Raw genomic sequence first — 56,191 nt, forward strand, 5'->3', positions numbered from 1 at the left:
GAGCGCCCCCGCCCGTCATGCGCAGCAGGTACGGCGCCACGAACACCGCGCCGCCCACCCACAGCAGTCCGAACAGCAGCGCGTCCGGCACGCTCGGCGCGAACTCCGCCGTGCCCAGGACGCCGTCCGACTCCCGGCCCGCCCCGGCGGGCGGTTCCCGCAGGCGCGCCGCGTTCGTCTGGACCGGCACGCTCCTCGCGGCGCTGCTCGTCGGCGGCGGCGCCACCGCGGGCGTGCTGTTCCTCATGGACCGCTGAGGGCTGTGCCGTGATCCCCGGCGGTGCGATCCGGGAGTACACCTACGAGGGCGGGCAGAGCGGCGGGACGATCCGCGCGGTCGACCGGAGCCACATCCGCATCGCGGAGGACGGCACCGAGTACGCGGTCCTCACCTCCGGACGCGACACCGACTGACGGCCGCCACCGAGGCCGCCGTCACGGCCGCCGCCGGGTCGGCACCGGCGGCGGCCCCGTCGGAACACCACCGACGCTCCGGTCACGTTGTCGGCCGGAAGCAGTCCACCCGTCGTCCCGTCCTCGGGTCGGTGAAGCTCTCCGCCCGTTCCATGCCCAGCCGCCGGGCCACGGCGATCGACCGTTCGTTGCCCGCGTCTATCGTCGCGACCACCCGTTCCACCCCGGCCGCGCGCAGCCGCTCCAGCGTGATGCGCGCGGCGGTGGTGGCGTATCCCCGGCCCCAGGCCGGCCTGGCCAGCCGCCAGCCGATCTCGACCTCGCCCACCGGGCCGTACTCGGTCCGCGGCCAGGGCTGGGCACCGGTGAAGCCGATCACCTCGCCGTCCTCGTCGAGCACCGTCCAGAGGCAGTAGCCGAGTTCCGCATCGAGCTTGCGCTGGCGGGCGGTCCACTCCTCGTACAGGGAGAGCTCCTCCGGCACGCCGCCGAAGAACTCCATCACCTCGGGGTCGTCGAAGGCGCGGTACCAGGAGAGCGTGTCCTCGTCGATCGGGACGCGCAGCCGCAGGGAGGGAGCGCCGGAATGCTCGGTCGACATCTGGGAGCCCTTCGGAAGTTGATCAGCAGACCCCCATAGACTGCATGGGACAGGTGCCGCGCGGCACGCGATTTCGAGTCTTCGGGAGATCCGACCGTGACCGAGCAGCTCCTCTCCGAGCACAGCGCGGATGTGATCGTCGTCGGGGCAGGCCCGGCCGGATCCACGACCGCGTACTACCTCGCCAAGGCCGGGCTGGACGTCCTGCTCCTGGAGAAGACGGCCTTCCCCCGCGAGAAGGTCTGCGGCGACGGCCTCACCCCGCGCGCCACCAAGCAGCTCGTCGCCATGGGCATCGACATCTCCGAAGAGGCCGGCTGGCTGCGCAACAAGGGCCTGCGGATCATCGGCGGCGGCGTCCGCCTCCAGCTGGACTGGCCGGACCTCGCCGCGTATCCGAACTACGGACTGGTCCGCAAGCGCGACGACTTCGACGAACAGCTGGCCCGCCAGGCGCAGAAGGCCGGCGCGAGGCTGTACGAGCGCTGCAACGTCGGCGCCCCGGTCGTCGACGACCGCACCGGCCGCATCACCGGCGTCACCGCCAAGCTCGGCGAGGAGAAGACCCCGGTCACCTTCCACGCCCCGCTCGTCGTCGCCGCCGACGGCAACTCCACCCGGCTGTCGCTCGCCATGGGCCTGCACCGCCGCGAGGACCGCCCGATGGGCGTCGCCGTGCGCACGTACTTCACCTCGCCCCGCCACGACGACGACTACCTGGAGTCCTGGCTGGAGCTGTGGGACCGCCGCGGCCCCCAGGACCGGCTGCTGCCCGGCTACGGCTGGATCTTCGGCATGGGCGACGGCACGTCCAACGTCGGCCTCGGGATCCTCAACTCCTCCTCCGCCTTCAAGGAGCTGGACTGGCGCGAGGTCCTCAAGGCGTGGTGCGCCTCGATGCCGGAGGACTGGGGCTACACCCCGGAGAACATGACGGGGCCGATCCGCGGCGCCGCCCTCCCGATGGCCTTCAACCGCCAGCCGCACTACACCAAGGGCCTGCTGCTCGTCGGCGACGCGGGCGGCATGGTCAACCCGTTCAACGGCGAAGGCATCGCGTACGCCATGGAGTCGGGCCAGATCGCCGCCGACGTCATCGTCCAGGCCCACGCCCGCACGACCCCCGCGCAGCGCGAACTGGCGCTGAACAACTACCCGAAGGTGCTCAAGGAGACCTACGGCGGCTACTACACGATGGGCCGCGCCTTCGTGAAGCTGATCGGCAACCCGAAGGTCATGAAGATCGCCACCCAGCGCGGCCTGACGCACCCGCTGCTGATGAAGTTCACGCTGAAGATGCTCGCCAACCTCACCGACCCCACGGGCGGCGACGCGATGGACCGCATCATCAACGGCCTCTCCAAGGTGGCCCCGAGGGCCTGACCGACCGCGCACGGCCCCCGGCCCCGGCGGGCAGGTACGGGTACTCATACCTCATACGAGTGACCGTACGGACGTGACACCGGGCACCCGTCCGTAACGTCTGTGGCGACAGTCACGGCGAGCACGGGCCGCCACGGGCGGGGTGCTCGGGCACGGGAGGACGCGCGCATGGCGTGGGACGAGTGGGAACGGCTCAAGGCACAGGCCGCCGGGCAGCACCCCACGCGATTACGGATCGACGGCCTGCCGGAGGAGAACGGTCCCGCCGATCCGCCCGGCGGGGGCGGTGCCGGAACACTCAGGCACAGGAGCGGCCCGTGGACGCGGGCGGCCGGCACCGCGGGCGACCTCCGGACCGGCACGACCACCGCGAGGACCGACCTGCGCAGGTCCCACGAAGGCACCGCGGACGGGCTGACCGGACTGGCCAGTCTCGGAGCGCTCAAGTCCGTGCTCACCTCGTGGGACGAACGCCTCGGCAGGGTCCGCGACGAATGCGGCTCCCTGGAACCGAAGCTGCGGCAGGTGGCCGTGATCCTGGGCGAAGTGGACGCCGAGGTGGGGAACAGCGCCGAGTCGGTCACGGTGCCCGGCACCCGGAGGGGCGAGTAGGCCATGGGCGCAGCATCCGGACTGACCTGGCAGCGTCTCCGCGACCTCAGGCCGGCGGAACTGACCGAGGCCGCCGACGGCTGGCGCGCCGCCTCCGCGTTCGCCGACGCCGCCCGCGAACGCGTCGACGGCGACATGAGCGGCAGGCTCACCAGGACCCAGGACAGCGAGTCCGCCCGGTCGGCCGTGAAACGGCTGAGGCGACTGAGCGAGAACTACCACTGCATCCACACCGAGACCGGCCTGATCCGAGGCACCCTCGCCGGACTCGCCGACGAACTCGCCGCCCCGCAGCGCACGTTGCGCACCGCCCTCGCCGACGCGGCCTCCCTCGGGTACACCGTCAATGGCAACGGCAGCGTCGACTACCCGGCCGGCGGCAGGAACGAACTGACCGGCGACACCCTGCCCGGCGGCTCCGTGACGGGCGACAACGGCCTCATCGGCGCCGGGAACCCGGGGCTGTACTACGACGCCGACGGCATGTACGACCCCGCCAGGGCCCCCGGCACCCCCACCTTGAAGAACCCCAACCCGCACCGCGCCAAGGCCCAGGACATCGCCGACCGCATCGCCCACGCGCTGCGGGAGGCGCACGAGATCGACGAGCGGTACAGCTCGGCACTCAACAAACTCAAGGCCGCCCAGGGCCTCACGGTCGACAGCAGGACGTGGGCGGACATCGCATCCGACGCCGATGCGGTGAGCGGGGCCGCGAGGGAGTACCTGGAGAAGAACCTCCCGCTCGACAAGTCGCCCGCGGAACGCAAGGAGTGGTGGGACCACCTCAGCAAGGAGCAGCGCGAGGAGTACGTCTCCGCGTTCCCGGGGCTGATCGGCAACCTGGACGGGATTCCGGCGCCGGTACGCGATGAGGCGAACCGCGAGAACCTCCAGATGCTCATCGGGAAACTTGAGGGGAGGCACGACGAGGCTTCCCGGGACATGCTGGGCGGTCTGAAGGGAATCCAGGAGAGGCTGGAGAAGGATGGCGATCCACCGATGTACCTGCTGGGCATCGGTGACGAGGGCAACGGCCGCGCGATCATCGCCTACGGCAATCCCGACACCGCAGACAACGTCTCGGCATATGTCCCCGGGCTCGACACCAAGTTGGATGCGGATTTTGCTGGGGGAACGGTGAATCGTGCGTGGCAAACAGCCATCGGTGCGCAAGAGGCCAACCCGTCCGACAGTACTTCGTCGATTGTGTGGCTCGGATACGACGCGCCGCAGATGACACCGAGCGACCTGGCCAGTGGCAGGAGCGTGATGTTCACGAACGACGCCGAGGCGGGAGCTCCTGCCTACAACGCGTTCATGGCGGGAATCTCAGCGACGAACGAGGGCGCCCCGCACGTCACTGCCATCGGACACTCCTACGGCTCCCTCACAGTCGGGCTCGCAGCCCAGGAGAAAGGTGGCATCCCTGGTGCCGACGACATCATCCTGGTCGGAAGCCCGGGCACAGGAGCGGACAACGCTCAGGACCTGAACGTGGGCGAGGGGCATGTGTTCGTGGGCGCAGCCGACAACGACATCGTCACCAAACTCCCGAACCACAGCGAAGCATCCGGCATGCTCTCCGGTGCGGCCGGCGGAGGATCAGCCGGGTTTGTCCTGGGAATGGGCATGGCCGGCCCGCCGGGAGCGGTTGTCGGCGGCGGTGCCGGGGCTGTCGTCGGAGGCATCGGCAGCTACATGGCCCAAGATGCACAGACCGACCCCAGTGAGCATTGGTTCGGCACCGACCCGGCAAGCAAGGATTTCGAGGCAACGCGGTTCGCGGTGGCTGACGGGGCGACCGTATTGGAAGACCGTGGAAAGATGACGGCACATTCTAATTATTTCGACCCAGCGAAGGATCAGGAGTCGGCCGACAACATTGCCAGAATCGTGGCCGGGAAGCCCGGAAGGATCACCGAGGAGGTGCCTCGATGAGGGTTTTTGGGTCAGTGGTACTGGTGGCCGGTACGCTGCTTCTCGCCGGATGCGACGTGTCGGGTGGCTCGGTTGGGCAGGAGGAAAAGGTGAACATGCAGGAGGCTGCGGTGCGGGCGGACGAAATCCTTGACGGTACTTTTGCTGCCATCAAGCCCCCGGTGCACTGGACGCACGGGCAGTCGACCGAAGGCGGATGTGATGTGCAAAGGCGACGAGCAGTCATGACAGTTATTTCGAAGGAGCGCCGGGGGAGCTTCCTGGGAGTGATCGAACGCTACTGGGAGAGCCGGGATTACAAGCAGCTCTCGGTGAACAGCTCAGATATTCCGGCCATGTACTACAGGACGCCTGATGGGTTTAATGTGCGTGTTCTCGTCGGCAGTAACGGGCAAGCATTTTTTGAAGTCGCGACGCCCTGCGTGGACCCTTCCGAGGTTTTTCCGCCAAAGGCAGAGACAGTCGGCCCGAACTATGCCGGGAAGAAGATTCCTTTCCCTGACGTCAGGTCGGACTTCTGGTCCGCGACGAGTTCGCCCTCTTCCCGCACCTGACGTGTCGGCCGGTGCTTGCCCGGCGGCCGTCAGTCGTTTCGGTGGCCGGCGCTTGCGTGGACGCGTCGGTCGGGGGTTTCGGGGGGCGCCGTCGGGGCCTCGGTCCGCTTCCGGCGGAGGGTGAGGCCGGATCCGTAGCGGGGCTGGAGCAGCAGGAGCAGGCCCACCCCGCAGACGAACGCGACGCCGTACAGGATCCATGACTTGGCACCGCGTGCGGAGAAGGCCACGATCCCGAACGAGAACAGCGCCGACCAGAAGTACATGAGCAGCACGGCCCGGCGGTGCGAGTGGCCGAGCTGGAGCAGGCGGTGGTGGAGGTGGCCCTTGTCGGCGGCGAAGGGGGACATCCCGTTCCAGGTGCGCCGGACGACGGCGAGCACCAGGTCCGCGACCGGCAGCGCGATGACGGACAGCGGCAGCAGCAGCGGGATGTAGACCGGCACCATCGCGGCCGAGCCGGACGTGCCGTCGACCGACTGCTTGAGGAGGCTGGGGTCCACCTCGCCGGTGACGGAGACCGCGCATCCGGCGATGAGCAGCCCCAGCAGCATCGAGCCGGAGTCGCCCATGAAGATCCGGGCCGGGTGCGAGTTGTGGACCAGGAAGCCGAGGCACATGCCGGCCAGGATCGCGGAGAACAGCGTGGTGGACGCGGCGGCCTCGATCCCGTAGCCGTACCAGAGCCGGTAGCCGTACAGGAAGAACGCCGTCGCCGCGATGCCCACCGTCCCGGCGGCCAGTCCGTCCAGTCCGTCGACGAAGTTGACCGCGTTGATGGTGACCACGATCAGCGCCACGGTCAGCAGGGTGCCCTGGCCGTCGGAGAGGTAGATCCCGTCGGTGCCGGGCACGGGGAGCCAGAGGATGGTCAGGCCCTGGAACGCCATCACCCCGGCGGCGATCACCTGGCCGCCGAGCTTGATCAGCGAGTCGACGCCCCATTTGTCGTCGAGCACCCCCAGGAGCCAGATCAGGGCCGCCCCGGACAGCAGGGCCCGCGGTGTCGAGCTCTGGGTGAAGATCTCTTCGAGGTGGGGCAGGTGCGAGGCCACGAGGTATCCGGCGAGCAGCCCGCCGAACATGGCCACGCCGCCCAGGCGCGGGGTGGGTTCGCGGTGGACGTCGCGGGCCCGGATCTCCGGCATCGCCCCGATCGAGATGGCGAACTTCCGGACGGGGCCGGTCAGGAGAAGGGTCACCGCGGCCGTGATGAGCAGCATGAGCAAGTAGTCCCGCACGGGCGGCCTCACATCCCGGCCCATGGGGCCGATACCTGAACAGTTTCTTCCGGTTTCTCCGGGGCTGCTGCTCAGGGCGGGACGGGGCCGGTGACGGTGGTGGTTCCGATCCGGCGGCACGGGTGACCCGGACCCTGTTCGAGGCCCCTCACTGCACCCCGGCGAGCCTAGCTCATGCGGATTTTCGTGCGGTTGGGGGCGGTGGGGGAGGCGGGGCGGTGCGTTCGGCGGGGGTGGTGGCCGTGGTGCCGGTCATGGCGGWGCCGTCCTGTGCTCGGTGACGCGGGGGCTGTTCGCCCCAGTTCACAAGCGGCGGTGGACGGTGTCCGGCAGGTTCACGACGTCGACGTCACCGGCCGGGGGTGATGTCGGGTATCCGCCGGAGGGCCGCGGGACGGCGGCGCCGGGAACGGCGAAGGGCCGTCGCTCCCGAGCGGGGGAGCGACGGCCCTTCGCCGTCTTCGTGCGTGCTGTTCCGCGCGCGTTCCGGCGCGCCGCGAAGGCGCTTGTGAATCAGAGAACGCGGACCGCGCCCGACGGCGGGTCGTAGGACAGCGGGCGCTGCACCACACCGGTGCTGGAGTTCTGCGCACCGACGAACTCGCCGCCGCCCACGTAGATCCCGACGTGGTACGCGCTGCCCGCGCCGCCCCAGTACAGGATGTCGCCGGGCTGGAGGTTGCTCAGGGAGACCTGGGTGCCGGCGGTGGACTGGGCCTGCGAGACGCGCGGCAGGTCGATGTTGACCGAACGGAACGCGGCCTGGACGAGGCCGGAGCAGTCCCACGAGGAGGGGCCGGTGCCGCCGGACACGTACGCGTCGCCGACCTGGGCCTTCGCGAAGGCTATGACGGCCGCGGCCGAGCCGGTCGCGTTCGACGACGAGTAGGACGGGGCGGAGGAGGACGAGGAGCCGGAGCTCGCGCTGAGCGTCGTGCGCTCGGCGGTGCGGGAGGCGCGCTCGGCGGCCTCCGCCTTGGCCTTGGCGGCCGCCTCGGCCTTCTTCTTCGCCTCCGCCTTGCGGACCGCCTCGGCCTTGGCCTTCTTGGCGTCCTTGGCGGCGCTGGCGGCCGCGGCGTCCTGCTGGGCCTGCGTTTGCAGGTCCTGGGCGACCTGCTGCGTGGCCTGGGCGGACGCGGCGACGGCGGTGGAGAGCCCGGAGGTGATGGTGGGCATCTCGATGGTCTGGGTCACCGGCTCGGCCTGGGCCGGACCGGCAGCGCCTGCGACCGCGATGGTGCTGAGGACGCCACCGGCAACTCCGGCCCGCAGCGCCGTCTTGGAGGCGTTTCGGCGGGGCTTCCGGTGGCTGGGTATGTGAGCGGTGTGGGACATGAGTACTAGCGCTATCAGGCCCCGGGGCTCCCATCAAGAAACGTGTGTTGCGACACAGTTACGTACGGAATCTGTGAATCCGCTTTCCGGCGACCCTTATTGACGCCGTAGCGGGCAAAACGGGCATGAGTGATCACGGCTGTGATCACGGGCTTTCGGTAATACGCCCGAATTGCCCGTCGCCTACCATCCGTTCGCACCGATGGCCAAGCCCGCTTTTGTCGGAGTCTTGATGGTGTGATGCAGGTCACACCTCCGTCGCGGCGTGGCCCCCGCGCGCGCGACGGACCCTCAAGGCGGCGCCGGGTGGCGGCTGATGTCCCGTTCGCTCCGAAAATCGCACATGCTCGGATGTGTCCACTTCGCGCCTTTCCGGTCCCTCGCCCGGGTGAGGTCGGGCGCCTCAGCCGGAGGGTGGTCGCCCCGGATCGCCGGAGTGGGGTCGGGTCGGATCGAAGCGGGTCGGATCGGGGTCGTAGATCGTCGGGCCCCTCTATCACCCCGGGCCGTCCATCTCCAATTTGCTTGGTAGGGCCATCTCTTGATAGTGCGACACCTGCTTGACCAGCGGTAACAGCATCGGATGTCACGTCTCGTGATCACTCGACCGCTTCACGTGTGAAGATCACCGCTCATCCGACTTCATGATCCTTCGTCAGGTGGTGGAGATCACAAAGACGTTGCTGTACCCCGTGTCGCAGATCACAGGATGACGGGCATAGGATGCGGGGCAGTCGGGCTTGTGAACTGCCTCACATGTGCACGATCTTGCTGGGGTGGTGAGCCGGTCGCCCGATGCGGTCCAACGGTCAAGGACGACTGGAAGGAGCGAGGAGCGTGAATGCCTACGCGCCCATCCTCGTGCTCGGCGCCCTCGGGGCAGGGTTTGCGATCTTCTCCGTGGTCATGGCCACGCTTATCGGCCCCAAGCGGTACAACCGGGCGAAGCTCGAAGCGTACGAGTGCGGCATCGAGCCCACTCCCACACCGGCCGGAGGCGGCCGCTTCCCCATCAAGTACTACCTGACGGCGATGCTCTTCATCGTCTTCGACATCGAGATCGTCTTCCTCTATCCCTGGGCGGTCACCTTCGACGCCCTGGGGATCTTCGGGCTCGTGGAGATGCTGCTCTTCGTGCTCACCGTCTTCGTCGCCTACGCGTACGTATGGCGTCGCGGCGGCCTGGAATGGGACTGAGGGGCTGAGGGGCACACCATGGGACTCGAAGAGAAGCTGCCCAGCGGCTTCGTGCTGACCACTGTCGAGCAGGCCGCCGGCTGGGTACGGAAGTCCTCCGTCTTCCCCGCCACCTTCGGCCTCGCCTGCTGCGCCATCGAGATGATGACGACCGGAGCCGGGCGTTACGACCTGGCCCGTTTCGGGATGGAGGTCTTCCGCGGATCGCCGCGGCAGGCGGATCTGATGATCGTGGCAGGACGGGTCAGCCAGAAGATGGCTCCCGTCCTGCGGCAGGTCTACGACCAGATGCCCAACCCCAAGTGGGTGATCTCCATGGGGGTTTGCGCATCATCGGGCGGAATGTTCAATAATTACGCCATTGTTCAGGGTGTTGATCACATTGTTCCGGTTGACATCTATTTGCCGGGTTGTCCGCCGCGGCCCGAGATGCTGATGGACGCGATCCTCAAGCTCCACCAGAAGATCCAGGGCTCCAAGCTCGGGGTCAACGCGCAGGAGGCCGCCCACGAGGCGGAGGAAGCGGCACTCAAGGCGCTGCCCCTGATCGACATGAAGGGGCTGCTGCGATGAGCGAGAGCCACAACCACGAGGACCACGACGGCAACAACGTGCCCGCCCCGCGCGGCGAGGGCGGCGAGGTCATCGGCGTACGCAGGGGCATGTTCGGCGCCAACAACGGCGGCGACACCTCCGGCTACGGCGGTCTCGTCCGCACCGTGGCCCTGCCGGGCGCCGCCTCCCGGCCGTACGGCGGCTGGTTCGACGAGGTCGCGGACGAGCTCGAAGGGGCCCTGGAGGAGCAGGACCTGCTGCCCGCCAACGCCATCGAGAAGACCGTCGTCGACTGCGGCGAGCTCACCTTCCACATCGCCCGCGAACACCTCGTCCAGGTCGCCCGCACCCTGCGCGACGACCCGGCACTGCGCTTCGAGCTCTGCACGGGCGTGAGCGGCGTCCACCACCCCGGCGACAAGGGCCGGGAGCTGCACGCCGTCCACCACCTGCGCTCGATCACGCACGGCCGGCTGATCCGGCTGGAGGTGTCGGCCCCGGACAGCGACCCGCACGTCCCGTCCCTGGTGCCGGTCTACCCGACCAACGACTGGCACGAGCGCGAGACCTACGACTTCTTCGGGCTCGTCTTCGACGGGCATCCCGCCCTCACCCGGATCATGATGCCGGACGACTGGCAGGGCTTCCCGCAGCGCAAGGACTACCCGCTCGGCGGCATCGCCGTCGAGTACAAGGGCGCCCAGATCCCGGCTCCGGACCAGCGGAGGTCGTACTCCTGATGTCTACTCCACACCCCCACCGCACCGCGTCGGAGCCCTCCGGGACGCCCCTCTCGGACGCCCGCGACACGACCGAGGGGACTGTATATACAGTCACCGGCGGCGACTGGGACGAGGTCGTCCAGTCCGCGGCCAAGTCCGACGACGAGCGCATCATCGTCAACATGGGCCCCCAGCACCCGTCCACGCACGGGGTGCTGCGGCTGATCCTGGAGATCGACGGCGAGACCGTCACCGAGGCCCGCTGCGGCATCGGCTACCTCCACACCGGCATCGAGAAGAACCTCGAATTCCGGAACTGGACCCAGGGCACCACCTTCGTCACGCGCATGGACTACCTGACGCCGTTCTACAACGAGGCGGCGTACTGCCTGGGGGTCGAGAAGCTCCTCGGCATCGAGGACCAGATCCCCGACCGGGCCAGCGTCCTGCGCGTGCTGCTGATGGAGCTCAACCGGATCTCCTCGCACCTGGTGTGCATCGCCACCGGTGGCATGGAGCTCGGCGCCACCACGATCATGATCTACGGCTTCCGCGACCGTGAACTCGTTCTCGACCTCTTCGAGCTGATCACCGGCCTGCGCATGAACCACGCGTTCATCCGGCCCGGCGGACTCGCCCAGGACCTGCCGCCCGGCGCGATCGACCAGCTGCGCGAGTTCGTGAAGACCATGAAGAAGAACCTGCCGGAGTACGACAAGCTCGCCACCGGCAACCCCATCTTCAAGGCCCGCATGCAGGACGTCGGCTACCTCGACCTGACCGGCTGCATGGCGCTCGGCGTCACCGGCCCGATGCTGCGCTCCGCCGGACTCCCGCACGACCTGCGCAAGACCGACCCCTACTGCGGTTACGAGAACTACGAGTTCGACGTCCCCACCGCCGACAGCTGCGACGCCTACGGCCGCTTCCTCATCCGCCTGGAGGAGATGCGCCAGTCGCTGCGGATCGTCGAGCAGTGCATCGACCGGCTCGCCCCCGGACCGGTGATGGTCGCCGACAAGAAGATCGCCTGGCCGGCGCAGCTCGCGCTCGGCCCGGACGGCCTGGGCAACTCGCTCGACCACATCAAGAAGATCATGGGCACCTCCATGGAGGCCCTGATCCACCACTTCAAGCTGGTGACCGAGGGCTTCCGGGTCCCGGCCGGGCAGGCGTACACCGCCGTCGAGTCCCCCAAGGGCGAGCTCGGCGTGCACGTCGTCTCGGACGGCGGCACCCGCCCCTACCGGGTCCACTTCCGCGACCCGTCCTTCACCAACCTCCAGGCCATGGCTGCGATGTGCGAGGGCGGCCAGGTCGCCGACGTCATCGTCGCCGTCGCGTCCATCGACCCCGTGATGGGAGGCGTCGACCGGTGACCGAAGCACGTCAGGAAGTCAGTCTGGGGATGCCGCAGCTCCCCGCCCCCGCCTACCCGGCCGAGGTGCGCGCCAGGCTCGAAGCGGACGCGGAGGAGGTGATCGCCCGCTACCCCGACAGCCGCTCCGCCCTGCTGCCCCTGCTGCACCTGGTGCAGTCCGAGGAGGGCTACGTCTCCCGCACCGGCATGGCGTTCTGCGCGGACGTGCTCGGCCTCACCACCGCCGAGGTCACCGCCGTCGCCACCTTCTACACGATGTACCGGCGCAGGGCCGGCGGCGACTACCAGGTCGGCGTCTGCACCAACACCTTGTGCGCGGTGATGGGCGGCGACGCCATCTTCGACCGGCTCAAGGAACACCTCGGCGTCGGCAACGACGAGACCACCGAGGACGGGAAGATTACCCTTGAACACATCGAGTGCAACGCGGCCTGCGACTTCGCCCCCGTGGTGATGGTCAACTGGGAGTTCTTCGACAACCAGACGCCTCAGAGCGCGACCCGCCTGGTCGACGACCTGATCGCCGGGCGCACCGTCGAACCCACCCGCGGCGCCCCGCTGTGCTCCTACAAGGAGACCGCCCGCATCCTGGCCGGCTTCCCCGACGAGCGCCCCGGCGCCGTCGAGGCGTCCGGCGGCGCGGGCCCCGCCTCACTGATCGGCCTCCGGCTCGCCAGGGGCGAGGAGCCGCAACCGCGCGTCGTCGCCCCGCGCGGCGAACGCCCCGCCGGCGCCCGGCCCCACGACCCGTCGCCGTCCGAGCACCTCGGCTCGCACGACGCACCGCAGCAGACCTCGGCCTCCGACCCGGACCACCCGGCCGGCCCGATCGCCGAGGAGGGGGAGTGATGACGTTGGCGACCGAAATCAACGACAACGGAAGCGGCAACGGGGGCAGCCCCGAGAAGCTCCTCGCCCCCGTCCTCTCCGCCTTCTGGGACGAACCCGAGTCCTGGACCCTGGAGACCTACCGGCGCCACGAGGGATACGAGGGACTGCGCAAGGCCCTCGCCATGGCACCGGACGACCTCATCGCCTACGTCAAGGACTCCGGCCTGCGCGGCCGCGGCGGCGCGGGTTTCCCCACCGGGATGAAGTGGCAGTTCATCCCGCAGGGCGACGGCAAACCCCACTACCTGGTGGTCAACGCCGACGAGTCGGAACCCGGCACCTGCAAGGACATCCCGCTCCTGTTCGCCAACCCGCACAGCCTCATCGAGGGCATCGTGATCGCCTGCTACGCGATCCGCTCCTCGCACGCCTTCATCTACCTGCGCGGCGAGGTCGTCCCCGTACTGCGGCGACTGCACGAGGCCGTGCGCGAGGCGTACGCGGCGGGCTTCCTCGGGAAGGACATCCTGGGCTCCGGGCTCGACCTGGAACTCACCGTGCACGCGGGCGCGGGCGCGTACATCTGCGGTGAGGAGACCGCACTGCTCGACTCGCTCGAAGGGCGCCGCGGCCAGCCCCGGCTGCGACCCCCCTTCCCCGCGGTCGCCGGTCTGTACGCCTGCCCCACAGTGGTGAACAACGTCGAATCCATCGCCTCGGTTCCCGCGATCCTGAACAAGGGCAAGGACTGGTTCAAGTCGATGGGCAGCGAGAAGTCACCCGGCTTCACGCTGTACTCGCTCAGCGGGCACGTCGTCGGCCCCGGCCAGTACGAGGCCCCGCTCGGCATCACGCTGCGCCAGCTGCTCGACATGAGCGGCGGCATGCGCCCCGGGCACCGGCTGAAGTTCTGGACCCCGGGCGGCTCGTCCACCCCGATGTTCACCGACGAACACCTCGACGTCCCGCTCGACTACGAGGGCGTCGGCGCCGCCGGTTCCATGCTCGGCACCAAGGCGCTCCAGTGCTTCGACGAGACCACCTGCGTCGTGCGCGCCGTCACCCGCTGGACCGAGTTCTACGCCCACGAGTCCTGCGGCAAGTGCACGCCCTGCCGCGAGGGCACGTACTGGCTCGTCCAGCTGCTCCGCGACATCGAGGCCGGCAAGGGGCAGATGTCCGACCTGGACAAGCTGAACGACATCGCCGACAACATCAACGGCAAGTCCTTCTGCGCCCTCGGCGACGGTGCCGCCTCGCCGATCTTCTCCTCGCTGAAGTACTTCCGCGAGGAGTACGAGCAGCACATCACGGGCAAGGGCTGCCCCTTCGATCCCGCCAAATCGACCCTCTGGGCCGACGACAAGAACGCTCACCAGGGGGTGAACGCATGACAGTCACCACGAGTGCGCCCTCCGGGGGCGGCGAGGCGGCCATCCCGCCCGAGGACCTGGTCACGCTGACCATCGACGGCATCGAAATCAGCGTGCCCAAGGGCACCCTGGTCATCCGGGCCGCCGAACTCCTCGGCATCGAGATCCCGCGCTTCTGCGACCACCCGCTCCTCGACCCGGCCGGCGCCTGCCGCCAGTGCATCGTCGAGGTCGAGGGCCAGCGCAAGCCGATGGCGTCCTGCACCATCACCTGCACCGACGGCATGGTGGTGCGGTCGCAGCTGACCTCGCCCGTCGCCGAGAAGGCGCAGAAGGGCGTGATGGAGCTGCTGCTCATCAACCACCCGCTGGACTGCCCGGTCTGCGACAAGGGCGGCGAGTGCCCGCTGCAGAACCAGGCGATGTCGCACGGCGACGCGGACTCCCGCTTCGAGGGGAAGAAGCGGACCTACGAGAAGCCCGTCCCGATCTCCACCCAGGTGCTGCTGGACCGCGAACGCTGCGTGCTCTGCGCGCGCTGCACCCGGTTCTCCAACCAGGTGGCGGGCGACCCGATGATCGAGCTGATCGAGCGCGGCGCGCTCCAGCAGGTCGGCACCGGCGAGGGCGACCCGTTCCAGTCGTACTTCTCCGGGAACACCATCCAGATCTGCCCGGTCGGGGCGCTGACCTCGGCGGCGTACCGGTTCCGTTCCCGGCCCTTCGACCTGGTGTCCTCGCCGTCGGTGTGCGAGCACTGCGCGGGCGGCTGCGCCACCCGCACCGACCACCGGCGCGGCAAGGTCATGCGGCGGCTCGCCGCCGACGACCCCGAGGTCAACGAGGAGTGGATCTGCGACAAGGGCCGCTTCGCCTTCCGCTACGCCCAGCAGCGCGACCGGCTCACCACCCCGCTGGTGCGCAACGCGGACGGGGTCCTGGAACCGGCGAGCTGGCCCGAGGCCCTGGCCGCCGCCGCCACCGGACTGGCCGCCGCGCGCGGCCGGACGGGGGTGCTCACCGGCGGCCGGCTGACCGTCGAGGACGCCTACGCGTACGGCAAGTTCGCCCGGGTCGTGCTGGACACCAACGACGTCGACTTCCGGGCCCGCGCGCACAGCGGCGAGGAGGCCGACTTCCTGGCCGCCCGCGTCGCCGGACGCGGCCGGGACCTGGACGGCGCGGGGGTCACGTACACCTCGCTGGAGAAGGCCCCGACGGTGCTGCTGGTCGGGTTCGAGTCGGAGGAGGAGGCGCCCGGCGTCTTCCTGCGGCTGCGCAAGGCGATGCGCAAGCACGGACAGCGCACCTTCGCCATCGCCTCGCACGCCACCCGGGGCCTGGAGAAGGCGGGCGGCACGCTGCTCCCCGCCGCCCCCGGCACCGAGACCGAATGGCTGGACGCGATCGCGGGCGGCGTCGGCCTCGACGGCGACGGAGCCGTGGCGGCCGAGGCGCTGCGCGGCGAGGGCTCCCTGATCGTGGTCGGCGAGCGGCTCGCCGCGGTGCCCGGCGCCCTGACCGCCGCGGTACGGACCGCCACCGCGACCGGGGCCGGGCTGGTGTGGATCCCGCGCCGGGCCGGTGAGCGCGGCGCCGTGGAGGCGGGCGCGCTGCCGTCGCTGCTGCCCGGCGGCCGGCCGGCGACCGACCCGCGGGCCCGGGACGAGGTGGCGGCCGTCTGGGGCGTCGCCGAACTCCCGTCCCGCTTCGGCCGCGACACCGGCCAGATCGTGGAGGCCGCGGCCACCGGCGAACTGGGCGCGCTGCTCGTCGCCGGGGTCGAGCCGAGGGACCTGCCGGACCCGGCACGGGCCCTGGAGGCGCTCGACGAGGTCGGCTTCCTGGTCTCGCTGGAGCTGCGGCCCGGCGAGGTCACCGAACGCGCCGACGTGGTCCTCCCGGTCGCCGCGGTGGCCGAGAAGTCCGGCACCTTCCTCAACTGGGAGGGCCGGGCGCGGATGTTCGAGGCGGCGCTGAAGCCCGAGCAGATGACGCGCACCCTCGCGCCGACCGACGCCCGGGTGCTGCACATGCTGGCCGACGCCCTGGCCGGGGTCACGGACGCCGAGGGACCGGCCCGCTTCGCGCTGCCGGACCTGCGGTCCGTGCGCCGCGAGCTGGACCGGCTCGGAGGCTGGACCGGCGCGCACGCCGACGACCCGAACGAGACGGCACGGCCACTGCCCCGGCCCGGCACCGGCGAGGCGGTCCTCGCGGGCCACCGGATGCTGCTCGACCTGGGCCGGCTCCAGGAGGGCGACGAGGCACTGGCCGGCACCCGGCACGCCGCGGTCGCCCGGCTCTCCGCCGCCACCGCGGCCGAGACGGGCGTCAAGGACGGCGACCTGCTGGCCGTCACCGGCCCGACGGGCGGCGTCGAACTCCCGCTGAAGGTCACCGACATGCCGGACCGGGTGGTCTGGGTGCCGCTGAACTCCGTCGGGCGGGGCGTCCCGGCCGACACCGGCGCCCGGCCCGGCGGCCTGGTCCGGATCGGCCCCGCCGCGCCGGGCTCCCACGACATCGCATCGGAGGTGGGGGCGTGAGTGCCTTCGCTGAACTGGCCGCGGCGCCGCACGGTGCCGTACTCGCCGCCGAGGACCTGTCGATGTTCGGCACCGACCCGTGGTGGCTCGTCGGCATCAAGGCGGTGTTCTGCTTCGCGTTCCTGATGGTGACGGTGCTCTTCTCCATCGTGTGGGAGCGCAAGGTCGTCGCCTGGATGCAGCTGCGCATCGGCCCCAACCGGCACGGACCCTGGGGCCTGCTCCAGTCGCTGGCCGACGGCGTGAAGCTGATGCTGAAGGAAGACGTCGTCGTCAAGCGCGCCGACAAGGTCGTGTACGTGCTCGCGCCGATCGTCGCCGCCATCCCGGCGTTCATGGCGATCGCCGTGATCCCGTTCGGCCCGTCCGGCAACGAGGTCTCGATCTTCGGGCACCGCACGACGATGCAGCTCACCGACCTGCCGATCGCGATGCTCTACGTCCTCGCGGTCGCCTCGGTCGGGATCTACGGCATCGTGCTGGCGGGCTGGTCGTCCGGATCGACGTACCCGCTCCTGGGCGGTCTGCGCTCCTGCGCGCAGATGATCAGCTACGAGATCGCGATGGGGGCCGCGTTCGCCTCGGTCTTCCTCTACTCCGGGTCGATGTCGACCTCGAAGATCGTGGAGGCGCAGGAGGACCGCTGGTTCATCCTGCTGCTGCCGGTCTCCTTCATCATCTACATCGTCACGATGGTCGGCGAGACCAACCGGGCCCCGTTCGACATGCCGGAGTCCGAGGGCGACCTGGTCGGCGGCTTCAACACCGAGTACTCGTCGATCAAGTTCGCGATGTTCATGCTCGCCGAGTACGTGAACATGGTGACGGTCTCCGCGGTGTCGGTGACCCTCTTCCTGGGCGGCTGGCGGGCCCCGTATCCGATCAGCACCTTCTGGGAGGGCGCGAACCACGGCTGGTGGCCGATGCTCTGGTTCGTCATCAAGGTCCAGCTGCTGCTGTTCTTCTTCATCTGGCTGCGCGGCACCCTGCCCCGGGTCCGCTACGACCAGCTGATGAAGCTGGGCTGGAAGGTCCTGATCCCGGTCTCCGTGCTCTGGCTGATGATGGTCGCCACCGTGCGGGCGCTGAGCAACGAGGGCTACGACTTCTCCCGGATCGTGCTGTACGTGGCGGGCACGGTGCTCGCGATCCTGCTGATCTCCTTCGTCGTCGACGTCTTCCGCGACAGGAAGGGCCGGGCGGAGGCCGAGAAGGCGGGCCCGGAGCCGGAGTTCGATCCGATGGCGGGCGGATTCCCCGTACCGCCGCTGCCGGGCCAGACCCTGCCGCCGGTGCCGCGCCGCAGGCCGCGGAGCGAGCGGGAGCTCGTTGTCAGTGGCGGGTCGGATACTCAGAGTGACGAACGTGCGAGTGACGGAAAGGAGGCGGACGGTGTCTGAGTCATCAGAGTCCTCGGGGACCCCGGGATCCTCCGAGAAGTTCCAGAACCCCGTCGCCGGCTTCGGCGTGACCTTCAAGGCCATGTTCAAGAAGCGGCTGACCGAGCAGTACCCGGAGACGCCGAAGGTGACGGCGCCGCGCTTCCACGGCCGGCACCAGCTCAACCGCCACCCGGACGGCCTGGAGAAGTGCGTCGGCTGCGAGCTGTGCGCCTGGGCCTGCCCGGCGGACGCGATCTACGTGGAGGGCGCGGACAACACCGACGAGGAGCGCTACTCCCCGGGCGAGCGCTACGGACGCGTCTACCAGATCAATTACGCGCGCTGCATTCTCTGCGGGCTGTGCATCGAGGCGTGCCCCACCCGGGCGCTCACGATGACCAACGAGTTCGAGCTCGCCAACACCACCCGCGAGAGCCTCATCTACACCAAGGACGAGCTCCTCGCGGGCCTGGAGGAGGGCATGGTCGACACCCCGCACGCGATCTACCCGGGGATGGACGAACAGGACTACTACCGGGGCCTGGTCTCCGGCGCCGCCCCCGGCACGGAGCGCCAGACCGCACTCTCCAAGGGCGAGAAGCCCTCGGACGACGCCCACGGGAGCAACGGCTCGGCGCGGGAGGTGGACGCATGACCGCCCTGGCCGCCGCGGCCTCGACCGGCGAGGCCGTCCAGTTCTGGGTGCTGGGCGTCGTCGCCGTGATCGGGGCGCTGTCCACCGTACTGATGAAGAAGGCCGTGCACAGCGCGCTGAGCCTCGCCGGGACCATGATCGTCCTGGCGGTGTTCTACCTCGCCAACGGCGCGTACTTCCTGGGCATCGTCCAGATCGTCGTCTACACCGGCGCGATCATGATGCTGTTCCTCTTCGTGGTCATGCTCGTCGGCGTCACCGCGGCCGACTCGCTGAAGGAGACCCTCAAGGGGCAGCGCTGGCTGGCCGCGGGCTGCGGCCTCGGCTTCGGCGTCCTGCTGATCGCGGGCATCGGCAACGCCTCGCTGAACAGCTTCAACGGACTGGGCACCGCCAACACCGCGCACGGCGGGAACGTGGAGGGGCTGGCCAGCCTCATCTTCACCAAGTACGTCTTCGCCTTCGAGATCACCGGCGCCCTGCTGATCACGGCCACGGTCGGCGCGATGGTGCTCACCCACCGGGAGCGCACCGAGCGGGCCAGGACCCAGCGGGAGCTGTCCGAGGAGCGGGTGCGCGGCACGCAGCTGCCGCCGCTGCCCGCGCCCGGCGTGTACGCCCGGCACAACGCCGTGGACATCCCGGGGCTGCTCCCGGACGGCACCCCGTCCGATCTCACCGTCATGCGGACGCTGCGCGACCGCGGTCAGATCCGTGACGTGTCGCACGAGTCGCTGGACCGGCTCAAGGCGCTGGAACAGCGCTCCGGCGAGCGGCTCGGCCGGACCGCCGAGCCCGGCCGCACCGGTGAACCCGACCGGGCCGACGAAGAGGAGGTCGCCAAGTGAATCCGGTCAACTACCTCTATCTCGCCGCCCTGTTGTTCACCATCGGCGCGGCCGGTGTGCTGATCCGGCGGAACGCGATCGTGCTGTTCATGTGCGTGGAGCTGATGCTCAACGCCTGCAACCTCGCGCTCGTGACCTTCTCCCGGATGCACGGCAATCTCGACGGCCAGATCATCGCCTTCTTCACGATGGTCGTCGCCGCCGCGGAGGTCGTGGTGGGGCTCGCGATCATCGTGTCGGTGTTCCGTTCCCGCCACTCGGCCTCGGTCGACGACGCCAGCCTGATGAAGCTGTAAGGGGACGTTGAATCGTGGAGAATCTGATTGCGCTGCTCGTCGCGGCGCCCCTGCTCGGAGCGGCGGTCCTGCTCTGCGGAGGCCGGCGGCTGGACCGCGCCGGACACTGGCTCGGCACCCTGCTCGCCGCCGCCTCGTTCGTCATCGGCGTCGTGCTCTTCCTCGACCTGCTGGGGAAGGGCGCCGAGGACCGGACGCTGCACCAGAAGCTGTTCAGCTGGGTTCCGGTCGAGGGCTTCCAGGCCGACGTGGCCTTCCAGCTCGACCAGCTGTCGATGACGTTCGTGCTGCTGATCACCGGTGTGGGCACCCTGATCCACATCTACTCGATCGGCTACATGGAGCACGACGAGCGCCGTCGCCGCTTCTTCGGCTATCTGAACCTGTTCCTCGCGGCGATGCTGCTGCTGGTCCTCGCCGACAACTACCTGCTGCTGTACGCCGGGTGGGAGGGCGTCGGCCTGGCGTCGTACCTGCTGATCGGCTTCTGGCAGCACAAGCCCAGCGCGGCCACGGCCGCCAAGAAGGCGTTCCTGGTCAACCGCGTCGGCGACATGGGCCTGTCGATCGCGATCATGCTGATGTTCACCACCTTCGGCACCTTCGCCTTCGGCCCCGTGCTGGAGGCGACGGGGGAGACGGGCGAGGGCAAGCTGACGGCGATCGGCCTGATGCTGCTGCTCGCGGCCTGCGGCAAGTCGGCCCAGGTGCCGCTGCAGTCCTGGCTCGGTGACGCGATGGAGGGCCCGACCCCGGTCTCGGCCCTCATCCACGCCGCGACGATGGTGACCGCGGGCGTGTACCTGATCGTCAGGTCCGGCGCGATCTTCAACGCCGCGCCGGACGCACAGCTGGTCGTCGTGATCGTCGGGGCCGTCACGCTGCTCTTCGGTGCGATCGTCGGTTGTGCGAAGGACGACATCAAGAAGGCCCTCGCAGGGTCGACGATGTCGCAGATCGGCTACATGATCCTGGCCGCCGGGCTCGGCCCGATCGGCTACGTCTTCGCGATCATGCACCTGGTGACGCACGGCTTCTTCAAGGCCGGGCTCTTCCTCGGCGCCGGTTCGGTCATGCACGGCATGAACGACGAGGTGGACATGCGGAAGTTCGGCGGCCTGCGGAAGTACATGCCGGTCACCTTCGTCACCTTCGGCCTCGGCTACCTGGCGATCATCGGCTTCCCCGGCCTGTCCGGCTTCTTCTCCAAGGACAAGATCATCGAGGCGGCCTTCGCCAAGGGCGGCACCGAGGGCTGGATCCTCGGCTCGGTGGCCCTGCTGGGCGCCGCGATCACCGCGTTCTACATGACGCGCGTGATGTTGCTGACGTTCTTCGGCGAGAAGCGCTGGCAGCCCGACGCGGAGGGCAACGAGCCGCATCCGCACGAGTCCCCGAAGTCGATGACCATCCCCATGATCGTCCTCGCGTTCGGCTCGGTCCTCGCCGGAGGCTTCTTCTCCATCGGCGACCGCTTCCTGAACTGGCTGGAGCCGGTCACCGGCCACAGCCACGGACACGCGCCGGTCAGCGCCACGACGGTCACCGCCGCGACGATGGTGGTGCTCGTCATCGGCGTCGCCATCGCCTGGGCGATGTACGGACGCAAGCCCGTGCCGGTCGTCGCCCCGCGCGGCTCGCTGCTCACCCGGGCCGCCCGCCGCGATCTCCTCCAGGACGACTTCAACCACGTGGTCCTGGTCCGCGGCGGCGAGCACCTCACCCGCTCCCTGGTGTACGTCGACCACACCCTGGTCGACGGCGTCGTCAACGGCACGGCCGCCTCGATGGGCGGGCTCTCCGGCCGGCTGCGCAAGCTGCAGAACGGCTACGCCCGCTCCTACGCGGTCTCGATGTTCGGCGGTACGGCGATCGTCATCGCCGCGACCCTGCTGATGAGGGCGGTCTGATCACCATGTCCTTTCCCCTCCTGACAGCGACGGCGGCACTCCCGGCGATCGGCGCGGTCGCCACCGCCGCCGTCCCGGCCGCCAGGCGCACCGCCGCCAAATGGACGGCGCTGGTGTTCTCGCTGGCCACGCTCGTCCTGGCGGGCGTCGCGCTCGCCCGCTTCGAACCCGGCGGCGACCGCTACCAGCTCACCGAGTCGCACGCCTGGATCAAGGACTTCGGCGTCCGCTACGAGCTGGGCGTGGACGGCATCGGGGTGGCGCTCATGGCGCTCACCGCGCTGCTGATCCCCTTCGTCATCCTGGCCGGCTGGCACGACGCCGACCCCCTGGAGACCAGCTCCTCGCGCTGGCGCCCGACCCAGGGCTTCTTCGCCCTGATCCTGATGGTCGAGGCGATGGTGATCCTCTCCTTCGAGGCCACCGACGTCTTCCTCTTCTACATCCTCTTCGAAGCCATGCTCATCCCGATGTACTTCCTCATCGGCGGCTTCGGGGACCGGGCGCACAGCGGCAGCGACGAGAACGCGGCGGCCCAGCGCTCGTACGCCGCGGTCAAGTTCCTCCTCTACAACCTGGCCGGCGGGCTCATCATGCTGGCCGCCGTGATCGGGCTGTACGTGGTCGCGGGGACGTTCTCGCTCTCCGAGATCGCCGCGGCCCGCGCCGACGGCTCGCTGTCCATGGCGACCGGCACCGAACGCTGGCTGTTCCTCGGGTTCTTCTTCGCCTTCGCGGTGAAGGCCCCGTTGTGGCCGCTGCACACCTGGCTGCCCAACGCCATGGGCGAGGCGACCTCCCCGGTCGCCGTCCTGATCACCGCGGTCGTCGACAAGGTCGGCACGTTCGCGATGCTCCGCTTCTGCCTCCAGCTCTTCCCGGAGGCCAGCAAGTGGGCGACCCCGGTGATCGTCGTCCTGGCGCTGATCAGCATCGTGTACGGGGCGCTGCTCGCCGTCGGCCAGCGCGACATCAAGCGACTGATCGCCTACGCGTCGATCTCGCACTTCGGCTTCATCATCCTGGGCATCTTCGCGATGACCAGCCAGGGCCAGTCCGGCGCCACGCTGTACATGGTCAACCACGGCATCTCGACCGCGGCGCTGATGCTGGTGGCGGGCTTCCTGATCACCCGGCGCGGATCGCGGCTCATCGCCGACTACGGCGGGGTGCAGAAGGTGGCGCCCGTTCTGGCCGGCACCTTCCTGATCGGTGGTCTGGCCACCCTGTCGCTGCCCGGACTCGCCCCGTTCGTCAGCGAGTTCCTGGTCCTGGTCGGCGCGTTCAGCGCCTATCCGGCGGCGGGCATCGTCGCCACGACCGGCATCGTCCTCGCCGCGCTCTACGTCCTGGTCCTCTACCAGCGGACGATGACGGGCCCGGTGAAGGAAGAGGTCCGGGGCATGGCGGACCTCAAGGTCAGGGAACTGACCGTGGTCGTCCCGCTGATCGGGCTGCTGCTCTTCCTGGGCGTCTACCCGAAGCCGCTGACCGAGATCGTCAACCCGGCGGTGCAGCACACCATGTCGGACGTCCAGAAGAAGGACCCCCAGCCTGAGGTGGAGGCCGCCAAGTGAGCGCAACAGCTGTCCACAACCTGTGGACGACGGCGGGAGGGGTGACGACGGCGGCCCCGGGCGAAAGGTTCGAGGCGCCGGTCATCGAGTACACCCAGCTGATGCCGGTCCTCATCGTGATCGGTGTGGCCGTGGTGGGCGTGCTCGTCGAGGCCTTCGTGCCGCGCCGGGCCCGCCACTACACCCAGGTCTTCCTGACGGTCGTCGCCCTGGCCGCCGCGTTCGCCGCGGTCGTCGGCCTGGCCGCCGGAGGATACGCCACGACGAAGGCCCACATCGCCGCGATGGGCGCCATCGCGATCGACGGGCCGACGCTGTTCCTGCAGGGCACCATCCTGCTGACGTCGCTGGTCGCCGTCTTCACCTTCGCCGAGCGCCGCCTCGACCCGGTCGCGCACGGCAACCGGGTGGACTCCTTCGCCGCCCAGGCAGCCTCGGTCCCCGGCAGCGACAGCGAGAAGGCCGCGGTCAAGGCCGGGTTCACCACCACCGAGGTCTTCCCGCTGGTCCTGTTCTCGGTGGCCGGCATGCTGGTCTTCCCGGCGGCCAACGACCTGCTGACGCTCTTCGTGGCCCTGGAGGTCTTCTCCCTCCCGCTCTACCTCCTGTGCGCCGTCGCCCGCCGCAAGCGGCTGATGTCGCAGGAGGCCGCGGTGAAGTACTTCCTGCTCGGCGCGTTCTCCTCGGCGTTCCTGCTCTTCGGGATCGCCCTGCTCTACGGGTACGCGGGCTCCGTCTCGTACGCGCGCATCGCCCAGGTGATCGACGGTTCGGTCACCCAGGTCGACCCGGCGCTCGCCGACACCATGGGCAACGACGCGCTGCTCCTGATCGGCGGCGCGATGATCCTGACCGGCCTGCTCTTCAAGGTCGGCGCCGTCCCGTTCCACATGTGGACCCCGGACGTCTACCAGGGCGCCCCGACCCCGGTCACCGGCTTCATGGCCGCGGCCACCAAGGTCGCCGCGTTCGGCGCGCTGCTGCGCCTGCTGTACGTGGTGCTGCCGGGGCTCGCCTGGGACTGGCGCCCGGTGATGTGGGGCGTCGCGATCGTCACGATGCTGGGCGGTGCGATCGTCGCCATCACCCAGACCGACATCAAGCGGCTGCTCGCCTACTCCTCGATCGCCCACGCCGGCTTCATCCTCGCCGGTGTGATCGCCACGACCCCGGACGGCATCTCGTCGGTCCTCTTCTACCTGGGCGCGTACTCCTTCGTGACGGTCGGCGCGTTCGCCGTCGTCACCCTGGTCCGCGACGCGGGCGGCGAGGCCACGCACCTGTCGAAGTGGGCCGGGCTCGGCCGCCGCTCGCCGCTGGTCGCCGCGGTCTTCGCGGTGTTCCTGCTGGCCTTCGCCGGCATCCCGCTCACCTCCGGCTTCTCCGGGAAGTTCGCCGTCTTCAAGGCGGCGGCGGACGGCGGGGCGAGCGGCCTGGTCGTGGTCGGTGTGATCTCCTCGGCCATCGCCGCGTTCTTCTACATCCGGGTCATCGTGCTGATGTTCTTCAGCGAGCCGAAGGCGGACGGCCCCACGGTCGCCGTCCCGTCCCCGCTGACGATGACGACGATCGCGGTCGGCGTCGCCGTCACCCTGGTGCTGGGCCTGGCCCCGCAGTACTTCCTGGACCTGGCGAGCCAGGCGGGAGTCTTCGTGCGGTAGCACCCCGCGCACAGCAGCGACGACGCCGGACGGGCCCTGGAAGTCAAGCCCGTCCGGCGTTGTCGTACGCGGCGCCTATCGTGGCAGGGGACGGCGGCGGACAGGGACGAGCCGCGACCGGTCCGGGACGGAGCCGGGACAGGACGATGGCACGACGGGCGGGACCATGGATGTGACCGAGAGCGACGCACGGCGGACGCTGCACAAGGTGTTCGGATACGAGGCGTTCCGCGGCGAGCAGGAGGCGATCGTCGACCACGTGGTGGCCGGCGGGGACGCCGTGGTCCTCATGCCGACCGGTGGCGGGAAGTCCCTCTGCTACCAGATCCCGTCCCTGGTCAGGTCGGGCACGGGCGTCGTCGTCTCCCCGCTGATCGCGCTGATGCAGGACCAGGTGGACGCCCTGCGGGCGCTCGGCGTGCGCGCCGGTTTCATCAACTCGACGCAGGACTTCGACGAGCGCCGCTCGATGGAGGCGCAGTTCGTCGCCGGTGAGCTCGACCTGCTCTACCTGGCTCCGGAACGGCTCCGCCTCGACTCCACGCTGGCGCTGCTCTCCCGCGGCGAGGTCTCCGTCTTCGCGATCGACGAGGCGCACTGCGTGGCCCAGTGGGGCCACGACTTCCGCCCCGACTACCTGGCCCTTTCGGTCCTCGGCGAGCGCTGGCCCGAGGTGCCGCGCATCGCCCTGACGGCGACCGCCACCGCCGCCACGCACGAGGAGATCACCCGGCGCCTGGGCATGCCCGACGCCAAGCACTTCGTCGCCAGCTTCGACCGGCCCAACATCCAGTACCGGATCGTGCCGAAGGCCGACCCGAAGAAGCAGCTGCTCTCCTTCCTCGAGGACGAGCACGCCGGGGACGCGGGCATCGTCTACTGTCTCTCGCGCAACTCGACGGAGAAGACCGCCGAGTACCTCTGCCGCAACGGCATCGAGGCCGTCCCGTACCACGCGGGGCTCGACGCGGGCACCCGCGCCGCCCACCAGTCCCGGTTCCTGCGCGAGGAGGGCCTGGTCGTCGTCGCGACCATCGCCTTCGGCATGGGCATCGACAAGCCGGACGTACGCTTCGTCGCCCACCTCGACCTGCCGAAATCGGTCGAGGGCTACTACCAGGAGACCGGCCGCGCAGGCCGTGACGGGCAGCCGTCCACGGCCTGGATGGCGTACGGCCTCCAGGACGTCGTGCAGCAGCGCAAGCTCATCCAGGGCGGCGAGGGCGACGAGTCCTTCCGCCGCCGCGCCGCCGCCCACCTCGATTCGATGCTCGCCCTGTGCGAGACGGTCCGGTGCCGGCGCGCCCAGCTCCTGAAGTACTTCGGCCAGGACCCGACCGAGGAGTCCTGCGGCAACTGCGACACCTGCCTCGCCCCGCCGGAGAACTGGGACGGCACGGTGGCCGCGCAGAAGCTGCTGTCGACCGTGGTGCGGCTGAAGCGGGAGCGCGGGCAGAAGTTCGGCGCGGGCCAGATCATCGACATCCTGCTCGGCCGCAAGACCGCCAAGGTCATCCAGTTCGACCACGACCAGCTCTCGGTCTTCGGCATCGGCGGCGAGCTGACCGAGGCCGAATGGCGCGGCGCGGTACGGCAGTTGCTGGCCCAGGGGCTGCTCGCGGTCGAGGGCGAGTACGGCACGCTGGTGCTGACCGAGGAGAGCGGCTCGGTGCTCGGCGGCGGGCGCGAGGTGCTGCTGCGCAAGGAGGCCCCGAAGCCCGCGTCGCGGTCCACGAAGGGCGAACGCAAGGCGAAGTCGCAGGCGGCCGGGGCCGAGCTGGCACCCGAGGCCGTCCCCGTCTTCGAGGCGCTGCGGGCCTGGCGCGGCGCACGGGCGAAGGAGCAGGGCGTCCCGGCGTACGTCATCTTCCACGACGCGACGCTGCGCGAGATCGCCACGGTCCGGCCGGACTCGACGAGCGCGCTGGGCGGGATCAGCGGCCTGGGCGAGAAGAAGCTGGCGACGTACGGGGAGGGGGTGCTGGAGGTCCTGGCGACGTTCGGGGAGGCGGGAGCGACGGCGGCCCCGGACCCGGAACAGCCGCCTCTGGAGTCCGCCCCGGCCGCGGTGCCCGCCGCGCGGGTCCCGTCGGCACCGACGGCCCCGGCCGCTCCCGACGACGACCCGGAATTCGGCTGGGACGAGGAGCCCCCCGAGTACGAGTGACCCGAGTACGAGTGACCGAGTGCGAGTGAGCGGTACGGACCGGGCGGCGGGGCGGCCTACCGCGGCTCCGCCGCCCGGCGGTGCGCGGTGATCGCGGTGAGGTCGAGGTCGACGGGGAAGGGGACGGAGACCTTCATCCGGTCGTGGAAGATACCGGTGGAGGTGTAGGCCCCGGTCGACGGCTCCAGCTCGAAGACGTAGACCACTGCCCGGTCGTCGCGGTTCTCCACCCGCCAGTAGTGCGGGATCCTCGCCCGGGCGTACTTCACCGGCTTGGTCTCGCGGTCCCGGGTGACGGATTCCTCGGACACGACCTCGATGGCCAGCAGCACACCGTCCGCGGGGAAGCGGGTCCGGTTCAGGTCCTGGACGATCTCGCCGGCCACGACGATCACATCGGGTTCGGGCCGGTTGTGGCGGTCGATGTCGATGGTGAACTCGCGCACGACTTCGAGTTCGTGTGGTGCGCACGACTGCAACTGCCAGGTGAAGAGGTCGACCGCGCGCATGTGGAACATGGTCTGCGGAGGCCGGTGGACAAGACTTCCGTCGATCAGCTCCGTGTGCGGAGGCAGGTCCGGGAGTGTGTCCAGGTCATCGGCGGTCCAGCCGCCCACGGGCGGAACCGCCCACCGCGGTCCGGGGGCCTCGGGGTCGGTGTTCATCGGTGCTTCCACGGCACGGAGTCTCGCGGGCCTTCTTCCGTTCCTGTCGGAAACAGAGGAAGGCCCCCCGAACGTGTGAACGCCCCGTGTGCGGCTGACCGGCAGGTTTCCAGGGGCTGACGGCCCCCTCAGTCGTCGCCCGAGCTGCTGTTCGAGCTGAAGAGCGGCCCGCGGTTCCCGGACGACCGGTCCCGGCGGACGTTCTCGTGCACCGCGTGGGCGGCCCAGTCGTCGTGGGCCAGGTCGCGCATCGCCCAGCGGTCGCGCAGTCCGCCCCAGCCCGCCTCGGCCGCCAGGTCGACCGCCGAGACCAGCGCGGCCAGGGACCGGCCGCGCGGGTCCGGGAACCTGGCGGCACAGGTGGCGGCGAAGCGGTCCCGGATTGCGAGGGACCGGGCCGGGTCCGTCGCCGGGTGGCGCTGGTACGGCAGCAGGCCGAGGAGCCGGTGGGTCTCCCGGCGCAGGACCGAGCGGCGCACCAGGTGCTCCGTGCACAGCTCCCCGGCGTACCGGCCGGCCTGCCGGACCCAGCGCCGCGCGTCGATCCCGCCGTCCCCGGGCCTGCCCGCCTCCGGGGCCGACAGGCTTCCCAGCACCTGGGCGAGGAACGGGTCCGGGGGAGCGAGCGGGTCGACCACCCGGATCCACCCGGACCGTTCGGCGATCCGGCCCTGGAATTCCAGCTCCCGCAGGGCCGCGCCCGCCACCCCGTACTCCAGGAAGCGGTCGCGGCACAGCGATTTGCCGCGCAGCGGGTCCAGCGCGAGCAGCAGCAGTTCCTCGGGGAGCGTGAGCTCCGGGGCGGGGGACGTCATGACGCGGGCACGATCCGTCCGGTGACCTCGCCGATCCCGACCCGGGTGCCGTCCGGTCCCGGCGCCCAGGCCGTCATCGTCACGACGTCGCCGTCCTCCAGGAACGTGCGCTTGCCGTCCGGGAGGTCCAGCGGGTCGCGGCCGTTCCAGGTCAGCTCCAGGAGGGAGCCGCGCTGACCGGGCTCGGCGCCGCTGACCGTGCCGGAGCCGTACAGGTCGCCGGTGCGCAGCGACGCGCCGTTCACCGTCATCTGGGCCAGCATCTGGGCCGCCGTCCAGTACATGGTGGCGAACGGCGGCTCGGCGACCACCTGTCCGTTGATCGCGACGGAGATCCGCAGGTCGAGGCCGCCGTCCTCGTCCTCGTCCGCGTCCTCCAGGTAGGGGAGCAGCGGCAGGTCGCGGGCCGGGGGCGCGATCCGGGCCGACTCCAGCGCCTCCAGCGGGGTCACCCAGGCCGACACGGACGTGGCGAAGGACTTCCCGAGGAACGGGCCGAGCGGGACGTACTCCCAGGCCTGGATGTCCCGCGCCGACCAGTCGTTGAGCAGGCAGAGCCCGAAGACGTGGTCGCGGAAGTCGCCGAGCGGGACGGGGGTGCCCTGTTCGGAGCCGACGCCGACGACGAAGCCGACCTCGGCCTCGATGTCCAGCTTGACGGAGGGGCCGAAGACGGGGGCCGGGTCGGTCGGCGCCTTGCGCTGGCCGGACGGGCGCACCACGTCCGTGCCCGACACGACGACGGTGCCGGACCTGCCGTGGTAGCCGATCGGGAGGTGCTTCCAGTTGGGCGTCAGCGCCTCGCCGTTCGGCCGGAAGATCTGTCCGACGTTGGTGGCGTGGTTCTCGCTGGCGTAGAAGTCGACGTAGTCCGCGACCGCGTAGGACAGGTGCAGCGTCACGGTGTCGAGCGGGTGCAGCAGCGGTTCGATGTCGGCGCGGTGCGCCGGGACCGTGACCCAGGCGGTCAGGGCCCGCCGGACGTCCCGCCAGGCGGTGCGGCCCGCCGCCAGCAGCGCGGTCAGGTCCGGCCGGGCGAGGAGTTGCGCGTAGGGCGAGCCGAGCGCGTGCGCGGCGGCTCCGGCATCCAGGACGTGGTTGCCGATGCGGACGCCGACCCGGCGCTCCTCGGGGTGGTCGGGGGTGGAGAACACTCCGTACGGAAGGTTGTGCGGACCGAAGGGGTCGCCCTCGGCCAGATCGAGCGGGCTGCTCTGCTCGGGCATGTGTTGCTGCCTCGCTTTCCAGGTCGCTTGGGGGACACGTTACGTGGGTGCCGCCACCCGACGGGAGTGCCCCAACCGCCCCTGATGCCCGGAAAGTTCCGCGTTGCCCCTCCCGGCAGGCTCTCAGCCGGCCGTGCGCGGGATCCGCTTCTCCCAGGTGCGGTGGAAGACCACCTCACCGCCCTCCTTGCACATCACCTCGTTGGACGTGATGAAGTCGGTGGCGTCCGCGCCGGTCTCGGAACGGGTCTCGATCCGCACGTCCCAGGCCATCTCCGGCCGGTGCAGCCGGATCGCCCAGTCGGAGCGGGCGTGTGCGGTGAGCGGGTCGTCCTCCCGGATCGTGTACGTCTCCAGGGCGTCCTCGGTGAACTCCAGGCCGTCCGGGTAGATGCGGGTGCCGCCGTAGCGCGGGTCCACCTCCAGCCGCCACTCGCCCTTGGCGACGTCGCGGACCACCAGCCGCTCGGGGCGCTGTTCGTCGAGCGTCACCGGGTGGACGACGCCGAGCGGCTCCGACTGCTCCGGGGGCTCGAAGCGGATGTTCGGGTCCTGGATGTGGCGGCGCACCGGCAGTTCGAGGAGGCTGCCCTCGGCGTCCAGGGTGAATCCGGCCGATCCGGCCTGCGGCCAGATCCACGGCCAGTACGAGGAGGAGACCGCGAGCCTGATCCGGTGGCCGGGCGGGAAGGCGTGCCCGATGGCGTTCAGTTCGAAGGTCACGTCCTCGGCGGCGCCGACCGGCCAGTCGTCGGCGCGGTCGCGGCCGTGCCGGGCGGCCAGGTTGAGCGCGCCCCGGGTGACCAGGGTGGAGGAGCCGTCCGGCGCCACGTCGCAGAGCCGGGCGATCGCCTGGCCGCGCGGGGCCTCCATCCGGATGCGCAGCTTCACCCGGGGGCGGCCCAGGATCTCGATCGGCTCGCCCTCGACGGGGAACTCGAAGCAGACCGACTTGGCGTCCTCGTCGCGCTGGTCGGGCGGCAGGTCGGCGTCGTTGCCGAACGGGAAGAAGCGTCCGGCGTCCAGTCCGGTCTGCTGCGGCGAGTCGACGATCCGCGGTCCGCCCCGGAAGGCGTACGCGATCGGCGTGACGTTCGGCGACGGCCAGCGGGTCTCGCCCGCCCAGCGCCCCGGCAGCGTCTCGTACACGGTGGCGGGGCGGTGCGAGTCGCTGATCCAGGCCCGCAGCAGCGGTTCGGACATGACGCCGGTGTCCTCGTCCTTGAGGTGCTGGTCCCACCAGCGCAGCGTCTCCTGGAGGAAGCCGATCGACGGGCCCGGCGGCAGCCCGCGGTCCGGGTACTGGTGCGACCAGGGCCCGATCAGCCCGCGCACCCGGTCCGGGTCGAGGTGCTCGACGAGCCGCAGGACGGTGTCGCGGTACGGGTCGTGCCAGCCGCCCACCGCGAGGACGTTCGCCCGGATCGCGGAGTAGTCCTCGCAGACGCTGCCGTGCTTCCAGTAGTCGTCGCGGGTCTGGTGGGCCAGCCAGGTGTGGACGAAGGGCTCGACGGAGGCCAGCCGTCCGCGCCACATGTCCTTCCAGTCCTCGCCGACCTGCGCCGGGTCCGGCGGCCGGGCGACGAAGGCCAGCATGGTGGCCGCCCAGGCGTGCATGTCGACGGCGAGCACCGAGCCGCCCATGTAGTGGACGTCGTTGTCGTAGCGGTCGTCGGTCGAGCAGACGGTCACGACCGCCTTCAGCGGTTCGGGGGCCAGTGCGGCGATCTGGAGCGAGTTGAAGCCGCCCCACGAGATGCCGAACATGCCGACCCGGCCGGAGCACCAGTCCTGCCGGGCCAGCCAGTGCACGACCTCGACGCCGTCGGCCAGTTCCGTCGCGTCGTACTCGTCGCCCGGCAGGCCCTCGCTGTTGCCGTGTCCGCGCACGTCCACCCGGACGGAGGCGTAGCCGTGGCCCGCGTACCAGGGGTGGCGCTGCCAGTCGCGCGGCGCGGTCCAGTCGCTCAGCCGGTACGGCAGGTATTCGAGGAGCGCGGGCACCGGCTCGTCGGTGACGGGCCGCCAGATCCGGGCGTACAGCCGGGTGCCGTCCGGCAGCGGGATGCGGACGTCCTCATGGGTGGTGTCGTACGGGAACGTGGTGCGGATGTGCATGGCGTCACCTCAGTGGACGGGGTGCATGGTGCGCTTGAGCCAGGGCGCGGCGGCGATGACGGCCAGACCGGCCACCACCGCGATCGCGCCGTTGACACCGAAGTAGGCGGGGTTGGAGACCTCTCCGTACAACTTCACGACCTGGGCCTGGATGCCGTTGGCGAGGGCCAGCGAGAGGAACCAGAGCGCCATCGTCTGGCTGGCGAACGCCTTGGGGGCGAGCTTGGTGGTCGCGGACATGCCGGAGGTCTCCAGCAGGATGTCGCCGAGACCGAGCAGCAGGTAGGAGCCGACGATCCACCAGGCGGCCATCCGGTACGTGTCGCCGGAGTGCCCGGAGGTCGGCAGCACCATCAGCAGGAAGGACAGCCCGCCGAGGATCACCCCGAGGGCGATCTTGTTGGAGACGTGCGGCTGGCGCGGTCCCATCCGGGCCCAGACCGCGGCGACCACCGGGGCGAGCGCGACCTCGAAGGCGCCGAGCGCGGAGGCGTACCAGCTCGCCGGGAAGTGGAAGCCGAGGATCTCGGTGCGGGCGTTGGTCGACGCGAGCAGCATCATCGTCGAGTACGCCTGGAACAGGATGAAGTTGAAGACGACGGAGGCCAGGAACAGCACCACGTACGGGCGCAGCCTGCCGCGCTCCTCGCCGGTGACCCGGGGGCTGCGGAACATCACCACGAAGTACACGACCGGCGCGATCACCGAGACGAGGGTGAGCAGGTCCACGAAGCGGTCCATGGTCAGCCACCCCGTCAGGGCCAGGACGGTGGCGAGGACGGCGACCACGACGGCGCCGGCGACGATCAGCCGGACGGCGCGGCGCATGGGTGCCGGTGCCAGCGCGAATTCGGCACTGTGCCTTCGCCCGGCCAGGTGACGCCGGCCCAGTACGTACTGGGCGAGGCCGAGGGTCATGCCGAAGGCGGCGGCCGAGAAGCCCCAGTGCCAGCTCGCGTGGTCCCCGAGCCAGCCGGTGATCAGCGGGCCGAGGAACGCCCCGATGTTGATGCCCATGTAGTAGAGGGCGAAGCCCGCGTCGCGGCGCTCGTCGTCGGTGCGGTAGAGCTTGCCGACCATGGTGGCCACATTGGGCTTGAGCAGGCCGGTGCCGGCGCTGATCAGGCCGAGGCCGATCCAGGTCATCGCGTCGGTGGGCACCGCCATGGCGTAATGCCCGCAGGCGATGAGGATGCCGCCGTACAGGACGGCGCGGTACGAGCCGAGCATCCGGTCGGCCAGCCAGCCGCCCGCCACGGAGACCAGGTAGACCAGGGTTCCGTAGGCCGCCGAGACGGACGCGGCGGTGCCCGGCTCCATGCCCATGCCGCCGTGGGCGACCGTGTCGGCGAAGTAGAGGACCAGGATCGCCTGCATGCCGAGGAACGAGAACCGTTCCCAGACCTCCAGGCCGGACAGGGTCATCAGCCCCCGAGGCTGGCCGAAAAAAGCCTGGTCATCACCCGGGGGAGGTTGAGTCGATTCGGTGTCTGCGGCCGCGTTGGACAAAGGGGATACTCCTGATCGTACGAGCTGATCACGAACATACCGGCGGTGGCGGGAAGGCGCCCACGGTGATCCAAAGCGGACCGGATACGCTGACTTGAGTGATGGCAGCGACACATCGACATTCCGTGTGATCGTCAGCAGACAGGAGATCCCCTCGTGACCGTCGTCGGGCCGTTCGGACTGAGCGTGCGGGACCATGCTCTTGAGGCCGATGTCCAGGCCGGTTTGGCTGCCGTCGAGGCCGGGCTGCTCGACGTCACCAAGAGCGACGTGCCCTTCATCACGGAGGCCGCACAGCATCTCGTCCGAGCCGGAGGCAAGCGTTTCAGGCCACTGCTGGCGATACTGGCGGCCCGGTTCGGCGACCCCGACGCGCCGGGCGTGGTGCCCGCCGCCGTCGTCGTCGAGCTGACGCACCTCGCGACGCTCTACCACGACGACGTGATGGACGAGGCGGACGTGCGCCGCGGCGTCGACAGCGCCAACAGCCGCTGGGGCAACTCGGTGGCCGTCCTGACCGGCGACTTCCTCTTCGCCCGCGCCTCGCACATACTGGCCGACCTCGGTCCGGAGGCCGTCCACATCCAGGCGGAGGCGTTCGAGCGGCTGGTCACCGGCCAGATCCTGGAGACCGCGGGTCCCGCGGAGGGCCGCGACCCGATCGAGCACTACCTGGAGGTGCTGCGCGGCAAGACCGGCTCGCTGATCGCGGTGGCCTGCCGGTTCGGCGCGATGATGGCCGGTGCGCACGAGTCGGCCGTCGACATCCTCACCCAGTACGGCGAGCGGCTCGGTGTCGCCTTCCAGCTGGCCGACGACGTGCTCGACATCGCGTCCGACTCCCACGAGTCCGGCAAGACCCCGGGCACCGACCTGCGCGAGGGCATCCCGACCCTTCCCGTGCTGTACCTGCGGGCACGGGCGGCGGCCGAGGGCCGGCCGGAGGACCTGGAGCTCGTCGCGCTGCTGGACGGCGGCCTGGAGGACGACGACCGGCACGCCGAGGCGCTGCGCAGGCTGCGCGTCCACCCGGCGCTGGAGCAGGCCAAGCGGGACACCATCCGGTACGCGGAGGAGGCGCGGGCGACGCTGGCGCCGCTGCCCGAGGGCCACGCGAAGGCCGCGCTGGAGGAGCTGTGCGACGCGGTGGTGCACCGGGCGGGCTGAGCGCCGGCCGGGTCGGCTGCGGGGGCGCGGCGACCGCGCCCGCCCAACTCCCCCCGCAGCACGCCCCCTACGGGACGGAGGGGGTCGGGCCCGCGCGGTGTCATACCGAAGAGGTAGGCGGAGTTGCTCCCGCGGGCTGACGCTTTCGGGTCACCGGTTTGGTCAGATGGAGAACGTCCACTCCTGACCAAATCGGTGAGAATGGCGGCACGGAGTGGACGAGTGCAACCGGACGGAAGCCGCCGACCACGGAGGTAGGGCACACATGGCACCGAACGACAGCGCAGAGACCGGCGGCGGGACCAGGGGCACCGCCGCTGGCCGTCGGAAGGCGGCGCGTTACATCGTCCCGGTCGCGGTGGCGGGAGTGGCGGCCGCGACGATCGGGCTCGTGCCGGCGCTCGCGAGCACCGGTGACCCCGATCTGCCGAAGATCACCGCACAGGAACTCATCGAGAGGATCGCCGCCTCGGACACCGAGCGGCTCTCCGGCACGGTGCGCATCAGCACGGACCTCGGCATCCCCTCGCTCGGCGGCCTGGCCGACGCCTTCGTCCAGGGCGGCGGGGCCGGCCGGGGCGGCGCGAGCGCCGACCCGCAGGAGCGGATGACGGAGCTGGCGTCCGGCACGCACACGCTCCGGGTCGCCGCGGACGGCCCCGACAAGCAGCGGCTGTCGATCCTGGACAACGCCTCGGAGTACAGCCTGATCCGCAACGGCGACGAGGTCTGGGCCTACGACAGCGGCTCCGACCAGGCGTACCACGCCACCGCGGACGGCTCCGCGCGGGGCTCCGGCGAGAAGTCCGCGCACCCCGCCCCCGACGGCGCCCCGGCCACCCCGAAGGAGCTGGCCGAGCAACTGCTGGAGACGGCGGGCCCCACCACGTCCGTGACGGTCGACGGCACCGCCCGGGTCGCCGGACGCGACGCGTACAAGCTGGTCGTCAAGCCGAAGCAGGGCGGTTCCACGATCGGTTCGGCCACGGTCGCGGTCGACGCGGAGAACGGCGTGCCGCTGAAGTTCACCCTCCTCGCGAGCGCCGGGGGCAAGCCCGTCGTCGACGCCGGGTTCACCAAGGTCGACTTCGCGAAGCCGGACGCCTCCCTGTTCACGTTCACCCCGCCCAAGGGCACCGAGGTGACCGAGGCCGACGACGCGAAGGCACAGCGCGAGCAGGGCGGGGGCCCGGACGGCAAGGGCCTCGACAAGGGCCTCGACGGCCTGTTCCCGGGTGCCGACCGGCTGGGCGCCGGGGGCGGCGGGGCCGAGGACACGAAGATCATCGGCGAGGGCTGGAACGCGATCGCGGAGATCAGCACCCCGGGCGGCACCGGTCTTCCCGCGGAGGCGTCGGACGAGATGCCGGCCGAGGCCCAGCAGTTCCTGGACTCGCTCGGCGACAAGGTCACCGGCAAGTTCGGCTCGGGCACGGTCTTCAAGACCCGCCTGGTCAACGCGCTGCTGACCGACGACGGCAAGGTCTACGTCGGCGCGGTCACGAAGGACGCGCTGGTCGAGGCGGCGAACAACGCCTCCTGACGCCGGGGCGCGCCGCGCGCCCCGACACCGCGCACCCGCCCCGCCGTACGCTCCGTACGGCGGGGCGGTTCGCCACGTCCGTCCCTCGGGCGGGCGGCACCGCCGGAGCACGGCCCAGGAACGTCCGGCCCGCCCGGCCGGACGAACCCTGCCGACCCATGGGGAGTACGCATGACAGAGCCCGGGACCGCGGTCGAGCCGGAAGAGGCCCCCGGGCCGGGAACGGCCACCGGCCCGGCCACCGGCAGACCCGGCCCGACCGGCAGACCCGGGGCGCCCGTCAGTCCTGAGGCGGTCGACGACCCCGAGGCGGTCGGCAACCCCGGGACGTCCGACGACACCCGGACCGGTGACAACCCCCGGACCGGTGACAACCCCCGGACCGGTGACGGCCCGGCGGCCGTGATCGAGACCCGGGGCCTCACCAAGCGCTACCGGGGCGGACAGCTCGCCGTGGACGGCCTCGACCTCAGCGTCCCCGCCGGCAGCGTCTTCGGCTTCCTCGGCCCCAACGGCTCGGGCAAGACCACCACCATCCGGATGCTGATGGGCCTGATCACTCCGACGGCCGGTACCGCGCGGCTCCTCGGCCACCCCGTGCCGGACGCCGCCCGCACCGTGCTCCCGCAGGTCGGCGCGCTGATCGAGGGGCCCGCGCTGTACGGCTTCCTGAGCGGCCGGGACAACCTGCTGCGGTACGACTCCGCCGACCCGACCGCCGACCCGCGCACCCGCCGGGCCCGGGTGGGGCAGGCCCTGGAACGGGTCGGGCTGGCCGCGGCGGCCGGCAAGAAGGCCAGGGCGTACTCCCTGGGCATGAAGCAGCGCCTCGGGCTCGCCGCCGCCCTGCTCCAGCCGCGCCGCCTGCTCGTCCTCGACGAACCGACCAACGGCCTCGACCCGCAGGGCATGCGGGAGATCCGCGCCCTGGTCAGGGAACTGGCGGCGGAGGGCACCACGGTCTTCCTCTCCTCGCACCTCCTCGACGAGATCGAGCAGGTCTGCACGCACGCCGCGGTGATGGCCCGGGGCCGACTGGTCGTCCAGGGCCCGGTCGCGGAACTGGCGGCGGGCACCCGCGGCCGGCTGACCGTCACCACCCCCGACCCGGGCGACGCCGCCCGGGTCCTGGAGGAGCTGGGCGTCACCGGCGTCACGGCCGACGGCGACCGGGTGAGCGCCGAGGCGCCGCCGGGCGACGTCGAACTCGCCGACCTCAGCGCGGCACTGGTCCACGCAGGAGTGCGCCTGCGGTCCTTCGGCGTCGAACGGGCCTCGCTGGAGGACGCCTTCGTCGCACTCACCGGAGAGGGTTTCGATGTCGCAGGCTGAAAGCGCGCCCCGGGCCGCGAGGGTCCGGAAGAGCCCGTTGTGGACCTTCGGGATCCTCCGCTCCGAGCTGGTCACCACCCTCCGCCGCTGGCGCACCCTGGCCCTGCTCGGGGTGCTGGCCGCCGTGCCCGTGCTGATCGGCATCGCGGTGCGCGTCGAGACGGGCGGCGGCTCCCCGCACGGACCGGGCGGCGGCGGGGCGGGCCCGGCGTTCCTCTCCCAGGTCACCAACAACGGGCTCTTCCTGGTCTTCGCGGCCCTCGCGGTGACCCTCCCGGTCTTCCTGCCGATGGCCGTCGGGGTCGTCGCCGGTGACTCGATCGCGGGCGAGGCGAACGCCGGAACGCTGCGCTACCTGCTGGTCGCCCCGGCGGGCCGGACCCGGCTGCTGCTGACGAAGTACGCGTCGGTGCTGGTGTTCTGCCTGGTCGCGACCCTGGTCGTGGCCCTGTCCGCGCTCGCCGTGGGCGCGCTGCTCTTCCCCGTCGGGGAGGTCACGACCATCTCGGGGACGCGGATCGGCTTCGGCGAGGGGCTGTTGCGGGCCGGACTGGTCGCGGTGGTCGTCGCCGCGTCGCTGATCGGGTTCGCGGCCGTCGGCCTGTTCATCTCGACCCTCACCGGCAGCGGAATCGCGGCCATGGCCGCCACCGTCGGGATACTGATCACCATCCAGATCGTGGACGGCATCCCGCAGTTGAGCGGAATCCACCCGTATCTCTTCCCGCACTACTGGATGTCGTACGCGGACCTGATGCGGGCCCCGGTCTACTGGGACGAAGTGGTCAGGAACCTGGGGCTTCAGGGCCTGTACGCGGCGGTGTTCGGCTCGGCGGCCTGGGCCCGCTTCACGGCGAAGGACATCACCGCCTGACGCACGGGGACGGCACCGGCCGATCGTGCGGGGCGCGGGGTGCGGGACGGCTCCGGTCCGGTATGCGGAGCACGGGGACGGTCCAGGTCCGATATGCGGGGCGGTCGCCGCCCGCGCCGTCGGCCGGGCGAGCCGTCCCCCGATCGGCTCGTCGCGGCACGAACGGCACGAACGGTGCGGGTCACGGGAACGATACGACACGGCACGTTCCGTTTCCGCCTGGGTATTGTTCGACCTCTGGCGACAGGCTGTCAACAAGACTTGGTCCGGACACCCCTATGCTCACCGAATGATCACATCGCCGAGTTCACTGCGCCGCAGCGAGAGATCACGCAGGGCGACCCTGGAGGCCGCCCTCGAACTGTGCACGGAGAAGGGGTACGGGCGCGTCACCGTCGAGGCCATCGCGGCCAGGGCGGGCGTCAGCAAGAAGACGATCTACCGCTGGTGGCCGTCGAAGAGCGCGGTGATCCTGGAGGCGTTCACCGAGGCCCTGGTCGGCACGACGCCGTTCGCCGACACCGGGGACATCGCCGCCGACCTGCGGAGCAACGTGATGGGCGCGGTACGGCTCATCTCCACGCCGCCCTTCGGCCCCGCGTACTCCGGGATCCTCTCCGAGATGCACCACGACGACGCCCTCACCGAGATCGTCAGGTCGAAACTGATCGCCCCCCGCTGCGAGGAGGCCGTCGACCGGCTGCGCCGGGCCCAGGAGCAGGGTCAGATCCCGCCGGACGCCGATCTCCCGCTGGCCGTGGAGATGTTGTACGGCCCGATGTACTACCGCCACGTCCTGCGCATGCCGATCCAGGACGAGGAGGAGATCGCCGCCCTGGTCGCGCACGTGCTGCGGGCGATCGGGGCACCGCCGGAGCCCTGAGCGCCCGGACTCCCCACGGGGCGGTGGGCCGTGCCCGGCCCCGTTGTCGGAGGGTCGTGCGAGCATGCGCGTATGGGAAATCTGTACGACTACTTCAGCGCGCCGGACGACCCGGCGGCCCTGACGGCGTTCGACGAGGGGGCCGAGGCCGCCGGATTCCCGGTGCTCCCGGTCAAGGGGATCGACCCGTACGTGGAGTTGGGGCAGGCCGAGAGCCTGCTCACCGGCACGCCGTACGAGGACATCACGCCGCTGCCGCGCTTCAACCGGCTGCTCAGTTCCCCCGAGGACGATTCCCGCTGGCTGGTCACGCTCACCGACGAGCTGCGCGACGCCCTGGTGGCCGCGCGGCCCGGCGGATTCGCGACGGTGGCCGAATCCTGGTCGCACATCGAGGAGTTCGGCGGGAACGCCCGGCCCGAGGACCTGGCCGACTTCCTCGGGGGACTGGCGGACCTGGCCGAGGAGGCCGCGTCCCGGAGCGAGCCGCACCGGCTGTACTGCCTGATGTCGCTCTGACCTTCCCGCCACGGGCAGGGGTTCCTCCGTGTCCCGTGCCCGCGTCCGCCGTGTACCGCGCCCGGGTGTTCCGTGCCCGTGCCCGTGCCGCTTCCGCTCAGCCGAACACCCGCTCCAGCACCTTCGCGACCCCGTCGTCCTCGTTCGACGACGTCACCTCGTCCGCCGCGGCCCGCAGGTCCGGGTGGGCGTTGGCCATGGCGACGCCGTGCCCGGACGTACGGAACAGGGGCAGGTCGTTGGGCATGTCCCCGAAGGCGATCGCGGTGTCCACGGCCACCCCGAGGTACTCGGCGGCCAGGGCGAGACCGGTCCCCTTGTCGACCCCGTACGGCTGCAGCTCGACCGTGCCGGGGCCGGAGTGCGTGACGGTGGCGAGGTCGCCGACGACCCCGCGGGCCGCCTCGGCCAGCGCGTCGTCGGTGAGCTCCGGGTGCCGGACGAGCACCTTGACCACGGGCGCGGACCACAACTCGTGGCGGCTGCGGGTGCGTTGGGCGGGCAGCGTCGGGTGGGGCATCCGGTAGCCCGGCTCGATCAGGGTGCGGCCCTCGGGCCCGTCCTGGTCCACGGCCGCGAAGACCGGCCCCACCTCGGCCTCGATCTTGCCGAGCGCGGTGTCGGCCGCCTCCCGGTCCAGGGTGACCGTGCGCACCAGCCGCCCGGACCCGGCGTCGTACAGCTGGGTGCCCTGCCCGCAGACCGCCGGGCCCCGGTACCCCAGCCCGGCGAGCAGCGCGCGCGTCCCGGGCACGGGCCGCCCGGTGACCACCAGGTGCCGGGCCCCGGCGCGGGCGGCCAGGGCGAGCGCGGCACGGGTGCGGGGGCTCACGGTGTCGTCGCGGCGCAGCAGCGTGCCGTCCAGGTCGGTGGCCACGAGCGCGGGTGCGGGCGGAATGTGCATGGTGCAAAGCGTAGAAGCGCCCGGCGGGCGGCCGGACCCGCGTTGACAGGTCCCGCCGGGATGCGTGTAATGGGCGCGGTGTCACGTGACGCCGGCCAAGAGCAGTGGGCCGGCCGGTGGTCGGGCGAACACCCTTTGTACGAGGGGGCCCTCATGAGTTCATACTCCATGCCCTGCATCTGACGCCGACGCCCGACGTGGCGGCACGGCCGCACGTCGTCGCCCGCGTCCCGCGCCCGTGGTTCCGTTCCGGGCACCCCGTTCCGCTCCCGCCCCGTCGCCGTTCGCCGTCCGCGCCCGGCGCCGGAGACCGTGTGCCGTCCCGGGTGCCGCCCGCCGTCCCGCGTGCGCGATCCACGCGCGACCGGCACGCGATCGCGCGTCATGACCACCCGTTCCCGCGGCTCACCGCAGCCCATCGCGGCCCGGCCGCATCCGAATCCACGGAGACACAGACCCGTATGCCCACATCGTTCAACCAATCGGTCATCGACGAGTTCCGCGCCAACGAGGGGAAGGTCGGCGGCCCCTTCGAAGGCGGGGACCTGCTCCTGCTGACCACCACCGGCGCCAGGTCGGGCAAGGAGACCACCACGCCCCTCGGCTACGTCCGGCACGGCGACACCCTGCTGGTCGTCGGCTCCAACCTCGGCGCCCCGAAACACCCGGACTGGTACCACAACCTGCTCGCCCACCCCGTGGTCCGGGTGGAGGTCGGCACCCGTACGTTCGAGGCCCTCGCGGTCCCCGCGGAGGGGGAGCGGCGCGGGGAACTGTTCGGCCACGTCGTGCGCGCGTCCCCCGGATACGCCGACTACCAGGCCGCCACCACCCGGCTCCTGCCGGTCGTGGCGCTGGAACGCGCCGAGCCCGACGGCTGGGAGCCCCGCGAGATCACCACCCTCGCCGGGAAGCTCATGGAGGTCCACACCTGGCTGCGCGACCAGTTGCGCCAGGTACGGGAGGAAGTGGCGGCCCACTTCGCGGCACGGGCCGCCCACCGGGGGCCCGGCGCGCCTCCGGTCCCGGGGCTCGGGCTCCAGATCAGGCAGCGCTGCCTGGCGTTCTGCCAGACCCTGGAGTTCCACCACACCAGCGAGGACGCGCACCTGTTCCCCGGGATCGCCCGGTACCACCCGGACCTGACCGCCACCTTCGACCGGCTCGCCGAGGAGCACCGCACGGTCGCCCGCCTCCAGGGTGAGCTGGTGACCCTGCTGGCGGACATCGCGGCCGCCGACCCCGAGCGCTTCCGCGCCGAACTCGACAGGATGTCCACGGAGCTGAACGCGCACCTCGATTACGAGGAGGAGCAGTTGCTGCCCCTGTTGGCCGACATCCCCTGGCCCCCGGCGCCTCCGGCCCCCTGAGACATGCGAACCGAACCGCATCGGATCCGACCGCATCGGATCCGACCGCATCGGATCCGACCGCATCGGATCCGACCGAACCGCTTCCGGGCGGAAGAAAGGCCGTACGTGCGAGTGAGAGTGAAGGACTTCGACCATCTGGTGCTCAACGTGCAGGACGTCGAGCGATCCCTGGAGTTCTACTGCGGACTCCTCGGCCTGGAGCCGATCAAGGTGGACGAGTGGCGGGCGGGGGAGTTCCCGTTCCCGTCGGTACGGGTCAGCCCGACGATGATCATCGACCTGCTGGGCCGGTCGCGCCACGAGTCGAACGTGGACCACATCTGCCTGGTCGTCGATCCGCTGGACTGGCAGGAGGTCATCGACTCGGGCGTCTTCACCGTGCTGGAGGGCCCGGTCTCCCGTTCCGGCGCCCGGGGCGAGGCGCAGTCGGTGTACGTCCGGGACCCGGACGGCAACACCGTCGAGCTGCGCTGGTACCCGCAGGACGTGGTGGGGGACTGACCGGCCGGGTGCGCGGCCCCGGACGGGAGGCACCCCCGTCCGGGGTCGCGGCACGGCGTATCCGCCCCGCCTCCGCAGGGTTCTCTGACTAAAGTCAGAGAATGGATGAACGGATCGACCTGGTACGGCGGTTCAACCGCACCGTCACCGAACGCGTGGGCGCGCTCCACGACCACTACCTGGGCCGCGACCGGCCGGTCGGCGAGGCCCGGCTGCTCTGGGAGATCGGCGAACGGGGCCTGGACGTGCGGCGCCTGCGCGAGCGTCTCGGGCTCGACTCCGGGTACGTCAGCCGGCTGCTGCGCTCCCTGGAGGCCGACGGCCTGGTGACGGTGGAGCCGCACCCCCGGGACGGGCGCGTGCGCACGGTGCGGCTCACGGGAAAGGGGCGGGCGGAGCGGTCCCTGATCGACGACCGCAGCGACGAACTGGCCGGTTCCCTCCTCGAACCGCTCAACCCCGCGCAACGCGCCCGGCTGGTCGCGGCCATGGCCGAGGTCGACCGGCTGCTGACCGCCGCGACGGTCGCCCTGGACGTCGTCGACCCCGACCACCCCGACGCCCGGTACTGCCTCACGTCCTACTTCGACGAGGTGCGCGGGCTCTTCGAGACCGGTTTCGACCCCGCGCTCAGCCTGCTGCCCGACGCGGGCGAACTCCGGCCGGAGCGCGGCCTTTTCCTGGTCGCCCGGCTGCACGGCGAGCCCGTCGGCTGCGCCGGTGTGAAGCTGCCGCCCGGGGGGCCGGCGGAGATCAAGCGCATGTGGGTCGCCCCCCGGGCCCGCAGGCTCGGTCTCGGCCGCAGGTTCCTGGCCGAACTGGAGGCGCGGGCCGCCCGGCACGGCTGCGACACGTTGCGGCTGGACACCAACAAGGCGCTCGGCGCCGCGATCGGCCTGTACCGGTCCTTCGGCTTCCAGGAGGTCGCGGCCTTCAACGACGAGCCGTACGCCCACCACTGGTTCGAGAAGCGGATCGCCGCACCGTCGGCCGGGTGACGGAGCCCCGGTTGTCAGTGCCGTCGAATAGGTTCTGTCCGCCCGGCCCGACCAGGGGGCCGCTGAACCGGGGGACTCGTCGCGATGAGTATCCACCTGCACTTTCGCGCCGTTGCGAAGTCGGAGATCCGGGACGACCACACCTGGCTCGCGGCGTTCATGCATGAGGCGTGGCGGAACCACCCCGTCGAGTACGCGGAGGGTGTCGCCGGCTCGATCGAGAAGGTCTTCGGCCTCGTGAACGACCTCTACGCCGCGGCCGAGACCCTCGGCACGGACGTGGACGCGGGCACGGACACGGGCGTGGGCAGGGCCTGGGAGCTGCCGGTTCACGGCGGCCGCCCCGTGGCGCACGGAGCCGGTGCCGACCCCTCCGACCCGCCCATGATGCTTCTGGAGCCGCCCGGGGTGGCGCGGGCCGCGGACTTCCTCGCGAGGGTCTCCTTCGACGGGCTGTGGAGCGTCGCCGGTGCGGGGGTCTGCGGTCGGCTCGGCGAAGAAGCGCAGGCCAGGCAGGAATTCCTGCGGTATCACGAGGATCTTCGCCGGCTCTACGGGCGGGCGGCTTCGGCGGGCCGGGCCATGGTCAAAGTGGTGTGGGCCTGAGGCGTGGTCGCGACTCCGATGAGTTCTCCCGGCCCGAACGGTCCCATTCACTGCCGACAAACACAGGAGAAACACGTGGAACAGTTGCTGAGGGTCCAGAACTTCAACGTTTCGAGCGACGGCTTCGGCGCCGGTGAGGGCCAGAGCCTGGAGAGGCCGTTCGGGCACGCCGATCCGGGGACCATGTTCAGCTGGGCCGGGGCCACGGCGAGCTGGCCCAACCGCACCGACCCCGGCGGGAGCCGCGGCCTCGACGACTACTTCACAAGGGACTTCACGCACAACATCGGCGCCGAGATCATGGGCCGCAACAAGTTCAGCCCCCAGCGCGGGCCCTGGCAGAACCACGACTGGCTCGGCTGGTGGGGCGACGAACCCCCGTTCCACACCCCGGTGTTCGTGATGACGCACCACCCGCGGCCCTCGTTCACGCTCTCCGACACCACGTTCCACTTCGTCGACGGCGAACCGGCCGCGGTGCTCGAAAGGGCGCGGGAGGCGGCGCAGGGCAAGGACGTCCGGCTGGGCGGCGGGGCCGCCACCATCCGGCAGTTCCTCGAAGCCGACCTCGTCGACGCCCTGCACGTGGCGGTCTCGCCGGTGAAGCTCGGATCCGGTTCGCGGCTCTGGGAGTCCCCCGACGAGCTGCTCGACCGGTTCCACCTCGACGTCGTGCCCAGCCCGAGCGGCGTGACGCACCACCTGTTCTGGCGCAAGTGACGGAAGGGCCCGCCGGGCGGTGACCGGGGCAGGGTGGGGAACCGAAGGGTCTTCCGGCCCCCGGTCCTCCAGCCCCCGGTCCTCCGTCCTCCGGTGGCTGCGCGAGAGGTCAGGCCGGGGCCCGCAGCCCCGCCAGGAGCCGGTCGAGTGCCTGTTCCGCGGCCTGCGGGTCCCCGCCCCGGGCGATCCAGAGCGCGGCCTCGTTCATCGCCCCCGAGAGCAGCCGGGCCAGGGGTTCCACCGGCTGATCGGCGATGATCCCGGCCCCGGCGAGCGCCGCCAGGGCCTCCGCGAGGTGCCGGGCCGAGGACTCCTCGTCCATGGCCCGCCACTCGTCCCAGCCCAGTACGGTCGGCGCGTCGACCAGCAGGATCTGCCGCACGGCCGGATCGGTCCCCGCGGCCAGGAAGGCCCGGCAGCCGGCCCGGAGCTGCTCCCAGAGGTCCTCGTACCGATCGGCCTCGGCGGCCACCCGCTCGCCCAACTCCTGCTGGACCTCGGCGACGACGGCCCGGAAGAGCCCCGCCTTGCTGTCGAAGTGGTGGTAGGCGGCCCCCTTGGTGACCCCGGTGGCCCGCGCCACCTCGGCCAGCACCACGTGGTGGTAGCCGTCGGCGGCGAACCGCCGCCGCCCCTCGTCCAGCAGCGCCCGCCGCGTGGCCGCCCGCTGTTCCGCCCGGTTGACCGCCATCGCGCGAGAACCCTTCTCCTCATTTCGCATACCCGGGGTACGCTAACACCACGATTCGCATACCCGGGGTATGTGAAATTGACGGAAGGACCCTGTCATGACGAAGACTCCTGCTGCGACGAACGATTCCGCTGCCGCGGCGAACGGCCGCCCGGCCGGACTCGGCGGCTTCTACCCGGTGCTCGCCACCCGTGACGTGGCCGCTTCCCGCGACTTCTACACCCGCCACTTCGGGTTCGAGGTGACCTTCGAGGCGGACTGGTACGTGAGCCTGCGCCGCCCCGACGCCCCGCAGTACGAGCTGGCCCTGCTGGACCACACCCACCCGACCTACCCCGAGAGCCACCGGGGCGCGCTCCGGGGTGGCCTGCTGCTGAACTTCGAAGTGGACGACGTGGACGCCGAGCACCGGCGGCTCGTGACGGCGGCCGGCCTTTTTGAGGTGCTGTCGCCGCGCACGGAGGAGTTCGGTCAGCGCCACTTCATCGTCGCCGCCCCCGACGGCGTGCTGATCGACGTCATCACGGTCGTCCCGCCCGGTGAGGAGTACGCGGCGCAGTACGTCGACGCCTGATGCCCGGCCCGTGGCCCCTCGCCCGGCGCCGGGGCCGTCCGGCCGGTCGGGTGTCGGACGTCAGGCATCCGTCCCGTGCCCGGACCCGGCCGTCGTCGGCGGCTCGGCTTCCGACTGCCGGGCCTCCAGCGGGAAGTGGATCGGGCTGAGCAGGTACTGCGCCCGCTCGGGGCCCGGGCTGTTGGCCAGCCTGGGGGCGATGGCCGCGCGCAGTTCGCCGATCAGCTCCTCCAGTTCGCCGGGGCTGAGCCAGAGCGCGTGCTGCCGGTACCCCACCCGGTCGGCCACCGGATCGCTGCCCTCGCGGTCGAGGTAGGCGTCGAACTCGGCCAGCAGGGCGGTCATGGCGGTGGCGAACGCCCGCCGATGGTCCTCGGGGCCGAGTGCGCGGACCGCCTCCGCGCCGATCACGGCCCGGTCCCGCCGTACCCGGTAGTGCCGCTGCACCGCGCCGCGCACCCTGCTCTCCTCGGCCACTTCGAGGATTCCGCCCTCCACCAGCAGGTCGATGTGCCGGTAGACGGTGGCCTTGGACGCCTCGGGGATGCGGGCGGAGAGCTGGGCGGTGGTCAGCGAGCGCCCGCCGCCCATCGCGTGCACGATCCGGAGCCGGATGGGGTGTGCGAGCAGAGTCAGGGAATCCATGACCAAACTTTCTCATGACTGCTACCGTTCGCAATCATGAGAATGGATGAGGGTGGGGCACTGGAGGCGGCGCGCGGCCTGGCCGCGCTGCTTCGGACGGAGCGTTTCGACGGGATCGTGGAACTCTTCGCGCCCCCGCTGCGGGCCGCGGTCTCCGCCCCGGCACTGCGGCTCGCATGGACGGCCGAGGCCGCCGGGCGAGGCGGGGCCGAGTCGGTCGGGGAGCCGGCGATCGAGGACGCCGAAGCCGATCCGGTACGCGTGCGCATCCCGGTGACCTGCGCCGAGGGCGGCTTCGTCGTGGTCGCGTCGGTGGGCGGCGACGGTCTGTTGCAGGGGCTGCGGCTCGACCCGTACGGGGGTGCCGAGTGGCAGCCGCCGCACTACGCGGAGACGGACCGGTTCGCCGAGCGGGACGTCCTGCTCGGGACGGGGCCCCTGGCCGTGCCCGGGACGCTCAGCCTGCCGACGGGCCCCGGACCGTGGCCCGCCGTGGTGCTGCTCGGCGGTGGCGGCCCGTTCGACCGGGACGGGAGCAGCGGCCCGAACAAGCCGTTGAAGGACCTCGCCTGGGGGCTCGCCTCCCGGCAGGTGGCCGTGCTGCGCTTCGACAAGGTGACGTTCACTCACCCGGACCGCCTGTCACCGGACTTCACCATGGCCGACGAGTACCTGCCCTCCGCGCTCGCCGCCGTCCGGCTCCTGCGGCGGCAACCCGGGGTGGACCCGGACCGGATCCATCTGCTCGGCCACAGCATGGGCGGCAAGGCGGCGCCCCGGATCGCCGCCGCCGACCCGTCGATCGCGGGCCTGGTGCTGCTCGCCGCGGACGCGCAGCCGATGCACGAGGCGGCCGTCCGGGTGGCCCGCTACCTCACGGCCCTTGATCCGGGCGCGGGTTCGGACGGGATGGTGGCCGCGCTCGCCCGGCAGGCCGCGGTGGTGGCGGGCCCCGACCTCGCCCCCGACACCCCGCCGGAGCTGCTGCCCCTGGGCCTCTCCGCCGCCTACTGGCTCGACCTGCGCGCCTACGACCCGGTGGCCGCGGCAGCCGCGCTGCCCTGCCCGATGCTGATCCTGCAGGGCGGGCGGGACTACCAGGTGACCGTCGCCGACGACCTGACGCGCTGGCGGGCCGCGCTGGAGCACCGGCCCGACGTGGTGATCCGGATCCACCGGGACGCCAACCACCTCTTCCTCCCCGGCAGCGGCCGCCCCACCCCGGTCGAGTACGCCCGGCCGGGACACGTCGAACCGGCCGTGGTGGACGGGATCGCGACCTGGCTGACGGGACGGTGAGAGGGCCGGGTCCAAGGCGGGAAAGCCGGAGCCGAAAGGGGTGATCGCGCCCGCGGTCGCCGTCTAAACTCCCCCGATGAACAGCATGTCGAACAACATACGGTGCACCCAATGCGGTGCGGTGGGGCTGGAACCGGGCTTCGTCGGGGACCTCGGACAGGGCTCCCGCGGGTTCACGCAGTGGATCGCGGGCGCCCTTGAGAAGGGCCTGCTGGGCAATGCCAAGCTGATGGGGCGACCGCGTTGGCAGATCGATGCCTACCGTTGCCCCCACTGCGGGCACCTGGAGCATTTCGCCACCCAGCGCAGTTAGGGCGTCACCGTCCGGGCATCGCTGCTTCGGGGACGACGTGGCGGCCCGTCACGGGCCTCATACGAAACAGGCCGTGGCGGCGACCGCGAGCAGCAGGTAGGCGACCGGGAACGCGAGGCCGCCGAAGGCGCGGGCACGGACATGGGCCAGGAGCGCGCCGACGAAGAACGCGACCAGCCCGGCCCCCGCCGCCAGGCCCAGCCGGGGCACACCGAGCAGCCCGACGACGAGCCCGGCTGCCCCCGCGAGTTTCAGGCTCGCCAGATACGGCAACGCGGCCGGTGGGACCCGGACCTGCGCGGAGTTCGCCAGGACGAAGGGGGCCCTCGCGTAGTCCGCGACGGCGATGGACGCGTTCGCGACGACGCACGCCACCGTGGTGACGATCAGTACCGGGTTCATGATGCGGATGCCTCCATGGTCGTGGACGTCCCGGGCGGAACCGGCGCGCCGTCGGCGCGGAACCGCACTCTCTGTAGGCTCATGGCGTTGTCATCTCCCCGGGATGCGAACGGGAACGGGCTGAACCGACCCTCCTGACGTCCGCCGTCCCGGAAAGGTGACACCCGTGCCGATCACTTCCGAAGAGTTCGAGACCGCCCGCCCCCGTCTGCTGTCGGTCGCCCACCGCATGCTCGGATCGGTCCATGACGCCGAGGACGCGGTCCAGGCGGCCTGGCTGCGGACCACCACCGCCCGGACCGGGCAGGCGATCGAGAACCCGTCGGCCTGGCTGACGACCGTCACCGCCAGGATCTGCCTGGACGAGCTGCGCGCCCGGCACCGCCGCAAGGAGGCCCCGCTCCTCGCGGACGCCATCCCCGCCGAGCAGCTGGCCGTGGACGAGGAGATCCTCCGCGAGGAGGACGTCTCCCGCGCCCTCATGGTCCTGCTGAACCGGCTGACCCCGCCCCAGCGGGTCGCCTACGTCCTGCACGACCTGTTCGCGGTGCCGTTCGCCCCCATCGCGCACGTGCTCGGCGTGACGGTGCCCGGCGCCAAGAAGCATGCCAGCAGGGCCCGCCGACGCCTCGCCCTCCCGCCGGAGACCCCGGACCGGGCCGACGGACCGGACCGGACCGATCGGCCGGACCGGGAGATCGTCGAGGCGTTCCTGACGGCGGCGCGGACCGGCGACACCCGCACCATGATCCGGCTGCTCGCGCCCGACGGCGTCCGCGACGCCGACGCGGCGCTCCTCCCGCCCGGCAGCCGTACCGTCGTCACCGGCGCGGACGCCATCGCCGCCGAGACCGTACGGTTCCGCCACCGCATCGAAGCGGCGTGCCGCATGGTCGTCGACGGCCGGCCGGTGCACCTCATCGCCCCGGGCGGGCACCCCTTCGCGACGATCGACATCGCCACGGCCGGCCGGAAGGTCACGAGGATCACGCTGCGCCCCGTGCGGACCGACAGCCGCTTCGCCCCCGCCGCACCGGCGACGACCACCTGATCCGCCCGACCCGTAATGGCGGGCACGCCCCCGGGGCCGCTCAGGCGGGTGCGATCTCGGCGATCAGGCCCTGGACGAGGGCCTTGATCTCGTCGCGGATGGGCCGGACGGCGTCGACGCCCTGCCCGGCCGGGTCGTCGAGTTTCCAGTCGAGGTAGCGCTTGCCGGGGAAGACGGGGCAGGTGTCGCCGCAGCCCATCGTGACGCACACGTCGGACTCGCGGACGGCGTCGGTCGTGAGGATCTTCGGGGTCTCGGCGGAGATGTCGATGCCGACCTCGGCCATGGCCTCGACGGCGGCCGGGTTCACGGCGTCGCCGGGGTCCGATCCCGCCGAGCGGACCTCGATCCGGTCCCCGGCGAGGTGGGCGAGCCAGGCCGCGGCCATCTGGGAACGGCCGGCGTTGTGGACGCAGACGAACAGGACGGACGGCTTGTCGGAGGACTCGGCCATGGTGATCGTTCTCTTTCGTCGCGTGGCGGAACCCGGCCGCCGATGACTTCAGCCCCCGCTGGTATCAGCGGACAATGATGTGACAGTATCAGTGCATGCTGACTTCAGTCGATGCTGATGTGATCCGGGTGCTGGGCGATCCGCTCCGCCTGAAGATCGTGACCCTGCTGGCGCGCGAGACGCTCTGCACGACGCACCTGGTCGAGGAGACCGGCGCGAAGCAGACCAACCTGTCCAACCACATGAAGGTGCTGCGCGAGGCCGGGATCGTGGAGACCGAGCCGTGCGGCCGGTTCACGTACTACAGGCTCAGGCCCGAGGTCCTGGCCGGGCTGTCCGAGCAGTTCGCCGGGCTCGCCGCCTCGGCCCGTGGCGCCGCCGGGAACAAGAGGGCCTGCCCGTGACCTCCACCGAACCCACCACCGCCACGGCGGCCGGGGACGACTCGATCGTCGGGAAGCTCTCCACGCTCGACCGCTACCTCGCGGTGTGGATCCTGCTGGCCATGGCCGTCGGCCTGGGCCTGGGCCGCCTGGTCCCGGGGATGAACGACGCGCTCGCGAAGATCGAGATCGGCGGGATCTCCCTGCCGATCGCGCTCGGCCTGCTGGTCATGATGTACCCGGTGCTCGCCAAGGTCCGCTACGACAGGCTCGACCGCGTGACCGGGGACCGCAAGCTGATGGTGTCCTCGCTGGTCATCAACTGGATCGTCGGCCCGGCCGTCATGTTCGCCCTCGCGTGGATCTTCCTGCCGGACCTGCCCGAGTACCGCACCGGCCTGATCATCGTCGGGCTCGCCCGCTGCATCGCCATGGTCATCATCTGGAACGACCTCGCGTGCGGCGACCGCGAGGCCGCCGCCGTCCTCGTCGCCCTGAACTCGGTGTTCCAGGTGCTCGCGTTCGGCCTGCTGGGCTGGTTCTACCTCGACCTGCTGCCCCGGTGGCTGAACCTCGGCGACGGCCAGGGCCTGGACGTGTCCGTCTGGCACATCGCGCTGAACGTCGTCATCTTCCTCGGCATCCCGCTGCTGGCCGGCTTCCTCACCCGCCGCATCGGCGAGCAGAAGCTGGGCCGCGCCGACTACGAGGCGAAGTTCCTGCCGAGGATCGGCCCGTGGGCGCTGTACGGGCTGCTGTTCACGATCGTCATCCTCTTCGCCCTCCAGGGGAAGACGATCACGTCGCAGCCGCTGGACGTCGCCCGGATCGCACTGCCGCTGCTGGTGTACTTCGCGGTCATGTTCTTCGGCACCTTCCTGCTCGGCAAGGGACTGGGCCTGGCCTACGACCGCACCGCGACCCTCGCCTTCACCGCGGCGGGCAACAACTTCGAGCTGGCCATCGCGGTCGCCATCGCCACCTTCGGCGTCACCTCCGGCCAGGCCCTGTCCGGCGTCGTCGGACCGCTCATCGAAGTACCCGTCCTGATCGGACTCGTGTACGTCGCGCTCGCCTGGCGAAGGAAGTTCGCCGCCGACGCGGTGACGACGGCCCCGTGACCCGGCGCACCGACGTGGTGGTGGTCGGCGGCGGCCGGGCAGGTCTCGCCGCCGGCCACCACCACCTGCGCCGCCCGGCCCGTGACGCCGCCCGCGCGACCGCCGGGCGGGACTGACGGTCAGGTGACGGCGGGGCTGCGGCGCTCGACGAGGACCACGTCGCGCCAGACGTCGCGGTGGCGTCCGATCCGCTCGCGCGTGCCGATGACCCGGAAGCCGGCGCGCCGATGAACGGCGAGGCTGGCGGTGTTCTCGGGGAAGATCCCCGACTGGACGGTCCAGATCCCGGCCCGTTCGGTGGAGTCGACCAGGGCCCCGAGCAGGGCGGAGGCGACGCCCCGGCCGCGGGCGGCGGGGTGGACGTAGACGGAGTGCTCGACCACACCCGCGTACGCGCACCGGTCCGAGACCCGGCTCGCGGCCACCCAGCCGAGCACCGCCCCCGCCTCGTCGAGGGCGGCGAAGCGGTGTCCGGGCAGCTTCGCGGCGTCGAACTCCTCCCAGGTCGGCGGGCCGGTCTCGAAGGTGGCGTCGCCCTCGTCGATGCCCGCCCGGTAGATGGCCAGCACCTGCTCGGCGTGCTCCGCCGTCAGCGGCACGACCACCGCGCCCGATGCTCCGCTCAACGCTTCTCCCCCTTCCCCGACGACCGTCGGACCGCGGTCGGCGGAGCCAGCAGCTTGCCCATCGCGGCGAGCACCGAGGGCTCGACGCGGTAGTACACCCAGGTGCCGCGCCGCTCGGAGGTGAGCAGCCCGGCCTCCTTCAGCTTCTTCAGGTGGTGGGAGACGGTCGGCTGGGAGACGCCGACGTCGGAGATGTCGCACACGCATGCCTCGCCGCCCTCGTGCGAGGCCACGGCGGAGAACAGCCGCAGCCGGACCGGGTCGCCCAGTGCCTTGAACATCCGCGCGGCCGTCCCGGCTTCTTCCGCGGTCATCGGGCGTTCGGCCAGCGGCGGGCAGCACGGCGTCACGCTCCGGCCGTCGGCGGGTTCGAGCAGCGGCAGCACCTTCGCATTCGACATGCATCTATGTTGACACATGTCGAACCAGCGGGAGGGGGGTACGTCATCGGCGCGCGAGACGGGCGGCCGGGTGCCGGGCGTCGGGCGACACGGTCTGCGCACCGGCCCGCGCCGCGTGGCGGGTTCGGTGAGGGGCCGCGCCGCCGCTCGGGCCCGACGGGCGCGAGCCCGGCGCCCCGGTGGCGTCGAGAGCGCCGGCGATGGCGGTGCCGCAGACGCGCCCATCGGCGAACACCTGATTTCGATGAATGTCTATGTTGACGCTCATCGATGCAGATGCCATTCTGGGTCGCGCAAGTCATCGACAGATGTCGAAACAAGCGAGGAGTCGCCGTGAACGCGCCCACTGCCACCGAGCTGCCCGTCGTCGTGATCGGGGCCGGACCCGTCGGCCTGGCCGCCGCCGCCCATCTGCTCGACCAGGGTGTCGAGCCCCTGGTCCTGGAGGCGGGCCGGGCGGCCGGCGCCGCGGTGCGCGAGTGGTCGCACGTGCGCCTGTTCTCCACCTGGGGCGAGGTCGTCGACCCCGCCGCCGAGAAGCTCCTGGCCCCCACCGGCTGGACGCGCCCCGACCCGGCCGCCTACCCCTCCGGCGGCGACTGGGCCGACCTCTACCTGCAGCCGCTCGCCGACGTCCTCGGCGACCGCGTCCGCACCGGCGTCACCGTCACCGGTGTCTCCCGGACCGGCCGGGACCGGATCGTGGACGCCGACCGTGAGCGGCAGCCGTTCGTCGTGCACCTCACCCACGCCGACGGCCGTGAGGAGCGCCTCTTCGCCCGCGCGGTCGTCGACGCCTCCGGCACCTGGGCCACGCCGGGCCCGGCGGGCGGCAGCGGACTGCCCGCGCTCGGCGAGAAGGTCGCCGCGCACCGGATCGCCTACCGCGTCCCGGACCTGAAGGACCCGGCCGTGCGCGCCCGGTACGCGGGCGGGCGCACCGCCGTCATCGGCTCCGGCGCCTCCGCCTTCACCGCTCTCGCCCTTCTCGCCGACCTCGCCGAGTCCGACGACGGCGCGGGAACGAAGGGCGTGTGGATCCTGCGCCGGGGCATCTCCGGCTCCACCTTCGGCGGCGGCGAAGCCGACCAGCTCCCCGCCCGCGGAGCCCTGGGCCTGGCGGCGAAGGCCGCCGTCGACGCCGGTCACGCGGACGCGGTCACCGGCTTCCGCACCGAGGCGATCGAGCCCGACGCCGACGGCCGCCTCGTTCTGGTCGGCGAGGACGGGCGCCGCCTGGACCCGGTCGACGAGGTGATCGTGCTGACCGGCTTCCGCCCCGACCTGTCCTTCCTCGGCGAGCTGCGCCTGGGCCTCGACGAACGCCTCCAGGCCCCCGTCGCCCTGGCTCCGCTGATCGACCCCAACCAGCACTCCTGCGGCACCGTCTACCCGCACGGCCACCGCGAACTCTCCCACCCCGAGCCCGGGGTGTACCTGGTCGGCATGAAGTCCTACGGCCGCGCCCCGACCTTCCTCGCCATGACCGGCTACGAGCAGGTCCGCTCCGTCGCCGCCGCCATCGCCGGCGACATCGAGTCCGCCGACCGCGTGGAACTCACCCTGCCCGAGACCGGAGTCTGCGGCGGCGCCGGTCTCTTCGACGCCCCCGACCCCCAGCAGGCCGACGGCGGCTGCTGTGCGCCCGCGCCGCAGCTCGTCCAGCTCGCCGCCCCCGCAGCCCCCGCCGCGGCCGGGGCGGCTGCCGAGCAGGACCCGGCGGGCGGCTGCTGCGGCTCGTGACCGACCTGGGCACACCCGCGCGGGGCCGCGACCGGGGCCGGAGGGTGCTGCCGGCAACCGGGCCACCGGATTCGTGACCCGTACGCCCCGCTCCGGTGAAGCGAGGGGGGGCCGGGCGTACGGGGCACGCGCCCGCGGCCAAAAGCCCTGCCGCGCCCCCGGCTTCGGCCGGGGGTGCGGCCCGGGGGAGAGGGTCGAACACCTGTTAGAATGCCGACCAGTAGATGAGCCTTCTCGGCGCGGATTCCGATCCGCCGGGGAGGCTTTTTTCATGCCCGGGCCCTGCCCCGGCACCGGTGGGGGCCTGTCGCGAGACACCTGCCGAGCGGCCCGAACCCGCTGCACCCACCCGCCGGTTCCTCGTTTCCCGACCCGCAAGAGAAGAGCCATGCCATGAGCACACGGACAAACACCCCAGCAGACCCCGGGACTTGGCGACTCGGCGACCTGACGGTCAACCGCGTCGGATTCGGCGCGATGCGCCTGACCGGTACCGAGCCCTTCGACGGCGGTGTGCCGCGCGACCGCGAGCAGTCGATCGCCGTGCTCCGGCGGGCGGTCGAACTCGGCGTGAACCACATCGACACCGCCGCGTTCTACTTCTCCGCGACGCGCTCCGCCAACGAACTGATCAACCGGGCGCTGGCGCCGTACCCGGACGACCTGGTCATCACCACCAAGGTCTGGCCGGCCCGCGACCCCTCGGGCGCGTGGTGGTGGGCCGACCCGGAGCAGTTGCGCGGCCAGGTCGAGGAGAACCTCCGCCAGCTCGGCCGCGACCACCTGGACGTGGTGAACCTGCGCGTGCCGCCGAGCCGGCGGAACGGATCGATCGGCGAGCACTTCGGGGCGCTGGCCGAGTTGCGCGAGGCCGGGCTGATCCGCCACCTCGGCATATCCAACGTCACGTCCGCGCAACTGACCGAGGCCCGGGCCATCGCCCCGGTCGTCTGCGTGCAGAACCCGTACGGGATCGGCGCGGCGAGCGAGGACCGGGCGCTCCTGCGGCGCTGCGGCGAACTCGGCATCGCCTTCGTCCCGTTCTTCGCGATCGCCGGTTCCGGCCGCGAGGCGGGCCCGGCCCCCGACACCGACGAGGAGGTACGCTCCGTCGCCCGCGCGCACGATGCGACCCCCGCACAGATCCGGCTGGCCTGGACCCTGCACCAGGGCCCGCACGTCCTGGCGATCCCGGGCACCGGCGATCCGGACCACCTCTCCCAGAACGTGGCGGCCGGCGCGCTGCGGCTCTCGGAGGAGGAGATGGCACGCCTCGACCGGGCGGCCGACTCCGCGAGCCCCGCAGGGGGTTGATCGGGATGCCGGCCGACCGGCCCGTCGCGGCCTCTGCCCCGTAACCCGGTTGCGGCGGACCCGGTCACCCGGGCGAGGATGCCCACATGAGCCGAGAAACGGATGAGGTAAGCGAAGCGATCGAGGGCGAGCTGCGCCTCATGGACCCCGACGTGCGCATGTCGCGCGCGCTCGCCCGACAGCTGCTGGACCCGGACTTCGTGGAGGTCGGTGCTTCGGGGCGGCGGTGGACGTAC

The 56,191-nt window shown here is 71.2% G+C and carries 56 protein-coding genes (1 of these 56 running past the window's edge); 41 read left to right on the forward strand and 15 right to left on the reverse strand.

The window, feature by feature from the left end; all coding sequences use genetic code 11:
- Window positions 1–257, forward strand: a 257-nt coding sequence (locus EAO76_RS27285) for a hypothetical protein (protein WP_399462876.1), incomplete at its 5' end; no start/stop codon positions are given.
- 10 nt (window positions 258–267) lie between these two features.
- Window positions 268–414, forward strand: coding sequence for a hypothetical protein (locus EAO76_RS44835; protein ID WP_187438814.1), 147 nt, complete (start codon window positions 268–270; stop codon window positions 412–414).
- Window positions 415–496: 82 nt separating this feature from the next.
- On the opposite strand, the gene EAO76_RS27290 is transcribed toward EAO76_RS44835, so the two are convergent.
- Complete coding sequence (locus tag EAO76_RS27290) at window positions 497–1,015, reverse strand: GNAT family N-acetyltransferase (protein ID WP_148838602.1); 519 nt, start codon at window positions 1,013–1,015, stop codon at window positions 497–499.
- Between the two features lie 96 nt (window positions 1,016–1,111).
- On the opposite strand from EAO76_RS27290, the gene EAO76_RS27295 reads away from it, so the two are divergent.
- From EAO76_RS27295 to EAO76_RS27310, 4 genes are all read left to right on the forward strand, one after another.
- A complete protein-coding gene (locus tag EAO76_RS27295; protein WP_148838603.1) occupies window positions 1,112–2,398 on the forward strand; it encodes a geranylgeranyl reductase family protein in 1,287 nt (428 codons plus the stop codon).
- A 168-nt stretch (window positions 2,399–2,566) separates the two neighbouring features.
- Window positions 2,567–3,010: an amino acid ABC transporter permease gene (locus EAO76_RS27300; protein WP_148838604.1), complete on the forward strand. Its 444-nt coding sequence runs from the start codon at window positions 2,567–2,569 to the stop codon at window positions 3,008–3,010.
- A 135-nt stretch (window positions 3,011–3,145) separates the two neighbouring features.
- Complete coding sequence (locus EAO76_RS27305) at window positions 3,146–4,951, forward strand: alpha/beta hydrolase (protein ID WP_316248377.1); 1,806 nt, start codon at window positions 3,146–3,148, stop codon at window positions 4,949–4,951.
- A gap of 23 nt (window positions 4,952–4,974) precedes the next feature.
- Window positions 4,975–5,505, forward strand: a complete 531-nt coding sequence (locus EAO76_RS27310) for a hypothetical protein (protein WP_262375787.1) — start codon at window positions 4,975–4,977, stop codon at window positions 5,503–5,505.
- 29 nt (window positions 5,506–5,534) lie between these two features.
- Here the strand turns inward: EAO76_RS27310 and EAO76_RS27315 are convergent, their stop codons facing one another.
- Both EAO76_RS27315 and EAO76_RS27320 read right to left on the reverse strand, forming a co-directional pair.
- Entirely contained in the window at window positions 5,535–6,746 is a 1,212-nt protein-coding gene (locus EAO76_RS27315) for an MraY family glycosyltransferase (RefSeq protein WP_148838606.1), read from the reverse strand.
- Between the two features lie 513 nt (window positions 6,747–7,259).
- Complete coding sequence (locus EAO76_RS27320) at window positions 7,260–8,081, reverse strand: C40 family peptidase (protein WP_148838607.1); 822 nt, start codon at window positions 8,079–8,081, stop codon at window positions 7,260–7,262.
- Window positions 8,082–8,918: 837 nt separating this feature from the next.
- Here EAO76_RS27320 and EAO76_RS27325 point away from each other — a divergent pair.
- From EAO76_RS27325 to recQ, 15 genes are all read left to right on the forward strand, one after another.
- A complete protein-coding gene (locus tag EAO76_RS27325; protein WP_003992243.1) occupies window positions 8,919–9,278 on the forward strand; it encodes an NADH-quinone oxidoreductase subunit A in 360 nt (119 codons plus the stop codon).
- 18 nt (window positions 9,279–9,296) lie between these two features.
- Window positions 9,297–9,851, forward strand: a complete 555-nt coding sequence (locus EAO76_RS27330; protein ID WP_148838608.1) for an NADH-quinone oxidoreductase subunit B family protein — start codon at window positions 9,297–9,299, stop codon at window positions 9,849–9,851.
- Window positions 9,848–10,573 carry an NADH-quinone oxidoreductase subunit C gene (locus EAO76_RS27335; RefSeq protein ID WP_148838609.1) on the forward strand — a complete coding sequence of 242 codons (726 nt, stop codon included), beginning with the start codon at window positions 9,848–9,850 and terminating at the stop codon, window positions 10,571–10,573. The genes EAO76_RS27330 and EAO76_RS27335 overlap by 4 nt, the downstream gene beginning before the upstream one ends.
- Window positions 10,573–11,934: an NADH-quinone oxidoreductase subunit D gene (locus EAO76_RS27340; protein WP_148838610.1), complete on the forward strand. Its 1,362-nt coding sequence runs from the start codon at window positions 10,573–10,575 to the stop codon at window positions 11,932–11,934. The genes EAO76_RS27335 and EAO76_RS27340 overlap by 1 nt, the downstream gene beginning before the upstream one ends.
- 29 nt (window positions 11,935–11,963) lie before the next feature.
- Window positions 11,964–12,785, forward strand: a complete 822-nt coding sequence (nuoE, locus tag EAO76_RS27345; RefSeq protein ID WP_148840335.1) for an NADH-quinone oxidoreductase subunit NuoE — start codon at window positions 11,964–11,966, stop codon at window positions 12,783–12,785.
- Entirely contained in the window at window positions 12,782–14,161 is a 1,380-nt protein-coding gene (nuoF, locus tag EAO76_RS27350; RefSeq protein ID WP_376298848.1) for an NADH-quinone oxidoreductase subunit NuoF, read from the forward strand. The genes nuoE and nuoF overlap by 4 nt, the downstream gene beginning before the upstream one ends.
- Window positions 14,158–16,689, forward strand: a complete 2,532-nt coding sequence (locus EAO76_RS27355) for an NADH-quinone oxidoreductase subunit G (RefSeq protein ID WP_148838612.1) — start codon at window positions 14,158–14,160, stop codon at window positions 16,687–16,689. Before nuoF ends, EAO76_RS27355 begins: the two co-directional genes overlap by 4 nt.
- A gap of 62 nt (window positions 16,690–16,751) precedes the next feature.
- Complete coding sequence (gene nuoH, locus EAO76_RS27360) at window positions 16,752–18,089, forward strand: NADH-quinone oxidoreductase subunit NuoH (RefSeq protein WP_399463367.1); 1,338 nt, start codon at window positions 16,752–16,754, stop codon at window positions 18,087–18,089.
- Window positions 18,082–18,726, forward strand: a complete 645-nt coding sequence (gene nuoI, locus EAO76_RS27365; protein WP_148838614.1) for an NADH-quinone oxidoreductase subunit NuoI — start codon at window positions 18,082–18,084, stop codon at window positions 18,724–18,726. The genes nuoH and nuoI overlap by 8 nt, the downstream gene beginning before the upstream one ends.
- The gene (locus EAO76_RS27370; protein WP_148838615.1) at window positions 18,723–19,574 is read left to right on the forward strand and encodes an NADH-quinone oxidoreductase subunit J; all 852 of its coding nucleotides are present in this window, start codon (window positions 18,723–18,725) and stop codon (window positions 19,572–19,574) included. Before nuoI ends, EAO76_RS27370 begins: the two co-directional genes overlap by 4 nt.
- Complete coding sequence (gene nuoK / locus EAO76_RS27375) at window positions 19,571–19,870, forward strand: NADH-quinone oxidoreductase subunit NuoK (protein WP_148838616.1); 300 nt, start codon at window positions 19,571–19,573, stop codon at window positions 19,868–19,870. Before EAO76_RS27370 ends, nuoK begins: the two co-directional genes overlap by 4 nt.
- A gap of 14 nt (window positions 19,871–19,884) precedes the next feature.
- Window positions 19,885–21,780: an NADH-quinone oxidoreductase subunit L gene (gene nuoL / locus EAO76_RS27380; protein WP_148838617.1), complete on the forward strand. Its 1,896-nt coding sequence runs from the start codon at window positions 19,885–19,887 to the stop codon at window positions 21,778–21,780.
- Between the two features lie 5 nt (window positions 21,781–21,785).
- Window positions 21,786–23,357, forward strand: coding sequence for an NADH-quinone oxidoreductase subunit M (locus EAO76_RS27385; RefSeq protein ID WP_148838618.1), 1,572 nt, complete (start codon window positions 21,786–21,788; stop codon window positions 23,355–23,357).
- Window positions 23,354–25,018: an NADH-quinone oxidoreductase subunit NuoN gene (nuoN, locus tag EAO76_RS27390; protein WP_148838619.1), complete on the forward strand. Its 1,665-nt coding sequence runs from the start codon at window positions 23,354–23,356 to the stop codon at window positions 25,016–25,018. Before EAO76_RS27385 ends, nuoN begins: the two co-directional genes overlap by 4 nt.
- A gap of 166 nt (window positions 25,019–25,184) precedes the next feature.
- On the forward strand, window positions 25,185–27,185 hold the full coding sequence (recQ, locus tag EAO76_RS27395; protein WP_148838620.1) for a DNA helicase RecQ: 2,001 nt from the start codon (window positions 25,185–25,187) through the stop codon (window positions 27,183–27,185).
- 56 nt (window positions 27,186–27,241) lie between these two features.
- Here recQ and EAO76_RS27400 read toward each other — a convergent pair whose 3' ends face one another.
- The 5 genes from EAO76_RS27400 to EAO76_RS27420 all read right to left on the reverse strand — a co-directional run bounded on the left by EAO76_RS27400 (window position 27,242) and on the right by EAO76_RS27420 (window position 33,518).
- A complete protein-coding gene (locus tag EAO76_RS27400; RefSeq protein WP_148840336.1) occupies window positions 27,242–27,850 on the reverse strand; it encodes a Uma2 family endonuclease in 609 nt (202 codons plus the stop codon).
- Between the two features lie 128 nt (window positions 27,851–27,978).
- Entirely contained in the window at window positions 27,979–28,665 is a 687-nt protein-coding gene (locus tag EAO76_RS27405) for a GPP34 family phosphoprotein (RefSeq protein WP_148838621.1), read from the reverse strand.
- Complete coding sequence (gene fahA, locus EAO76_RS27410) at window positions 28,662–29,891, reverse strand: fumarylacetoacetase (RefSeq protein WP_148838622.1); 1,230 nt, start codon at window positions 29,889–29,891, stop codon at window positions 28,662–28,664. The genes EAO76_RS27405 and fahA overlap by 4 nt, the downstream gene beginning before the upstream one ends.
- Window positions 29,892–30,014: 123 nt before the next feature.
- Window positions 30,015–32,009 carry a CocE/NonD family hydrolase gene (locus tag EAO76_RS27415; RefSeq protein ID WP_148838623.1) on the reverse strand — a complete coding sequence of 665 codons (1,995 nt, stop codon included), beginning with the start codon at window positions 32,007–32,009 and terminating at the stop codon, window positions 30,015–30,017.
- A 9-nt stretch (window positions 32,010–32,018) separates the two neighbouring features.
- Complete coding sequence (locus tag EAO76_RS27420; protein WP_148838624.1) at window positions 32,019–33,518, reverse strand: peptide MFS transporter; 1,500 nt, start codon at window positions 33,516–33,518, stop codon at window positions 32,019–32,021.
- A 156-nt stretch (window positions 33,519–33,674) separates the two neighbouring features.
- Here EAO76_RS27420 and EAO76_RS27425 point away from each other — a divergent pair, with 156 nt between their 5' ends.
- From EAO76_RS27425 to EAO76_RS27450, 6 genes are all read left to right on the forward strand, one after another.
- Window positions 33,675–34,685 carry a polyprenyl synthetase family protein gene (locus EAO76_RS27425; RefSeq protein WP_148838625.1) on the forward strand — a complete coding sequence of 337 codons (1,011 nt, stop codon included), beginning with the start codon at window positions 33,675–33,677 and terminating at the stop codon, window positions 34,683–34,685.
- A 265-nt stretch (window positions 34,686–34,950) separates the two neighbouring features.
- On the forward strand, window positions 34,951–36,228 hold the full coding sequence (locus tag EAO76_RS27430) for an outer membrane lipoprotein carrier protein LolA (protein WP_148838626.1): 1,278 nt from the start codon (window positions 34,951–34,953) through the stop codon (window positions 36,226–36,228).
- 171 nt (window positions 36,229–36,399) lie between these two features.
- Window positions 36,400–37,560, forward strand: coding sequence for an ABC transporter ATP-binding protein (locus tag EAO76_RS27435; RefSeq protein WP_262375789.1), 1,161 nt, complete (start codon window positions 36,400–36,402; stop codon window positions 37,558–37,560).
- The gene (locus EAO76_RS27440) at window positions 37,547–38,434 is read left to right on the forward strand and encodes an ABC transporter permease (protein WP_148838627.1); all 888 of its coding nucleotides are present in this window, start codon (window positions 37,547–37,549) and stop codon (window positions 38,432–38,434) included. Before EAO76_RS27435 ends, EAO76_RS27440 begins: the two co-directional genes overlap by 14 nt.
- Window positions 38,435–38,723: 289 nt before the next feature.
- Window positions 38,724–39,317, forward strand: a complete 594-nt coding sequence (locus tag EAO76_RS27445; protein WP_148838628.1) for a TetR/AcrR family transcriptional regulator — start codon at window positions 38,724–38,726, stop codon at window positions 39,315–39,317.
- A gap of 72 nt (window positions 39,318–39,389) precedes the next feature.
- Entirely contained in the window at window positions 39,390–39,836 is a 447-nt protein-coding gene (locus EAO76_RS27450) for a hypothetical protein (RefSeq protein WP_148838629.1), read from the forward strand.
- A gap of 97 nt (window positions 39,837–39,933) precedes the next feature.
- On the opposite strand, the gene EAO76_RS27455 is transcribed toward EAO76_RS27450, so the two are convergent.
- Complete coding sequence (locus EAO76_RS27455; protein WP_148838630.1) at window positions 39,934–40,740, reverse strand: HAD family hydrolase; 807 nt, start codon at window positions 40,738–40,740, stop codon at window positions 39,934–39,936.
- Between the two features lie 461 nt (window positions 40,741–41,201).
- Between EAO76_RS27455 and EAO76_RS27460 the strand changes: the two genes are divergently transcribed.
- From EAO76_RS27460 to EAO76_RS27480, 5 genes are all read left to right on the forward strand, one after another.
- Window positions 41,202–42,110 carry a nitroreductase/quinone reductase family protein gene (locus tag EAO76_RS27460; RefSeq protein WP_148838631.1) on the forward strand — a complete coding sequence of 303 codons (909 nt, stop codon included), beginning with the start codon at window positions 41,202–41,204 and terminating at the stop codon, window positions 42,108–42,110.
- Between the two features lie 114 nt (window positions 42,111–42,224).
- Window positions 42,225–42,614, forward strand: a complete 390-nt coding sequence (locus tag EAO76_RS27465) for a VOC family protein (RefSeq protein ID WP_262375982.1) — start codon at window positions 42,225–42,227, stop codon at window positions 42,612–42,614.
- 101 nt (window positions 42,615–42,715) lie between these two features.
- Window positions 42,716–43,612, forward strand: coding sequence for a helix-turn-helix domain-containing GNAT family N-acetyltransferase (locus EAO76_RS27470; protein ID WP_148838633.1), 897 nt, complete (start codon window positions 42,716–42,718; stop codon window positions 43,610–43,612).
- An 84-nt stretch (window positions 43,613–43,696) separates the two neighbouring features.
- Entirely contained in the window at window positions 43,697–44,218 is a 522-nt protein-coding gene (locus EAO76_RS27475) for a DUF1877 family protein (RefSeq protein ID WP_148838634.1), read from the forward strand.
- Window positions 44,219–44,293: 75 nt separating this feature from the next.
- Window positions 44,294–44,938 (forward strand): dihydrofolate reductase family protein, encoded by a 645-nt coding sequence (locus tag EAO76_RS27480; RefSeq protein ID WP_148838635.1) that lies wholly within the window; start codon window positions 44,294–44,296, stop codon window positions 44,936–44,938.
- A 109-nt stretch (window positions 44,939–45,047) separates the two neighbouring features.
- On the opposite strand, the gene EAO76_RS27485 is transcribed toward EAO76_RS27480, so the two are convergent.
- Window positions 45,048–45,659: a TetR/AcrR family transcriptional regulator gene (locus tag EAO76_RS27485; protein WP_262375790.1), complete on the reverse strand. Its 612-nt coding sequence runs from the start codon at window positions 45,657–45,659 to the stop codon at window positions 45,048–45,050.
- Between the two features lie 67 nt (window positions 45,660–45,726).
- Here EAO76_RS27485 and EAO76_RS27490 point away from each other — a divergent pair, with 67 nt between their 5' ends.
- A complete protein-coding gene (locus EAO76_RS27490) occupies window positions 45,727–46,203 on the forward strand; it encodes a VOC family protein (protein ID WP_148838637.1) in 477 nt (158 codons plus the stop codon).
- A 60-nt stretch (window positions 46,204–46,263) separates the two neighbouring features.
- Here the strand turns inward: EAO76_RS27490 and EAO76_RS27495 are convergent, their stop codons facing one another.
- Complete coding sequence (locus tag EAO76_RS27495; protein WP_148838638.1) at window positions 46,264–46,848, reverse strand: helix-turn-helix domain-containing protein; 585 nt, start codon at window positions 46,846–46,848, stop codon at window positions 46,264–46,266.
- A gap of 36 nt (window positions 46,849–46,884) precedes the next feature.
- Here EAO76_RS27495 and EAO76_RS27500 point away from each other — a divergent pair, with 36 nt between their 5' ends.
- Both EAO76_RS27500 and EAO76_RS27505 read left to right on the forward strand, forming a co-directional pair.
- Entirely contained in the window at window positions 46,885–48,147 is a 1,263-nt protein-coding gene (locus tag EAO76_RS27500) for a S9 family peptidase (RefSeq protein ID WP_148838639.1), read from the forward strand.
- A gap of 85 nt (window positions 48,148–48,232) precedes the next feature.
- Window positions 48,233–48,460 carry a hypothetical protein gene (locus tag EAO76_RS27505; protein WP_187438815.1) on the forward strand — a complete coding sequence of 76 codons (228 nt, stop codon included), beginning with the start codon at window positions 48,233–48,235 and terminating at the stop codon, window positions 48,458–48,460.
- A 57-nt stretch (window positions 48,461–48,517) separates the two neighbouring features.
- Here EAO76_RS27505 and EAO76_RS27510 read toward each other — a convergent pair whose 3' ends face one another.
- Window positions 48,518–48,862, reverse strand: a complete 345-nt coding sequence (locus EAO76_RS27510; RefSeq protein WP_148838640.1) for a DoxX family protein — start codon at window positions 48,860–48,862, stop codon at window positions 48,518–48,520.
- Window positions 48,863–49,028: 166 nt separating this feature from the next.
- Here EAO76_RS27510 and EAO76_RS27515 point away from each other — a divergent pair, with 166 nt between their 5' ends.
- Window positions 49,029–49,913 (forward strand): sigma-70 family RNA polymerase sigma factor, encoded by an 885-nt coding sequence (locus EAO76_RS27515; protein ID WP_148838641.1) that lies wholly within the window; start codon window positions 49,029–49,031, stop codon window positions 49,911–49,913.
- 40 nt (window positions 49,914–49,953) lie between these two features.
- Here the strand turns inward: EAO76_RS27515 and EAO76_RS27520 are convergent, their stop codons facing one another.
- Window positions 49,954–50,367 (reverse strand): arsenate reductase ArsC, encoded by a 414-nt coding sequence (locus EAO76_RS27520; protein WP_148838642.1) that lies wholly within the window; start codon window positions 50,365–50,367, stop codon window positions 49,954–49,956.
- Between the two features lie 95 nt (window positions 50,368–50,462).
- Here EAO76_RS27520 and EAO76_RS27525 point away from each other — a divergent pair, with 95 nt between their 5' ends.
- Window positions 50,463–50,771 (forward strand): helix-turn-helix transcriptional regulator, encoded by a 309-nt coding sequence (locus EAO76_RS27525; protein ID WP_148838643.1) that lies wholly within the window; start codon window positions 50,463–50,465, stop codon window positions 50,769–50,771.
- Window positions 50,768–51,871 (forward strand): ACR3 family arsenite efflux transporter, encoded by a 1,104-nt coding sequence (gene arsB / locus EAO76_RS27530; protein WP_148838644.1) that lies wholly within the window; start codon window positions 50,768–50,770, stop codon window positions 51,869–51,871. Before EAO76_RS27525 ends, arsB begins: the two co-directional genes overlap by 4 nt.
- 119 nt (window positions 51,872–51,990) lie before the next feature.
- Here the strand turns inward: arsB and EAO76_RS27535 are convergent, their stop codons facing one another.
- Together EAO76_RS27535 and EAO76_RS27540 are read right to left on the reverse strand one after the other, a co-directional pair.
- On the reverse strand, window positions 51,991–52,497 hold the full coding sequence (locus tag EAO76_RS27535; RefSeq protein WP_148838645.1) for a GNAT family N-acetyltransferase: 507 nt from the start codon (window positions 52,495–52,497) through the stop codon (window positions 51,991–51,993).
- The gene (locus tag EAO76_RS27540; protein ID WP_148838646.1) at window positions 52,494–52,898 is read right to left on the reverse strand and encodes a helix-turn-helix transcriptional regulator; all 405 of its coding nucleotides are present in this window, start codon (window positions 52,896–52,898) and stop codon (window positions 52,494–52,496) included. The genes EAO76_RS27535 and EAO76_RS27540 overlap by 4 nt, the downstream gene beginning before the upstream one ends.
- Before the next feature lie 333 nt (window positions 52,899–53,231).
- On the opposite strand from EAO76_RS27540, the gene EAO76_RS27545 reads away from it, so the two are divergent.
- The 3 genes from EAO76_RS27545 to EAO76_RS27555 all read left to right on the forward strand — a co-directional run.
- Window positions 53,232–54,641 carry an NAD(P)-binding domain-containing protein gene (locus tag EAO76_RS27545; RefSeq protein ID WP_148838647.1) on the forward strand — a complete coding sequence of 470 codons (1,410 nt, stop codon included), beginning with the start codon at window positions 53,232–53,234 and terminating at the stop codon, window positions 54,639–54,641.
- 393 nt (window positions 54,642–55,034) lie between these two features.
- A complete protein-coding gene (locus EAO76_RS27550; RefSeq protein ID WP_148838648.1) occupies window positions 55,035–55,955 on the forward strand; it encodes an oxidoreductase in 921 nt (306 codons plus the stop codon).
- Window positions 55,956–56,041: 86 nt separating this feature from the next.
- Window positions 56,042–56,191 carry the start of a DUF4440 domain-containing protein gene (locus EAO76_RS27555; RefSeq protein ID WP_148838649.1) on the forward strand. The gene runs 258 nt beyond the window's last position, so the window shows 150 of its 408 coding nt (coding positions 1–150); it begins with the start codon at window positions 56,042–56,044; its stop codon lies off the right edge, out of view.

The organism is Streptomyces sp. sk2.1, assembly GCF_008120935.1.
In the GTDB taxonomy this organism is placed as follows: domain Bacteria; phylum Actinomycetota; class Actinomycetes; order Streptomycetales; family Streptomycetaceae; genus Streptomyces.

Bases quoted from the DNA above. Each gene is read 5' to 3' on its own strand.
- EAO76_RS27495 (WP_148838638.1), bottom strand. From the start codon at position 46,848: ATGGATTCCCTGACTCTGCTCGCACACCCCATCCGGCTCCGGATCGTG.
- EAO76_RS27415 (WP_148838623.1), bottom strand. From the start codon at position 32,009: ATGCACATCCGCACCACGTTCCCGTACGACACCACCCATGAGGACGTC.
- EAO76_RS27490 (WP_148838637.1), top strand. From the start codon at position 45,727: ATGACGAAGACTCCTGCTGCGACGAACGATTCCGCTGCCGCGGCGAAC.
- recQ (WP_148838620.1), top strand. From the start codon at position 25,185: ATGGATGTGACCGAGAGCGACGCACGGCGGACGCTGCACAAGGTGTTC.
- EAO76_RS27440 (WP_148838627.1), top strand. From the start codon at position 37,547: ATGTCGCAGGCTGAAAGCGCGCCCCGGGCCGCGAGGGTCCGGAAGAGC.
- EAO76_RS27305 (WP_316248377.1), top strand. From the start codon at position 3,146: ATGAGCGGCAGGCTCACCAGGACCCAGGACAGCGAGTCCGCCCGGTCG.
- EAO76_RS27435 (WP_262375789.1), top strand. From the start codon at position 36,400: ATGACAGAGCCCGGGACCGCGGTCGAGCCGGAAGAGGCCCCCGGGCCG.
- EAO76_RS27370 (WP_148838615.1), top strand. From the start codon at position 18,723: ATGACCGCCCTGGCCGCCGCGGCCTCGACCGGCGAGGCCGTCCAGTTC.
- EAO76_RS27525 (WP_148838643.1), top strand. From the start codon at position 50,463: ATGCTGACTTCAGTCGATGCTGATGTGATCCGGGTGCTGGGCGATCCG.
- EAO76_RS27485 (WP_262375790.1), bottom strand. From the start codon at position 45,659: ATGCGAAATGAGGAGAAGGGTTCTCGCGCGATGGCGGTCAACCGGGCG.
- EAO76_RS27510 (WP_148838640.1), bottom strand. From the start codon at position 48,862: ATGAACCCGGTACTGATCGTCACCACGGTGGCGTGCGTCGTCGCGAAC.
- EAO76_RS27405 (WP_148838621.1), bottom strand. From the start codon at position 28,665: ATGACGTCCCCCGCCCCGGAGCTCACGCTCCCCGAGGAACTGCTGCTG.
- EAO76_RS27355 (WP_148838612.1), top strand. From the start codon at position 14,158: ATGACAGTCACCACGAGTGCGCCCTCCGGGGGCGGCGAGGCGGCCATC.
- EAO76_RS27385 (WP_148838618.1), top strand. From the start codon at position 21,786: ATGTCCTTTCCCCTCCTGACAGCGACGGCGGCACTCCCGGCGATCGGC.
- nuoH (WP_399463367.1), top strand. From the start codon at position 16,752: ATGTTCGGCACCGACCCGTGGTGGCTCGTCGGCATCAAGGCGGTGTTC.
- EAO76_RS27540 (WP_148838646.1), bottom strand. From the start codon at position 52,898: ATGTCGAATGCGAAGGTGCTGCCGCTGCTCGAACCCGCCGACGGCCGG.
- nuoE (WP_148840335.1), top strand. From the start codon at position 11,964: ATGCCGCAGCTCCCCGCCCCCGCCTACCCGGCCGAGGTGCGCGCCAGG.
- EAO76_RS27400 (WP_148840336.1), bottom strand. From the start codon at position 27,850: ATGAACACCGACCCCGAGGCCCCCGGACCGCGGTGGGCGGTTCCGCCC.
- EAO76_RS27300 (WP_148838604.1), top strand. From the start codon at position 2,567: ATGGCGTGGGACGAGTGGGAACGGCTCAAGGCACAGGCCGCCGGGCAG.
- EAO76_RS27455 (WP_148838630.1), bottom strand. From the start codon at position 40,740: ATGCACATTCCGCCCGCACCCGCGCTCGTGGCCACCGACCTGGACGGC.
- EAO76_RS27330 (WP_148838608.1), top strand. From the start codon at position 9,297: ATGGGACTCGAAGAGAAGCTGCCCAGCGGCTTCGTGCTGACCACTGTC.
- EAO76_RS27520 (WP_148838642.1), bottom strand. From the start codon at position 50,367: ATGGCCGAGTCCTCCGACAAGCCGTCCGTCCTGTTCGTCTGCGTCCAC.
- EAO76_RS27290 (WP_148838602.1), bottom strand. From the start codon at position 1,015: ATGTCGACCGAGCATTCCGGCGCTCCCTCCCTGCGGCTGCGCGTCCCG.
- EAO76_RS27445 (WP_148838628.1), top strand. From the start codon at position 38,724: ATGATCACATCGCCGAGTTCACTGCGCCGCAGCGAGAGATCACGCAGG.
- EAO76_RS27320 (WP_148838607.1), bottom strand. From the start codon at position 8,081: ATGTCCCACACCGCTCACATACCCAGCCACCGGAAGCCCCGCCGAAAC.
- EAO76_RS27550 (WP_148838648.1), top strand. From the start codon at position 55,035: ATGAGCACACGGACAAACACCCCAGCAGACCCCGGGACTTGGCGACTC.
- EAO76_RS27475 (WP_148838634.1), top strand. From the start codon at position 43,697: ATGAGTATCCACCTGCACTTTCGCGCCGTTGCGAAGTCGGAGATCCGG.
- EAO76_RS27500 (WP_148838639.1), top strand. From the start codon at position 46,885: ATGAGAATGGATGAGGGTGGGGCACTGGAGGCGGCGCGCGGCCTGGCC.
- EAO76_RS27470 (WP_148838633.1), top strand. From the start codon at position 42,716: ATGGATGAACGGATCGACCTGGTACGGCGGTTCAACCGCACCGTCACC.
- EAO76_RS27505 (WP_187438815.1), top strand. From the start codon at position 48,233: ATGTCGAACAACATACGGTGCACCCAATGCGGTGCGGTGGGGCTGGAA.
- EAO76_RS27335 (WP_148838609.1), top strand. From the start codon at position 9,848: ATGAGCGAGAGCCACAACCACGAGGACCACGACGGCAACAACGTGCCC.
- EAO76_RS27340 (WP_148838610.1), top strand. From the start codon at position 10,573: ATGTCTACTCCACACCCCCACCGCACCGCGTCGGAGCCCTCCGGGACG.
- EAO76_RS27430 (WP_148838626.1), top strand. From the start codon at position 34,951: ATGGCACCGAACGACAGCGCAGAGACCGGCGGCGGGACCAGGGGCACC.
- EAO76_RS27450 (WP_148838629.1), top strand. From the start codon at position 39,390: ATGGGAAATCTGTACGACTACTTCAGCGCGCCGGACGACCCGGCGGCC.
- EAO76_RS27460 (WP_148838631.1), top strand. From the start codon at position 41,202: ATGCCCACATCGTTCAACCAATCGGTCATCGACGAGTTCCGCGCCAAC.
- fahA (WP_148838622.1), bottom strand. From the start codon at position 29,891: ATGCCCGAGCAGAGCAGCCCGCTCGATCTGGCCGAGGGCGACCCCTTC.